Raw genomic sequence first — 57671 nt, 5'->3', positions numbered from 1 at the left:
GCACGCAGGTCACGCAGGATGTCGGTGAAGCGCGCCAGGCTGTTGGCCGCGCGCGGGGGCAGTTGCTGCAGGGCACCGATCGCCTCGGCAGCCTGCGCCATCGGCATGTCCTTCTCCTGCGCCAGCTCGGCCAGCTTGGCCAGCGTGCCAGCACCGACGTCGCGCTTGGGTGACTGCACCGCACGCATGAACGCGGTGTCGTCGTCCGGGTTCACCAGCAGGCGCAGCCAGGCCAGCGTGTCCTTCACTTCCTGGCGTTCCAGGAACATGGTGCCGCCGGTCAGGTGGTAGGGAATGCGCAGCAGCTGCATCGCCTTTTCCAGCGGACGCGACTGGAAGTTGCCGCGGAACAGGATGCAGAAATCACTCCACGGCACATTGCGCGACTGCGCCACGAAGGCGATCTCGGCGGCAACCTTTTCCGCCTCATGTTCGCTGTTGCGGCATTCCCACACGCGGATGCGTTCGCCGTCGGCCTGGTCACTCCACAGCTTCTTCAGGTGCTCGTGCGGGTTGTTGGCGATCAGCGCATTGGCCGCGCGCAGCACGCGGTTGGAACAGCGGTAGTTCTGCTCCAGCTTGATGATCTCCAGCTTGGGATAGTCGCGCCCCATCTGCTGCAGGTTTTCCGGATTGGCGCCGCGCCAGGCATAGATCGACTGGTCATCGTCACCCACGCAGGTGAAGTTGCCCTTGTCACCGGCCAGTTGCTTGAGCAGCCGGTACTGCGCGTCGTTGGTGTCCTGGCATTCGTCCACCAGCAGGTAGCCGATGCGCTCGCGCCAGGCCAGCGCGATCTCCGGATTTTCTTCCAGGATCTGCACCGGCAGACGGATCAGATCATCGAAGTCGACCGCATTGAACGCGGTCAGGCGCAGCTGGTAGCGCTCGTAGACGCTGGCCGCTTCCTTCTCGCGATTGCTGCGCGCGGCGGCCATCGCCTGTTCGGGCGACAGGCCGGCGTTCTTCGCGCGCGACACCAGGTTCTTCATGTCCTCGATGTCATCAGGCTTGGCCCCGTACATCAGGTCCTTGATCTGCGCAGCGGCATCGTCGGCATCGAAGATCGAGAAGCCGCGCTTCAGGCCAACGGCCGCGTGCTCGATCTGCAGGAACTTCAGGCCCAGCGCATGGAAGGTGCAGATGGTCACCTCGTCGGCGTCCTGCTCGCGCAGGCGCTTGGCCACGCGCTCGCGCATTTCCTTGGCCGACTTGTTGGTGAAGGTGATCGCCGCGATGCGGCGCGCCGGATAGCGGCCGCAGCCGATCAGGTGGGCGATCTTTTCCACGATCACACGCGTCTTGCCGCTGCCCGCGCCGGCGAGCACCAGCAATGGACCTTCGATGTGCAGGACGGCGGCGGCTTGGGGGGGATTGAGACCGTGCATGGGATGGGGATTGTAGCGGGGCCGGGTGACGACCACAGCGGGCCGCCGGTGGGGTTGCTGAACGGCTTCGGCGAAGCGGGGCTGCGGCGTACAATCCGTCGATGGCCAAGCTCTACTTCTACTATTCGGCGATGAACGCCGGCAAGACCACCACCCTGCTGCAGAGCGCCCACAACTACCGCGAGCGCGGCATGCGGGTGGCGATCCTGACCCCGCGCCTGGACGATCGTGCCGGCGCCGGCGTGGTCGCCTCGCGGATCGGCCTGCGTGCGGACGGCATGGCCTTCGACCGCGATACCGACCTGCAGCGCTGGGTTGAACAGGATCTGGCAGCCAACGGCCCGATGGGCTGCGTGCTGGTGGACGAGGCGCAGTTCCTGACCCGCGCCCAGGTCTGGCAGCTCAGCGAAGTGGTCGACCAGCTGCGCATTCCGGTGCTGTGCTACGGCCTGCGCACCGACTTCCGCGGCGAGCTGTTCGAAGGCAGCCAGTACCTGCTGGCCTGGGCCGATGAGATGCAGGAGATCAAGACCATCTGCCACAGTGGCAAGAAGGCGACGATGACGGTGCGCGTGGACGAGCATGGCCACGCGGTGCAGGACGGCCCGCAGGTGGAGATCGGCGGCAACGACCGCTACGTGTCGGTCAGTCGCGCCGAGTTCAAGAAGATCACCCGCGGCGAAGGGCGGATCGATCCGGCGCAGGCGCCGCTGCCGCTGTAGCAGGCGCGCCGGTGCGCCATGACCTCCAGCGGTTTACAAGCACGCGCTGTCGCGCCTAGGCTGCGGCTCCCCTGCTGCCGAACTGGACGTCCGACATGCGCTCTGCCCTCCTGCTGCTGCCGCTGCTGTTGCTGCCCCTGCTGGCCACCGCGGCCGAGCGCCCGTCAGGTGAAGACGATGCGGCGGTGATCGGCGCCGGTTTCATGGACAGCCACCCGGACATGATGTACCGGCAATGGGGCGTCAACGCGCTGCGTCGCAACGATGTCAACGGCGCGATGGACAACTTCCGGCTGGCCGCGCGGTATGCGGACAAGCCTGCCCAGGGCTACCTCGGCGAGATGTACTGGTACGGGGTAGAGCAGCCGCGCAATCCGGTCATGGCCTATGCCTGGATGGAGGTGGCGGCCGAACGTGGCTATCCGTTGTTCGTCGAGCTGCGCAACGAGTACTGGGCCACGCTGCCGCTGGAGCAGCATGATGCGGCGCGCGCGCAGGCAAGCGCGCTGCGCGCCGAGTATGGTGACGAAGTCGCGCGCCCACGCATGGCCGAAGTGCTCAGAAAGGGGCGCCGCGAGATGACCGGCAGCCGCGTCGGCTCGATGTCCAACAACGTCGACATCGTGTACATGGACGGCGGAATCTCCCGCACCATCAAGGCCGATCGCCTCTACGACCCGAAGTACTGGGACCCGAAGCAGTACGAACGCTGGCAGGACGAAACCTGGATGAAGATCCGCCGGGGCACGGTGGAAGTGGGTGTGCCGACCCAGTCGCACGCCACCGACAGCAAGCCTTGAAACAACGGTGCCGGCATGTAGCCGGCACCGGGCCGCATCCATTCAGTACAGCGTGCGCTCCGGCGCACCTGCCGGCGGCGGGGTGTACTGGTACAGCCAGGTCTCGGTGAGGGTCTTGCCGCCACTGCGCAGGAACAGGCGGATGTCGATCTGCTCGGTGCTGCCTTCCGGCGGCACCAGGTCGAACATCGCGCGGTAGCCGTTGATCTCGCGCAGCGGGCGCGCCGACACGATCTCGACCCGGCCACGGCTGGCTTCCACCACGGCCTCGACCTCGCCCTTGTCGATCAGCCTGGCCAGTTCGCCGCCTTCGAAGTCCACCGCGAAGCGCCAGCTGAAATACTCGCGCTTCTTGCCGACCACGCCGCCCAGGCCGGTGCGGCTGGCCACGCAGTGCGCCAGCGGCGGCCGTGCCGGCGGTTCGGCACCCCAGTACAGGCGGTAGCCAACCAGCAGCTCCTGGCCCGGCTGCGGCTTTTCCTTCGGGTTCCAGAACGCCACGATGTTGTCGAAGGTCTCGTCCACGGTGGGAATCTCCACCAGCTGCACCGAGCCCTCGCCCCATTCGCCCTTCGGCTCCACCCACAGGCAGGGGCGCTTCTCGTAGAACACGCCGTCGTCCTGGTAGTGGTCGAAGTTGCGGTCGCGCTGCAGCAGGCCGAAACCACGCGGGTTGCGGTCGACGAACATGTTGAAGCGCAGGTTGCGCGGATTCAGCAGCGGTCGCCAGATCCATTCGCCGGCACCGGTCCACAGCGACAGGCCGTCGGTGTCGTGGATCTCCGGGCGCCAGTCCCATGCCATGCGGCGGTCGTTCTCGCCCACCTGGTACATGCTGGTGCACGGGGCGATGCCCAGCCGCTCGATCGCCTTGCGCGGGTACAGCGCGCTGTCGATGTCCATCAGCAGCACGTCGCCATTGGTGATCGCGAAGCGGTAGGCACCGGCCACGCTGGGCGAATCCAGCAGGCCGTAGACCACGATCGTCTCCGAATCGGCCGACGGCTGCTCCAGGTAGTAGGCGATGAAGTCCGGGAATTCCTCCGGCTTGCCCATGCCGGTGTCGATCGCCAGGCCGCGCGCGGACTGGCCGTACTGGCCTTCCTTGCCGACCGCGCGGAAGTAGCTGGCGCCGAGGAAGGCCGCGAAGTCGCGGTCGGTGTCCTTGCGGGTGTTCAGGCGGAAGCCGGCGAAGCCCAGATCGGCCGGCAGCTCGCCGTCCTTGATGCCGCTCTTGCCGTAGTTGAATGCCGCGCCGTCATAGGCCAGCTCCTGCGCCTTGCCGTCGACCACGTCGAACATGCGCACCGGCGAGTGGAAGTACAGGCCCAGGTGGAAGAACTTGGCCTGGAACTTGCCCGGCTGGTCAGCCCACAGCGCGTGGTCCTGGCGGTAGCCGATCGACTGGTACTGGTCCCAGTCCAGGCCTTCCAGACGGCCCGGCAGCACCCGCTTGTGGCTCTTGTAGGGTGCCTGTGCCAGCGCGCGCGCCTGGCCCTTCAGGGTGGCGAAGTCGAACGGCTGCGGCTGGCCGAGGCGGCGCAGGCCCATCTGGCCGCTCTTGCTGGCCGCGCACGCGGGCAGGGACGGCAGGCCGAATGCAGCCAGGGCGAGGGAGGCATTGCGGATGAAGTCGCGTCGTTGCATGCAGGCGCGTCAGGCACAGAGGGAAGGTCGGCCATCATAGGCAGACAAACGTTAACGGGCAGCGGAGACGTACTCTGCCCGTTCAGCTGCCGCTGGCCGCCCGGCTCAGCGCTGGCAATGGCTGCACCAGACGCTGGCGCGCTGGCCGATGGTGGCGTGCTTCAGCGCGCGACCACAGTTCGGGCAGGGCAGCCCGTCGCGGCCGTACACCAGCAGTTCCTGTTCGAAATAGCCCGGTGCGCCGTCAGGGCTGATGAAATCGCGCAGCGTGGTGCCGCCACGGGTGATGGCGTAGCCGAGGATTTCCTTCACCGCGTCGGCCAGCCGCTGATAGCGCCCGCGCGAGATCTTGCCGGCCTCGCGCAGCGGGCTGATGCCGGCCTTGAACAGGCTCTCGGCGGCGTAGATGTTGCCCACGCCCACCACCACCGCCTGGTCCATCAGGAAGGTCTTCACCGGCGCGCTGCGGCCACGGCTGCGGGCGAACAGGTAGTCGCCGTCGAACGCGTCGTCCAGCGGCTCCGGGCCCAGCCCCTGCAGCAGCGGATGGATCTCACCGGCGGGCTGCCAGAGCAGGCTGCCGAAGCGGCGCGGGTCGTTGAAGCGCAGCAGGCGGCCGTTGTCCAGGCTGATGTCGACGTGGTCGTGGGCGCGCACCGGCGTATCACCGGGCAGCACACGCAGGCTGCCGGACATGCCCAGGTGCAGCACCGCGCTGCCGATGGCGGTATCCAGCAGCAGGTACTTGGCGCGACGGCGGATCTCCTCGATGCGCTGCCCCGGCAGCAGCTCGGCCACTTCCGGCGGAATCGGCCAGCGCAGGTCGGCGCGGCGCAGGATCACGCCATGCACGCGGCGGCCCTGCAGGTGCGGCGCCAGGCCGCGGCGGGTGGTTTCGACTTCGGGCAGTTCAGGCATGAACCGATTCTACGCCCGCTCAGCGTGGCGGTGCCGCCAGTTCACGGGCATCCAGGACGCCATCACCGTTGGCATCCTGCTTGTGGAAACGCTGCACGATCACCTGCCGCTGCTGCTCGCGGCTGATCGCCCTGCCCTTGCCACCGGGCAGCTCATCGGCGCTCAGCACGCCATCGCCATTGCGGTCCATGCGGTCGAAGGCATACAGCATCCACTGCACGTACTCGGATTCACTCACCCGGCCGTCGCCATCGCTGTCCATCCGCTGCAGGTAGCTGGTGGTGTCGGTGACCTGGGCCAGCGCCACGCCCGGCAGCAGCACCGCCAGCAGAAGCCCGTACCCTGCCCTCACGCGCCCACCAGGCTGTAGCCCTTCAACCGTGCGGCATAGGCCTGCAGCGCGGCGATCCCGCTTTCCTCGGCCTCGCGGCACCACGCCTGCAACTGATGCAGGCGCTCGGCGGCATCGTGGCCGCGGGCCTCGAGCAGCGCCGCCAGCCGCGCGCGGTACTCGACCAGGGTGCGGATGCGCGGGCGCTGTGCCACCCATTCGCTGAGCTGGGCACGACTGTCCGGCTTCAGCCAGCGGCCATCGTTGACCAGGCCACGGCGCAGCCGGCGTGGCAGCAGGCGGCGCAGCTTGGCCCCGGCCTGCACAGCTTCCTCGCGCAGGGCCGGCATGAACACATTGCGCTGGTAATCGGTCATCGCCTGGAAGCGGTGCGACAGCAGCGCCTTCAGGGTTTCGGCATCGGGCACGGCGATGTTCGGGCGCACATCCATGGCCGGCGCCACCCGCAGCACCCTGGCCAGGCGCAGCGCCTGCAGCAGGCGGATCGCACTCCAGCCGATGTCGAATTCCCAGCGCCGCATCGCGAAGCGCGCCGAACTGGGGAAGGCATGATGGTTGTTGTGCAGCTCCTCGCCACCGATCCAGAACCCCCACGGCGTGAGATTGGTGGAGGTGTCGGCGGACTCGTAGTTGCGGTAGCCCCACCAGTGCCCCAGGCCATTGACCACGCCCGCGGCCCAGAACGGGATCCATGCCATCTGGATCGCCCACAGGGCCACGCCCGGCAGGCCAAACAACACGGTATTGATCGCGAACAGCAGCACCGGCCCCAACGTGGCGTGCGGGGTATACAGATGGCGCTCGACCGCATCGTCCGGGGTACCGCGCCCGTACTGCTCGATGTCCGCGCGCATGCCACGCGCTTCGCGGTACAGCTCCACGCCGTGCCAGAACACCTTGCCGATGCCACGGGTGACCGGGCTGTGCGGGTCGTCCTCGGTCTCAACCTTGGCGTGGTGCTTGCGGTGGATGGCCACCCACTCGCGGGTGATCATCGAGGTGGTCAGCCACAGCCAGAAGCGGAACACATGGGCCAGCGCCGGGTGGAAATCGACCCCACGATGGGCCTGGCTGCGGTGCAGGTACAGGGTCACCGAGAAGATGGTGATCTGAGTGAAGACCAGCAGCACCGCCAGCATGGCCCACCAGCCCAGGCCGAGCACACCACCGGTCAACAGGGACATCAGGGCATCTGGCATGACGGCTCTCCGGGTCGACGCGGGGATGGCAGACATCATGGGCGCTTGCGTTGCAAACTGCATCCCTGCGGCGATGCTCTGTATCGCCATCCGAGGCACCGTTCACAGTTGGGGACCTGAGTTGTCGAGCCTTGATCCACGCGCCAGCGCCATGACCGCCGCCCCGCCCCTGGCGGAGCAGCCCCCCTTGATCGAACTGGACCGCGCCACCGTGGTGCGCGGCCAGGTGAAGGTGCTGCACGCGCTCAGCCTGCGCATCGCGCAGGGCCAGCACACCGCCCTGCTCGGCCCCAACGGCTGCGGCAAGTCCACCTTCATCAAGCTGATCACCCGCGAGCTGTACCCGCTGGCGCAGGGCGACGGTACGGTGGCGGTGAAGGTGCTGGGCCAGAACCGCTGGCAGGTAGATCGGCTGCGCTCGCAGCTGGGCATCGTCACCGGCGACCTCAGCAGCAATCTGGCCGACATGCCGGGGCTGACCGTGGAACAGGCGGTGCTGTCCGGCTTCTTCGCCAGTTACGTGGTGCCGGCCTTCCGCGAAGTGACCGCCGACATGCGCGCGCGCGTCGGCGAGACGCTGGCAATGACCGGCGCGCTGTCGCTGCGTGAGCGTGCCTACGCCGAGCTGTCCGCCGGCGAGACCCGCCGCGTGCTGATCGCCCGCGCGCTGGTCAACCGGCCGCAGGCACTGCTGCTGGACGAACCCTCCACCGGCCTGGATCTGGTCGCCCGCGAACAACTGGTGGCGACCATGCGGGTACTGGCGCAGCAGGGCATCACCCTGGTGCTGGTGACCCATCACATCGAAGAGATCATTCCCGAGATCGAGCGGGTGGTGCTGCTGCGCGACGGCCGCGTACTGGCCGATGGCACCCGCGCCGAGCTGCTGCGCAACGAACCGCTGTCGGCGGTGTTCGGCGGCGCGATCACGGTGGTCGAGCAGGAAGGCCGACTGACCGCGTACGCGGGATAGACAGATGCATCGCTCTCCGTAACCGTCTGTAGAGTCGAGCCATGCTCGACTGCCGTTCGCCGCGAGCAGAAGCAGCCGAGCATGGCTCGGCTCTACAGAAGGCGGTGCAGCGGGCCGGATGTTCCGGCCCGCCACCGCTTTGCTCAGAACCGCAACGCCAGTGCGCGCGACTCGATCGGTGCCATCCGGCTCTGGTCCTGCAGCTGCAGGTCGCGCAGCTCGTACGGCGCACCGAATCCGACCGGCAATGCGGCCTGGTCGAACGGCAGCACCAGCTGGCCTGCGCCCGGGCCATCGAACCACGCGGCCGCATGTGCCTGCGCGACCGGCTTCAACTGACCATCGCGGGCGGTGGCATACAGCGTGCCCCGTGCCTCATAGCGGCCTGCGGCGGCCACCTGCAATGGCAGTGCCACCTGGCGGCTGGACGGATCCGGTGCCGCCTGGCCGCTGAAGCGCGCGGTCGGCCGCGCCACCGCGAAGGCGACCTTGCCATCGCGCAGCACACCGTCGGCCTGGGCGAACACCTGCAATTCCCACAGCCCCTGTGCAGTACCGACATCGGCCGGGATGCGCACCTGCGCGCGCAGGCTGCCATCGGTAGTGCGCAGCAGGCGCTGCGGCCAGCTGCGGCCATCCGGCGCGACCAGCAGGGCTTCACCGCCCAGGCCGCCACGACGCGATGCCAGCTGCGCGGTGGTGGCACCGTCTTCCAGCAGGCGTGCCTGCAGCTGCACCTTGCCACCGGCCAGCACCTGCGCCTGGTTGGCCTGCACTTCCAGCCGCAGCGGGCTGTTCGGCTCCAGCACCTGTACCACGTAGCGGCCCTGGGCCTGCGCGCTCTGCAGCGTGTAGGCACCGACGGCACTGGTCGCGCCGGTACGCAGCATGCTGCTGCCATCGCTGACCGGCATGCCGGCGTCCTGCAGCGCGCGCGCATCGACACTGTGCGCCACGCTGCTGCGGCCGGCCGGGTCGCGCACCTGTAGCGTGTTGGCCGGCAGCGCGCGGGCACCGTCGGCCGGGCTCAGCTGGATCACCGCATCCGGCGCCGTCAGTGGCAGGTCCAGGCCGCGTTGCAGCTGCGTGCCATCAACCTGCTGCCAGTAGCTGCGGCTGACCGAGGCATACGGCGTGGCCGCCTGCAGCGGTTGTGCGGGGTCCAGCGCCCAGGCAAAGGCCAGTGGCGCGTGTTCGCTCTCATCGGCGGGAAGCGGCGCGGCTACCAGGGCGGCAGGCACCTGATCGCCCGCACGGGCGGCCTGCAGCGGCTGCGCGGCCTGCGCTACGGAAAGGGACAGCACTGCCAGGGTGGCGCCCGCCAGCAGGGTGGATTGAATCGTCATGGTCGTCTCCCTCACTGGGTCAGATCGTTGCGCAGCAGGGTGCCGAGGCCGAAGCACTCGCGGCGGCTCTGGTTGTGGCTGAGCGGTTCTGCACCCTGGGTACGCGCCTTGTCGGTGAACCAGGTGGTGCCGGCGGCCTTCTGGCTGCTGCACTCCAGGAAGCCATCGGAGCAGGACGACAGCCAGTTCTGGGTGAACTCCAGGCCGACGTTGGCGGCATAGCCACCGCAGTAGCTGTTGCTGTCCCACACCGCCGATTCCACATCGCTGCCCACCACCGCGCGGAACGGTTTGGGCAGGGCGGGACGGCCGGCGGTGCCGTACAGGTTCTGCGCGTTGTAGGTGGCCATGCTCGCCACCTGCTGCTGGCGCACGGCGTCGTTCTTGTAGCCCAGCAGCCAGCCCAGCGAGGTTTCAAAGGTGTTGCCGTTGAGCACCGCATCGGCCAACGGCGTGCCGGCCGAAGACGGTGCCAGCGCGTTGACCTTGCGCACCGTGCGGATGATCTTCGGATAGCGGCTGTCATAGGTCGGGTTGGACAGGATCCAGCGCATCACGTTGCCGCCGTTGGAGTGGGTGATCACCACCAGCTGGGTGATGCCACGGCTGTCGATGAAGCCGGTCAGCTGATTGGCCAGGCAGCCGGCCGCTTCCGGCTTCCACATGTACTGGGTGAAGTCACAGTTGATGACGACGTAGTTGCTGCTGTTCGGCAGGCCTTGGCGCACGGTGTCGATGATCGCCGGCTGCCAGTAGTCCTGGGTGGCGTTGGTCTGTGCGCCGGTGCCATGCACGAAGGCCACGCCGACCACGTCGGCCGCCTGAGCCGGCGCGGCTGCCAGCCCGAGGAGCAGGGCCAGGACGGTACTTCCTGTTGCGGTGCTGCGCATCGCTTCTCTCCCTCTGTCAACGGATCCCCCCGACCCGGCTGGAACTGGACGGCCCCTGGTGCTTGCCGTTGTGCCGATGCTCGCGGCGCGGCCGCGTGAAAGTCCGTGCGCTGCGCCCGGATTCAGGAGACTGACGTCACTCGATGACGCTTTTCATATCGCCGGGATGACCATGCCGGGTCTGGCCGTATGACCGATGGCCACTGCGGTGTCGTATACGGGCTGCGATCATGGCGCGATGTTTTTCCTCCGGAGCCTGTCCATGTCGCTGATTTCCCACCCTGCCCGCCCGCTGCTCGGCCTTGCCGTCATCGCGGCCCTGGCCGGTTGTGCCGCCACCGCCGCCAAGCCGACCGCCGTCGAAGCCAACATCACCACCAAGGCGGTGGGCTATCTGGACAAGAGCGCGGTACCGGCCAGCCTCGACCTGGTGCCAGCACCGCCGGTGGCCGGTTCGGCCGCCCTCGCCCTCGACGAACAGGTCAGCCGTGAAGCCCGCGCGCTGCGTGGCAGCCCGCGCTTCGCCCAGGCCGGTGTCGATGCGGAACTCGGCTTCCCCGAAGGCGCCAACCACTTCTCCTGCGCCGCCGACATCGACGTCGATGCGGTGAAGACCCCGGCGCTGTACCGCCTGCTGGAGCGCAGCCGGATCGACGCCAGCGCCGCCACCAAGGCCGCCAAGAACCACTACCAGCGCCCGCGCCCGTTCATGGTCAATGGTGAACCGACCTGCTCGCCGAAGGACGAAGAAGGCCTGCGCAAGAACGGCTCGTACCCGTCCGGCCACACCTCGATCGGCTGGGCCTGGGCCCTGATCCTGTCGGAGATCGCACCGGATCGCGCCGATGCGATCCAGGCGCGCGGCCGCAACTACGGCGAGAGCCGCCTGGTGTGCAACGTGCACTGGCAGAGCGACATCCTGGAGGGCCGCTTCATGGGCGCCGCCGCCGTGGCCCGCCTGCACGACAACGCCGCGTTCAACAAGGACCTGCTGGCCGCACGCAAGGAGATCGCTGCCGCGCGCAAGGCCGGCCTGCACTCCAGCCGCGACTGCGCGGCCGAGGAAGCGGTGCTGAAGGTGCGCCCGCAGAGCGCGCTGTAAGCGCCTGGCGGTTCAATTGTTGCCGGCCAGCGACCGGCACTACCGATGGGTGTAAAGCAGAAGGGCCGGCATTGCGCCGGCCCTTCTTCATTGCATCTACGCGGTCACCGCATCAGAACTTCGCGGTGAACTCCACACCCCAGGTACGCGGCTCGTTGAGGAAGCCGGTCAGGTTGTTGAAGTCGATCGCGCCGACCACGCGGGTCTGGTTGGTCAGGTTGCGGCCGAACACGGCCACGTCGTACTGGCCGTAATCCCAGTTGTAGCCCAGGCGCAGGCCGCCTTCCAGCGAACTACGGCCGCGGAATTCCGGCGACTCGTAGATGAAGAAGTTCACCGCGCTGCGGTAGGCCCAGTCGGTGTAGGCATACAGCTCGCTGCCATCGCTGAGCGGGAAGCCCACGCGCAGGGTCGCGTTGTGGATCCACTTCGGCGCCTGCGGCAGCGGGTTGCCGTTCACCAGCGCATAGGTGCCACCGTTGATGACGGTGGTCGGGTCGTTGATGGTGCAGCCACCGCCGCAGATCGCTACCGCCAGATCCTTGTCCTTGATCTCGGTGTCGTTGTAGCTGCTGCCGAAGGTCAGCAGCACGTTGTCAGCCAGATAGGCTTCCAGGTCCAGCTCCACGCCCTGGCCGATGGTCTTGTCAGCGTTGAGCAGGGTGGCGGTGTTGTTGGTGCCGCCCACCGCGATCAACTGCTGGCCGTCAACGTTGTAGCGGAACACGCTCAGGCCCAGGCGCGCGCGGCGCTCGAACAGGTCGGCCTTGATGCCGGCTTCGTACGAGATCACCTTCTCCGAATCGGCCTGCGACAGGCCCGGCGCGAAGGCCAGGCGGCCCTGGATCGACGGCGCACGGAAGCCCTTGGCCACGCGGGCGTAGGCATTCACGTTGTCGGTCAGCTTGTACACGCCGCTGACATCCCAGCTGACGTCGTTGACGTCGGTGTTGGCCAGGTACGGGCCACTGACCGGGGTGCCGAACGGAAGGACGGCCTGCAGCACGCTGGCGTTGAAGTCCTTCTTGTCCTGGGTGTAGCGCACGCCGGCGCGCAGCTTGAAGCGGTCGGTGACATCGAAGTCACCCGAGGCGAACACCGCCCAGGCCCTGTTGCGCTGGTTCTGCACCACGTGGCCGGTCTGCGGATTGCCCGGCTTCAACGAGTTGTAGTTGAAGTTGTTGATGGTCACGTCTTCGTCGAAATAGAAGACGCCGGCCTGCCAGTCGAAGCGGCCCCATTCGTTGGATTCAACGCGGAATTCCTGCGTCCACTGGCGATGGTGCGGCAGGCCGTCGGCCGACTCCGACGAGAACGGGATGAAGCCCGGGCCATAGTTGCCAGCGCCCAGCGATGCGTCGCCGTAGCCACCGTCGATGTCGCCGCGGTTGAGCGATTCGGCGGTTTCATAACCGGTGATCGAGTGCAGGGTCACCGAACCGAGGTTCCACTGCAGGCGCGCACTGCCGCCCCAGGTCTCCAGGTCGGAGAAGTTGACGCCATCGTTGGCCACCTTGTCGCGATCGAAGTTCTCGACCAGGCCGTTGCCACCCTTCTGGATGATGTTGGCGCGGAACAGGCGCGCGGTACCGTTGAGCTTGCGCTTGTGCAGGTTGAACAGCGCTTCGAAGTCGTCGCCTTCGTACAGGAACTGCACGCGGCCGGCGGCTTCGTCATAACCTTCGAAACCGCTGTTGGGCGCACCGGCGCGGGTGTTGTCGACCCAGTCGTCACGGCGCTGGTAGATGGCCGAGACGCGTGCCGACCAGCGGTCGGTCAGCGGGCCGCCATAGGCGCCCTGCACGTTCCAGCTGTTGTAGCTGCCATAGCCCACGCGCACGTAGCCGTCGGCATCCTGCGACGGGCGCGCCGAATCGAACTTGACCACGCCGGCCGGGGTGTTGCGGCCGAACAGCGTGCCCTGCGGGCCACGCAGCACTTCCACATTGGCCAGGTCGAACAGCGGGAAGCCCTTCAGCAGCGGGCTTTCCTGCACCACGTCGTCGTACACCAGCGACACCGGCTGCGACGCATTGAGGTCGAAGTCGGTGTTGCCCAGGCCACGGATGTAGAAGCGCGGGAAGGCACGGCCGTAGGACGACTCGATGTTGAGGCTGGGCACGCGCGCGGCCAGGAAGCGGATGTCATCGCCCGCCGAACCCAGCACATCGAGCTTCTCGCCCTGGATCGCGCTGATCGCGACCGGCACGTCCTTGGCGTTCTCGACGCGGCGCTGCGCGGTCACCTGCAGGGCATCAAGGGCAACCGGATCCTTGGCAGCGGGAGTTTCCTGGGCGGCTGCTACCAGCGGCAACAGGGCGGAAAGAGCGGCAACGAGGGGGCGCGCGACCGGAAGGCGGCCACGGGAAGTGCGGGTCGGAGACATGGCGGTAGGCTGTGTTTGGAGGGGTGGTAAAACGGCGCTACCAGATAATTGTTGCAATACAGCACCTGCCCCGCAAATGCCTGCCGTTCATGGCCGCGTCGCCCCGGCCCCCGCGCCCTCGCTAGACTCGGGGTTTTCCAGCCCTGCAGAGCCGCCGCGATGACCCAGTGGTACTTCCATGCCTCCGCCCAGGCCGAGCGTATCGGCCCGCTTGATGACGAGGCCGCGCGCCGTTATGCGCAGGCCAACCCGCGCGCCCTGGCCTGGTGCCAGGGCATGAGCGGGTGGACCTCGATTGCCGAGGTGCCCGAACTGCAGTCCGCGGCCCCGGGCATGCCGAACACCCCGCCGCCGGTCCCCGCCGCGGCCAGCGGCCGCGCCGACGACATCGAGTTCCGCATCGTCGGCCATGAAATGCAGTTCGTGGAGATCGAGCTCGACCCCGGCGAGAGCGCCATTGCCGAGGCCGGCGCATTGATGTTCAAGGATGCCACCGTGCAGATGGACACGGTGTTCGGCGCCGCCAACGGCGACCAGGGCGGCGGCTTCATGGGCAAGGTGATGGCCGCCGGCAAGCGCGTGCTGACCGGCGAGAGCCTGTTCGCCACCGTCTACACCCAGAGCGGCCACGGCAAGGGCAAGGTCGCCTTCGCCGCGCCCTACCCCGGCACCGTGCTGGCAATGAAGCTGGACCAGCATGGCGGCCGCCTGATCTGCCAGAAGGACAGCTTCCTGGCCGGCGCGCGCGGCGTGCAGATCGGCGTGCAGTTCCAGCGCAAGATCATGACCGGCCTGTTCGGCGGCGAAGGTTTCATCATGCAGAAGCTGGAAGGCGACGGCTGGGTGTTCATCCATGCCGGCGGTTGCGTGGTGGAGCGCGAGCTGGCGGCCGGCGAGCGGCTGGACGTGGATACCGGCTGCGTGGTGGCCTACCACCCGACCGTAGAGATGGATGTGCGCCGGGTGGCCGGCATCAAGAGCATGCTGTTCGGTGGCGAAGGCGTGTTCCTGGCCACGCTGACCGGTCCGGGCAAGGTCTGGCTGCAGTCGCTGCCGTTCTCGCGTCTGGCCGGCCGCATGTGGATGGCCGCGCCGCAGGGCGGTGGCCAGAACCGCGGCGAAGGCTCGGTGCTGGGCGGCCTGGGCCGGATGCTGGACGGCGACAACCGGTTCTGACCGCCCCCGGTCGTGCCGGCCGCTGGCCGGCAACCTCATGAACCTTGGCGCGCATCCCGGTAGTGCCGGCCGCTGGCCGGCAGCCTCATGAACCGTTGCCAGGTTCCCAATGATTGCCGGCCAGCGGCCGGCACTACCTTTATGAATGGGCGATGTTTCCTACCCTGCCCGCCCCGCCACGGCTTCGGTATGCTGGCGCCCTTTCCTGAATCCGGCGCCGCGAGCGCACTGCCGATGAGCCTGTTCCGCCCCCGCATGCTGCTGTCCGTCGCCCTGATCGGCCTGCTGGCCGGCTGCGGTGGCGACCCGGTCCGCCCCACACCGCCGCCGGCGCCGACCGTGGTGCCGCAGGCCAAGCCGGTGAAGATCGGCATCGCCCTCGGTGGTGGCGCAGCCAAGGGCTTCGCGCACATCGGCGTGATCAAGATGCTGGAGGCCAACGGCTTCGAACCGGCCGTGGTGTCCGGCACCAGCGCCGGCAGCGTGGTCGGTGCGCTGTACGCCAGCGGCATGGACGCGTTCCAGATGCAGAGCAAGGCAGTCGCCCTGGACGAAGCCAGCATCCGCGACGTGCGCCTGTTCTCCGGCGGCCTGGTGCAGGGCCAGAAGCTGCAGGACTACGTCAACGAGCAGGTTGCCAACCGTCCTGCCGAGCGCCTGAAGAAGCCGTTCGCCGCCGTCGCCACCCAGCTCGAGACCGGCGAGCGCTCGATCTTCGTGCGCGGCAACGTCGGCCAGGCGGTGCGCGCGTCCAGCAGCATTCCCGGCGTGTTCGAACCGGTGAAGATCGGTGGCCGCAACTACATCGATGGCGGCGTGGTCAGCCCGGTACCGGTGGATGCCGCGCGCCAGCTCGGCGCCGACTTCGTGATCGCCGTGGACATCTCCAGCAAGGCCAGCGGCAAGGCGCCGACCGACATGCTGGGCATCGTCAACCAGTCCATCTCGATCATGGGCCAGCGCCTGGGCGAGCAGGAACTGGCGCGCGCCGACATCGTCATCCGCCCGAAGGTGCTGGACATCGGCGCCGCCGATTTCAGCCAGCGTGGCACCGCCATCCTGGAAGGCGAAAAGGCCGCGATGGCAGCCATGCCGCAGATCCGCGCGAAGATCCAGCAGCTGCAGCGCGCACGTGCCGCGGCGGCCGCACCGGCACCGGTGGCCGCGCCGAAGTGCGAGGAAGCCTCGCGCCTGGGCAAGCTGATGGGCCGCAAGGACAAGTGCTGACCTGAGCCAGCGTGTCGCTGCCAGACAGCGACGCGCGTGCTAGCGCGCGGGCCGGTAACCGCTGGCCTGCTGCCGCTCGCGCCTGCGCTTCTGGCGCGCCTGCTCCTGCAGTGTCGCCGTATGCTGCAGCTGTTCCATGCCATCGCCCGGTACGTGCAGCTGGCGTCGCGCACGGGTCAGCGCCAGATAGACCGCGCGCACCGGGTTGTGCCAGATGCGCCCGCCCTGCCCCGCACTGAAGCAACCGGGCGACAGCGAGACCACGTCGAACTGCAGGTTCTTCGCGTGTTCGGCCAGGCACAGCGCCACCCGCCCTTCAGCGGGCGTGTCCTGGTCATCGAGCGCTTGCAGCAGTGACTGCACCCGATCGGCAGACGCAAACAGTTCGACCAGCGCGCCCTGCCCTTCGTCGGCCTGCGTGGCCAGGAAGCGCTCCCATTCCTGGTCCGATGCGCTGTCGCGGCGCCGGCGCCACCCATCCAGTGGCCGCTGCAGCACGCTGCGCAGCGCGCGCAGCGATGCCGGATGCAGGTAGGGCCGCAGCCCGAGTGCGTGCAGCTGTGCCGCGTCCAGGGCCAGATCGGCGACGCTGCCATGGATGCGCAGGCCCTCGCTCGGCACCTGCGCCCAGTCGCGGTAATGCAGCACACCGGTGGCGCGGTCGGTGGCACCGACGAACGGCCCACTTTCCTGGCCCAGTCCATCCAGTGCCAGGGTCTGGTTGACCAGGCCCTCGACCTGGTTGCCCTGGCGCACCGACTGGTGCATTTCCAGCACCTTCGACGCGGCCCAGCGCGGCAACGTACCGGTCAGGCACTGGTGCGGGTCACCCAGGCTGACCACGCCAGGCGCATGGCCGGCCAGCAACTGCTTCCACGACGGGCTCAGGTCATGCGCCTCGTCCACCAGCAGCATGCCCATGTCCTGCGGCGGGGTGACGCCGCGCAGCGCCAGCCACTTGCCGATGTGCGCCGGGCTGAGGCTCAGCAGCGTGCCCCGCTGCAGCTCGGCGTCGAACATGCAGCGCCAGACGTGCTCGGCGGCCGCCATGTACGGCGACACATCGAGCATCGCAGCGGGCACCGAACGGTCGAAATGCTGGAACGCCAAGCCCGGGGCCGACGACGCGCACCAGCGGTTGATGGCCTCGAACGCGGTCAGCAGCACCTGCTCCGGGCTGCGCCCACCGATGCCCTGCAGGCCGATGCGGCCGGCAATCTCGCGCGGCGTACGGGTGCTGCGCCGGTAGCTGGCAACGAAGCCACCGGTCTGGCCGCTGCGCGCGGCGTGCTGGGCCACGCGGTTGGCGAACTCGATCTGGGTCAGCAGGCGCACCGCAGTGCTGGTCGGCACGCGGGCGCGGAAGGCTTCCACCTGCCCACGCGAGGGCGCCACGTAGGTGTAGCGGCCCGGCCGCGCCTCCATCAGCGCCAGCACCAGGTGGCCCTTGCCGGTGCCGGCATAGCCATCGAGGTCGATCAGCTCATCGGGGTTGGCGGCGATGGCGCGCAGCACGCGGGCCTGCTCGGAGGTGTACAGGCCATGGTGTTCGACCGACCGCGCATCCGCGGCGGCGACGTCATCCAGCGTGGCCTCGTCGTCGTCACTGGAAAAGGTGGCGGGAAAGCGGATCTCATGTTCGACCAGGGTTTCCTGGCAGGCCTGCTGCAGGGCCAGGCCCGGGTACTCCCGTGGCGACTGCGCGATGACGTCCTGCAGGATCTCCGCCGGTGCCAGCAGCACGCCGTGGGCAGCCAATGCGCTCAGCCAGGCATCCAGTTCCGGTTGGCCACCGCCACCGGGCCCGGCCAGCTGTGCAGCCGCGCCTTCGTTGCCGGCAAACAACGCGCAGGCATCATGCAGCAGGCGCTCGATCTCGGCCGCCGGATGCAGGCGCGTCCGGCACAGCTGCGCGGCCATCAGCCCGGCCTGCTCCACTGCGGTCTGCGGTGGCGTGCCATGGGCAACGTAGCGCGCCAGCGACTTGCGCTGCAGCGGCAGGAACGTGGTGGTGGGCAGCGGGTGCTGGAGTTCGGACATGCGTGGAACCGGAAAGGAACGCTGCGACGCGCGCAGGGCGGAGATGCTCGGCTACCCGCCCGGCGCCGTCAAATCGCAGCGGCGCGTTCATTCCAGCTGCGAAAGCGGCAATGCCTGGAAGCCCTTCACCGTGCGCAGCACGAAGCTAGAATTGGCATCGGCCACGCCACCGGCGTTGAGCAGCCGGTCCAGCAGGAAGTGCGAGAAGTGCTCCAGGTCGCGCACGTAGACGTGCAGCAGGTAGTCCATGTCGCCGGTCAGTGCATGGCAGGCCACCACTTCATCCCAGCCCTGCACGCTGTCCACGAAGTGGCCGATGGCGGCCTGGTCGTGCTTTTCCAGCTGCACGCGCACGAAGGCCTGCAGGCCCAGGCGCAGCTGGCGCGGTTCCAGCCGCGCGCCATAGCCGACGATCACGCCCTCGCTTTCCAGCCGCTGCAGGCGCCGCAGGCAGGCCGAGGGTGAGAGGTTCACCCGCGTCGCCAGCTCGGCGTTGGTGGCGCGCCCATCCCGCTGGATTTCAGCCAGCAGACGTATATCCGTGCGATCGAACTGGACTTCTCCGGCCATTGTTGCCCCGCAACATGGTGAGTACGCAAGGATATTGCGCCAACAAGGCCAATCGGCGCAACTTTTGCAACCCTGTTGCGCGCGCCCTGCCCTAGCATCGTGGGTATCTCATCCCGGAGTGCCCCATGGACCTCGCCCAGCCCCGCCGCGTCGAACACCAGCAGACCGACAAGGGCTACGTGCCGGTGTATACCACCGCGCTCGTCGAGCAGCCGTGGGACACCTACAGCGCCGACGACCACGCCACCTGGAGCACGCTGTACCAGCGCCAGCGCGAACTGCTGGTCGGCCGCGCCTGCCAGGAATTCCTGGATGCACAGGACGAGATGGGCATGAGCGCGCACATGATTCCGCGCTTCGATCAACTCAATGAAGTGCTCGGCGCCGCCACCGGCTGGACGCTGGTGGGTGTGGAAGGCCTGCTGCCGGAACTGGATTTCTTCGACCACCTGGCCAACCGTCGTTTCCCGGTGACCTGGTGGATCCGTCGCCCGGACCAGATCGATTACATCGCCGAACCGGACCTGTTCCACGATCTGTTCGGCCATGTGCCGCTGCTGATGAACCCGGTGTTCGCCGACTATATGGAGGCGTACGGCCGTGGCGGCGTCAAAGCCCACGCGATCGGCCCGGATGCACTGCAGAACCTGACCCGCCTGTACTGGTACACGGTGGAGTTCGGCCTGATCGATACGCCCGACGGCCTGCGCATCTACGGCGCCGGCATCGTGTCGTCGAAGGGCGAATCGCTGTACTCGCTGGAGTCGGCTGCGCCCAACCGCATCGGTTTCGACCTGCAGCGGATCATGCGCACGAAGTACCGCATCGACACCTTCCAGAAGACCTACTTCGTCATCGACAGCTTCGAACAGCTGATGCAGGCGACGTCGCCGGACTTCACCCCGATCTACGCGGCGCTGTCTGATCAGGCGCATCTGCCGGCGGGCGATGTGCAGGCCGATGACCGCGTGTTCCAGAAGGGCACCGGCGAAGGCTGGGCCGACGGTGGCGACGTGTAAGCGCACGGCGCCCACCTCTTCGCATTGAAAAGAAAACGGCGCACCTGGATGCGCCGTTTTCGTTGCTGCCTGCCTGCACCGTCACGGCAGTGCAGGCGAGGGCAGGGCGATCAGGCGTCCACGGCCCGGCAGGAACCGCGCACCATCAGCTGCGGATGCACGCTGGTTGCGGTCGGCGCATCCGGCACGTCGGCCTGCACCAGCATCGCCGCTGCCATGCGCCCGATGTCGGACACATGGCGGCGCACCGAGGTCAGCGGCGGCCACAGCCGCGACGCCAGCGGGCTGTCGTCGTAGCTGACGATCGACAACTGCTGCGGCACCGCGATGCCCGCACGCAACGCCACCTGATACACGCCGGCAGCCATTTCGTCGTTGCCGGCAAAGATCGCACTGGGCCGTTGTCCGCCCATCAGCAGCCGTTCGGCGGCATGCACGCCCGACTCGAACGTATCGCCCGCTTCCAGCACGCGTTCACCCGGCAGGGTCAGGCCCACCTGCGCCAGCCGGTCGAGGAAGCCATGAGTGCGCTCGCGTGCGGTACGGCGGTCACCCGGACCGGCAATCACCGCGATATCGCGGTGGCCGAGCGAGAGCAGGTAGCCCGCTGCCGCGGCTGCACCGTCGCGATCATGGGTGACCACGGCCTGTGCCTCGTCATCCGACACATGCGCGTTGATGCGGACGTAGCGGCATTCAATGCCGTCGAGCATCTCCGTCAACGCAGCTGACTCGGAGGCACGCGGGCCCAGGATCACGCCATGCAGCTTCTGCTGCTGCACGAAGCGCCGCACGCCGTACGCACAGTCCGGAGCCAAGCTGTCGCAGGGATGCACGACCAGTTCATAGCCGGTGCCGCGCAGCGCTTCCAGCGCGCCGTGCTGCAGGTCGACGATGCATTGGGCGCCCGGGTCGTCATACACCAGGCCGATCAGGAAGGAGCGGCGGAACGCGAGGCCGCGCGCCAGGGGGTCGGGCACGTAACCGACCTCGCGCATCAACGCCTCGACCTTGTCGCGGGTGTCTTTGCGCACCAGCGGCGAGTTGTTGATGATTCTTGAAACCGTTTTCTTGGAAACTCCCGACAGTCGTGCGATGTCGTTGGTCGTGGCAGCCTTGCCCTTCGATGCCGGCAACGCGGCATCGCTAATAATTCGCACTGACATGTATAGAACCAGGTAAGTCGGAGAATTCTAGCCTTGCGCCCGTGGGGCGCGAAGTTGCGGAATGTCGCAGCGAAGATGGATCGCGTCGTGTTCGACCGCTTCTGCTGCGCGAGGTTCCATTGTGATCGCTCTACTTGATGTCCATCTGAACCGTTCTTCCGCGCGTGTTCACCTTGAATGCGGGCGCGACGCGCGCGAACGCCAACATTCCCTTAACCAGGCTCCGCTACAGTCGGGGCATGGACCTGCAGACTTCTCCGTTTCCGGTGTTCCGTGGCCGCGACAGGTTGATCGCTGCGGTCGACGCGGCGATGACCTCCGGTGATGCCAAGCGCATCACCGCCGACCTGCAGCTGGCGCTGCAGGAAGCCATCGCGGACAGCCGCATCGAATTGCCCGAGTGCGTACACCGTCCGGTCAGTGATCATTACGCGCGACGCCCGCTGTACCACAGCCGCGAACACGGCTACAGCGTGATTGCCATGAGCTGGGGCCCAGGGCAGGGCACGCCGCTGCACGACCACGATGCCATGTGGTGTGTGGAGGGAGTGTGGTCAGGCGAGCTGGAGATCACCCGCTATGAACTGCTGGAGCGCAACGGTGAGCGCTGCCGCTTCCGCCGCCACGCCGTGCTGCGCGGGGGCTGCGGCAGTGCCGGCAGCCTGATTCCGCCGCACGAGTACCACACCCTGCGCAACGCCAGCAACGAAGCGCTGGCGATCTCGGTTCACGTGTACGAGGCGCAGATGGAGCGCTCGGCGGTGTTCGATCCACTCGGTGGTGACTGGTACCAACGCCGCATCCAGGCATTGCAGGCCGACCCGGCCTGAGCCGGGGGCAGGGCGGGGCACCACCAGCACCGTCGTGAGCCACGTGGCATCATGCGCCGCTGCGCTGCCGGACCCGGCGGCGATCCGCGATGCCCGGTCGGGCAAGGAGCAAGACGATGTCCAGCGCTGATCCGCGCCTGCGCGCGCTGTTGAAGCTGGCACCGGTGATTCCGGTGTACACCCCCGAAGATGTGAATGAAGCGGTCGAAGTGGCCCAGGCGCTGTTCCGCGGCGGCCTGCCGGTGATCGAAGTGACGCTGCGCACGCCGCAGGCGCTGGATGCGATCAAGGCGATGGTCGAGGCCGTGCCCGATGCGGTAATCGGTGCCGGCACCGTGCTCAACGCCGCGCAGATGCAGGCAGCGAAGGAGGCCGGTGCGCGTTTCGCGGTGTCCCCCGGTGCCACGCCGACGCTGTATGCCGCCGCGCGTGATGCCGACCTGCCGTACCTGCCTGGTGCCGCCACTGCCTCCGACCTGATCCTGGGCCTGGAGCACGGCCACGACACCTTCAAGTTCTTCCCGGCGGTGCAGGCCGGTGGCGCTGCGTTGCTGGCGGCCTGGCACGGCCCGTTCGCCGATGTGCGCTTCTGCCCGACCGGCGGCATCAGCGCGCAGACCGCGCCGCAGTTCCTGCACCTGCCCAACGTGCTGTGCGTGGGCGGCTCGTGGCTGACCACGCCGGCGCTGCTGCAGACCCGCGACTGGGATGCGATCGAGCGTCTGGCCCGCGAGGCCTCGGTACTGGCCGGCTGAACCGCTGCACGAATCGTCAAAGGTTTGATCGTGATCAAAGCGCCGGCCTCGAGCCGGCGTCATTCTGTGGGCAAGCGCACTACGGAGATCCGAACATGAATTCGACCATGAAGGCCGCCGTGGTGCGTGAGTTCGGCAAGCCACTGGTGATCGAGGAAGTCCAGGTACCGCGCCCGGGGGCGGGCGAAGTACTGGTCAAGATCGAGGCCTGTGGCGTCTGCCACACCGACCTGCACGCCGCCGAGGGCGACTGGCCGGTGAAACCGAACCCGCCGTTCATCCCCGGTCACGAGGGCGTGGGGCACATCGTGGCCGTGGGAGGCGGGGTAGGGCACGTCAAGGAAGGCGACAGGGTCGGCATCCCCTGGTTGTACTCGGCGTGTGGCCATTGCGAACACTGCCTGGGTGGCTGGGAAACGCTGTGCGAGACACAGCGCAACACCGGCTACTCGGTCAACGGCGGCTTCGCCGAGTACGCACTGGCCGATGCCAACTATGTCGGCCTGCTTCCGAAGGAAGTGGGCTTCGTCGAGATCGCGCCGGTGCTGTGCGCCGGCGTGACCGTCTACAAGGGCCTGAAGGTGACCGACACCAAGCCCGGGGACTGGGTCGCCATCTCCGGCATCGGCGGTCTGGGCCACATGGCGGTGCAGTACGCCCGCGCGATGGGCCTGAACGTGGCTGCGGTGGATGTGGACGACAACAAGCTGGCATTGGCCCGGCAGCTCGGCGCGCAGATCACCGTCAACGCGCGCACCACCGACCCCGCCGCCTTCCTGAAGAAGGAAATCGGTGGCGCGCACGGTGCCCTGGTCACCGCGGTTTCGCCGAAGGCGTTCGAGCAGGCACTGGGCATGGTCCGCCGTGGCGGCACCGTCTCGCTCAATGGCCTGCCACCCGGCAATTTCCCGCTGGACATCTTCGGCATGGTGCTCAACGGCATCACCGTGCGTGGCTCGATCGTCGGCACCCGGCTGGACCTGCAGGAGTCGCTGCAGTTCGCCGCCGAAGGCAAGGTCGCGGCCACGGTCAGCACCGACCGCCTGGAAAACATCAACGACGTGTTCGCGCGCATGCATGCGGGCACGATCGAAGGCCGCGTGGTGCTCGACTTCGCCGCCTGACCGCCTGTGCATGGCCGCCGTCGCTCCGTCCCCCTCTCCCACGGACGCGGCGGCCATGCCTATCCCCCGGTGGTGCCGGCCGTTGGCCAGCAAACCCCAGTCGGTTCGGTAGTGCCGGCCGCTGGCCGGCAACCCGGGCACTCTGTGGCAGCCGTACAATGCGCGCATGCCCGACCTGCTCAAGACCCTGTTCCTGTCCCTCGTCGCCCTGATCGGCGGCGTGCTGTCGCTTGCGCTGGTCAGCAGCGTCGCCAGCTGGCTGCCCCCGCTGGTGGGCATGTCGCCGGACAACAACAGCGTGCAGCTGGGGTGGGACCTGGCCTTCAGCGTGCTCGGCGGCGTCGCTGGCATTTCCTTCGCCACCTACTACGCACCGTGCTGGCCGCGTTCGCATGGGTTCTCGATCTGGTCGTTGATCGCACTCGGATGCGGTTACGCGATGTGGAGCGCCGGCGCGGATTTCCCACTCTGGTTCGTCATTTCGCTGCTGGCATCGCTGCCGTTGCAGCTGCTGGCCGGCTGGTGGTTCGGTCGCCGCGCGTCGCGCGATCCGCGCTGAGCGCATCCAGGTAGTGCCGGCCGCTGGCCGGCAACCTCGCCCATGCTACAGGTGCCGGCCAGCGGCCGGCACTACCGCTTCAGCGACGGCAGCGTCTGCTTCAATCGCGCGATGCCCTGCCATGGGTCACCCTTCAGCCGCTTGGCACGCGCCAGCGCCTTGGCCATCGGAAACGCGTCGGCCGCGCTCACCCGCGCCAGTTCTTCCCAGCGCAGCGGCACCGCCACGCCGCCAGAATCGCGTGCACGCAGCGACCACGAGCACACGCTGGTGGCGCCTCGGGTGTTGCGCAGCCAGTCGATGAAGATGACGCCATTGCGCTTGGCCTTGCTCATCGTCGCCACGTAGCGGTCCGGCGCCTGCTCCGCCATCGCCTGTGCGAACGCCTCGCAGAATGCCTTGGCTTCGTCCCAGCCAGCCTTGGGCTGCAGTGGCACCACCACGTGCACCCCCTTGCCGCCAGACAGGCGTACGAAGCTCTCCAGACCCACCTGCTGCAGGCGGTCACGCACATCGCGTGCACCGGCTTTCACCTGTGCCCAGCTGACGCCGTCACCAGGGTCGAGATCGAACACCAGTCGATCCGGATGCTCGGGGTCAGCCACGGTCGCCCCCCAGGGATGCAGTTCCAGGGTGTTCATCTGCACCAGCTGCAGCAGTCCTCTTGCATCGTCGATGTAAACGTAGTCCTCGCGGCCGCTTTTCTGCTGCAGGGGCACCGCATGTACCGCATCGCCCAGGCCGGGGCCATGGTGCTTCTGGAAGAAGCAGGCCTTGCCGACGCCGTCCGGGCAGCGCAGCAGTGACAGCGGACGCCCGGTGATTTCAGGCAGGATCCAGCGCGCCATGCGCTGGTAGTAGTCGGCCACGTCGCCCTTGCTCAGTTTCTGCTTTGGAAACACCACCCGCTCCGGATGGGTGATCTGGACCTCGTCTCCGGTTCCGGCATCTGCGGTGCTCATTGCCAGGTCCTCCTTCTGCTTGTCGCTGCGCAGCCGCTTGAAACTGGCCTGGCGCAGCAAGCCTTCCTTGCCCCAGCCACGGAAGGCCACCTCCGCCACCGTCACCGGTTTCACCCAGCGTACGCTGGCGGTGCGGAACGGCACATGCGCCGGCAGCTGCAGCACGGGCGTCTTCACTGCCAAGGGCTGCAGTGCCCTGAGCAGCGCGCGCAGGCTCTCGTCATCGAAACCGGTGCCAACACGGCCCACATAGCGCAAGCCGCCTTTGTCCGGCGTGGCCAGAAGCAGCGAGCCGAATCCCACCCGGGAACCCTTGGGTGCCGTATAGCCGACGATCACGAACTCGTCGGTGTCTTCGTGCTTCACCTTCACCCAGCTGCGCGCGCGGGTGTTTACGTACGGCGCATCCACCTGCTTGCTGACGATGCCTTCGAAGCCGGCCTCGCCGCTGGCATCGAACACCCGCGGCCCATGGTCGACCACGTGTTCGCTGAAGGCCAGTGTGCCGGGCGCCGGCCCGATGAGATCCTTCAGCAGCGCCTTGCGTTCCAGCAACGGCGCACGACTGATGTCCACGCCGGCCACACCCGGAAGATCGAACACGATGTAACGCAACGGTTGCTTCGAGCTTCCATCGATCACGCGCTGCAGTGCTGCGAAATCGCTGCGTCCTTCCTTGTCCAGCACCACCAGCTCGCCATCCAGGCGCGCATCGCGCACCGGTAGCGCCTGCACAGCCTGTACCACCTCGGGAAAATCGACCGTCCAGTCCAGGCCGTTGCGCGAGCGGAGTTTCACCTCGCCATCGTGCAGATCGGCCAGCAGACGATAGCCGTCCCACTTGATCTCATGCAGCCAGCCCTCGCCGTCGGGGGCACTGTCGCGATGATCGGTCAACTGCGGTTTGAACCCAAGGGGATAGGGCGTATCACGTGCGCCGTGCAGTTGCAGCGCGCGTGCATGCCAACGCGCATCGGCCTTGCGCGTGGTCGTGCGTGCGACGGGTGCAGCACGCGCCGCCTTCGCTGTGGAACGCTTCTTCGCCGCAGATGCTCGTTTCGGCGTGGGTGCCGTCAGCAGGTCATCCGCCTCCGCGTCGCGCGCTTCGCCGTCGTCGCGCTTGATCAGCAGCCACTGCACCTGACGCCCTTTCATTGCCGTACGCACCAGCTTCCAGCCACCGGCCAGGCGTTGCCCGTGCAGCACGAAGTCGATCTTTCCAGCCGCCAGCGCCTGCAGTGGATCGCCTTCACAGGCCCAGGTGCCGTGATCGAAGACATCCACGTGGCCAGCGCCATAGTGGCCTTCAGGAATGTCTCCTTCGAAACCGGCGTAGGACAACGGGTGATCTTCCACCTCCACGGCCAGCCGCTTCTCACCGACGCGCAGCGAAGGCCCCTTGGGCACGGCCCAGCTCTTCAGTACGCCGTCCATTTCCAGGCGGAAGTCATAGTGACGCGAGCTTGCGTGATGCAGCTGGATGACGAAGGTCGGCCGCCGCTTCGGATCGCCGCGTGCGGGCGTGTCGTCAGGCTCCGGCGTCTGCCCGGCGCCACCACCCAGTCTGCGCTTGCGCCGGTACTGGTGCAGCGACATGGTTCAACCTGCCTTGCGCCGCGTGGTCTTCTTTACGGCCTTTTTGGCGGCCTTCTTCACTGGCGACTTGGCGGCTGCTTTGCGCGTTGCGGCCTTCTTCGCTGGCGTTCGCTTGTTCGCATCCAGGCTCTTCTGCAGCAGCGCCATGAAGTCGACCACATTGGTACTGGCGTCCTCGCGCGGTGCCGGCTCATCGTCCACCCGGGTGGTGCCGCCCTTGGATTTGATGCGCTTGTTCAACACCTGCTGCAGGCGCTCGCGGAATTCATCGTGGTACTGCGACGGATCCCAGTCGCCGGCCATCGACTCGATCAGCTGTTCGGCCATCGCCGTTTCCTTGCTGGTGATGCGATAGTCGGACAGTTTTCCGGTGGGCAGCTTGTAGTCCTCGGGATCCACCAGCTCCTGCGGATAGCGCAGGATCATCAACACCAGCGCGTCCTCATGCGGCATCACCGCGCACAGGTATTCGCGCGTGCGCACCACCACCCGCGCGATGCCCACCTTGCCGGTACTGCGCAGCGTTTCGCGCAACAGCACATAGCCCTTTTCGGCCTTCTTGCCAGGCACCAGCAGATACGGTTTCTCGTAGTAGCGTGGGTCGATCTGCGCCGCATCCACGAACGATTCCACCTCCACCGCTTCGTGGCTTTCCGGCGCCGCCGAACGGATATCACCTTCCTCCAGCACGACATAACTGCCCTTGTCGTACTCATAGGCTTTGACGATGTCCTTCCAGGGCACCTCCTCGCCGGTGTCGGCGTTGACCCGTTCGAAACGGATCGGCTTGCGGTCGCGGGAGTCGAGCATGCGGAACTGCAGGTCGACCTTGCGTTCGCCGGACATCAGCGACACCGGCACGTTGAGCAGGCCAAACGACAGCGTGCCGGTCCAGATCGGGCGGGCCATGGGCGTACCTTTGGCGGGGCAGGGCATCCAGCTTCGGATGGGCGGTGTAAACCACCCGTGTCGATACCGTGCACGTGGGTTCTACGCAGATGCGGTAGTGCCGGCCGCTGGCCGGCAGAGCTCGCGGCCTGAAGTTTCCTGGGGTTGCCGGCCAGCGGCCGGCACTACTGCAGCAACGGCTTCACCGCCGCCGCCGGAATATGGTCCAGTGCGCGCCAGGCGTCCTCCACCACCGGCCTCGCCTGCGACCAGCTCAACCGCGACTGCCCGCGCATCTGCTCCCAATGCTCGGCCAGTTCCTCGCAGGTATCGGCGGCATCACCGCGCGGCCAGTCGGCGGCATGCGTGGTCAGCGCGAAGGCGTAGACCGGGCAGAGGTCGCGCCAGTTGCGGTGGCTGTGGCCACGGCGCTCTTCGTAATCGCTCAGCATGTACTGCAGGTAGTCCTGCGCCACCGCCTGCGGATCCTCGTGGCGACGCGTGCGGCGCTGCGCGGTGCGCTGGCCGAGCGGATCAAGCAGGGCGTTGAACACGGACGGTGCGGGTCGTTCAAGACGGGGCATGGCCGGCTCCTGCAGCGGGGGCGGGTGGGCAGGAATACGCGCGGTCCCGTTACCGGGGGGTGAGCGAGATGTTCATGACGCCAGGTTCGCGGCGGCTTTACCTGCAGGGCGGTGTAGTGGGAGCCCCCGAGTGCAGGTACCAGACCATGAGCCGAGAGACCTCACGAGACCCGCTGCGGGAAAACCACCCGCCCATTCCCGGCGAGCAGCGCGGCAAGCGCGATGCCGACAACGCCGACTACCGCGGCACCGGCGCACCGTTCTTCGACGCCGAGCACGGTGACGACCACCTGCCGGTGAAGCACGAGTCTGAACAGGCCGCGCTGGACCGCAAGGACGGCGGCGACCGCCATCGTGGCGGCCAGGAAAGCCCGCTCAAGCGGCGTGAGCGCAAGCAGCGCGCCAGCGACAACCAGGATGAGGCGCTGGAGGAGACCTTCCCGGCCAGCGACCCGACCTCGCCGTTCGTACCGGCCAAGGCCCCCGACTGACGGTAGTGCCGGCCGCTGGCCGGCAACCCCCTGACGTCCTGCACAGCGCGATTCTGGCCAGGGCCCCCGACTGACCGGTAGTGCCGGCCGCTGGCCGGCAACCTCCTGACGTCCTGCACGGCGCGATGCCGGCCAGCGGCCGGCACTACCCCTTCAACGCCACGACCATTGCAGGCCGATGTTGGCCCGCCGTCCCGGTCCCGGCTCGTAGAAGCGCCCGTTGCCATCGTTGACGATCACCGAGCCGATGTAGGCCTGGTCCAGCACGTTCTCCAGCCGGGCGAAGGCGCGCAGCTCGCCACCCGGCAGGGTCCAGCGACGGCCGGCTTCCAGATGCAGCAGGGCAAAGCCGGGCGCACGCTCGGTGGCCACGTCGTTGACCAAGGTATCGCTGCTGGCGGAGGCCTCCAGCGCCCACTGCCAGTCGGCGGGGGTCCACTGCAGCCTGGCGAAGGCCTGCTGGCGCGGCACACCGGGCAGGCGGCTGCCCGCGGCGACCACGCTGTTCGAGGTCAGGTACGGCGAGCGCACCTGCGCCTGCAGCCATGTCCATGCCAGCTGCAGTTCCAGCTGCTCGGCCAGCGGCTGTCGGTACTGCAGTTCCACACCCTGGCGGCGGGTGCGGCCGATGTTGCGATAGGTGCTGCGCCCACCAGAGTTGCTCGCAACTGCCAACTCATCGTCGGTATCTGCGCGGAACAGGCTGATATCAAGCTGGGTTCCGTCCTGTGCGTGCCATTTGCTGCCTATCTCCAGAGTGCGGCTGCGCGCGGCCACCAGATCCAGTGCCAATCCCGCCTGGCCGTCGGCGCGATACCCCAGCTCATTGAAGGTAGGCGTCTCGAAGCCCCGGCCCACGGCGGCGTGCAGCCGCCACTGCGGGCTGGCCTCGAAGCTGACACCTGCCACCGGCGTGGTTGCCTGATAGCGACGGTGGCCGCTGTCGTCCGGATTGCGCCCGGTGATGTAGCGGTCATTCGATTCGAATCGCACGGCGCTGTGGCGCAGCCCGGCCAGCAGCGACCAACGCGGGCTCCATTGCCACCAGGCCTGGGCGAACTGATCCACGTTCTGCACGACGTCGATCTGGTCACGACGCAGCCGCCCACGCACGCCCAGGGCGCTGCCGATGAAGTTCTCGTAGCCGGTGCGGTGCTGGCGCTGACGGTCGGCGCTGAGCCCGGCTACCAGGTCCAGCGGTCGCCCGGCCAGATCACCGTGCCAGCCCCAGCGCGCGTCCAGTCCGCCATAGCCCGCGTCCAGATCGATCACGCCGCCCGCATGCAACGGGTTGGCCTGTGCGGTCGGCGGAATCGGCAGGTATTGGGTGACCTCACGCTGCCCGGCATAGCCCATCAGCTGCCAGCGCTGGGTGTCGGTTTCTCGGGTCCAACGCAACCCAGCCTGCTGCTGGCGCACCGATTTGCGGGTGTTGTACTGGTGCGCCACTGCCGTGGCCTGGCGCGGATCGGCCGCCACCTGGGAACGGCTCAGGCCCAGCGGATCCTGCGCATCGGGGGCATCGAGCGCGTTGAGCAGCAGCTCGAGCCGTCCACCGCCCAGATCACCACCAATACGTGCGTTGAGCGATTCACGGCGCGCGCGGCTATGGTCCCGCCAGCCATCGGTGCGGAAGTGATTGGCGGCGATGTTGTAGTCCAGCGCTTGGCCGGCACCCTTCAGTTGCGCGCCGACACTGAGCGTGTTGTCGGCGCCGGCGTTCACGCGCAGCCGCCACGGGTCGCCGGCCTGGCCCTGCGCGCTCCAGACCTGCAGCACGCCGCCGGAGGAATTGCCGTACAGCGCCGAGAACGGCCCGCGCAGCACCTCGATGCGTTCGGCGCCCAACAGGCTGGCATGCGACAGCTGGCCCTGGCCATCGGGCATGGTCGCCGGCACCCCGTCGATCAACGCCCGCACCCCGCGCACACCGAAGGTCGAGCGCGCACCGAAGCCACGGATCGACAGCTGCGTATCCTGAGCGAAGTTCTGCCGGTCGCGTGCCAGTAGTCCCGGTACGCCGGCCAACGCCTCGGACAGCTGCGCTCCGGTGCCCGCGCGGCTGGCGTCGATCCAGACGGTGTCCAGGCTGGCCGGCAGCGCGAACGGGTCGATACCCGGCACCCGCGCCGCCTGCACCTGCACGGCAGGCAGGGCGGTGGGCGCAGGCTCGGCCATGGCCGCCAGTGGCGACAGCAGCAGGGCGGACAACGGCAGGCAGTGGCGTCGTGCGGCGGGATTCATGATTCAGGTTGATGGATCGGGCGGCAACGCACGCCATGGTACGGGGCTGCGGATGACGATGGCGGCGGCCAGCCCCGGCAGGCTTTGTTACGATGGGCTGTTTCCGGCCGAAAAGCCGCAGACCGCGTGGCGCAATTCCTCCCCCTTTCCGTCTACCGAACGAGTACCGCCGTGTCCTTCTTTGCAAACGTGGAACTGGTCCCAGGCGACCCGATCCTGGGCCTGACCGAGGCGTACAACGCCGACAGCCGCCCGACCAAGGTCAACCTGGGTGTGGGCATCTACTACGACGAGAGCGGCCGCATTCCGCTGCTGCGCGCCGTCAAGCAGATCGAGCAGCAGCTCGCCGCTGAAGCCAAACCGCGCGGCTACCTGCCGATCGATGGCCTGCCGGCGTACACGCAGGCGACGCGTGAGCTGGTGTTCGGCAAGGATTCGCCGCTGCTGGCCGCTGGCCGCGTGACCACCGCGCAGACCGTTGGTGGCAGCGGTGCGCTGCGCGTCGGCGCCGACGTGCTGAAGAAGCTGCTGCCGCACGCCACCGTTGCGCTGAGCAACCCGAGCTGGGAAAACCACCGTGCGGTGTTCAGCGCCGCCGGTTTCGACGTGCTGGATTACACCTACTTCGACCCGGCCACCCATGGCGTCGATTTCAACGGCATGCTGGCCGACCTGGGCAAGCTGGAAGCCGGCACCGTGGTACTGCTGCATGCCTGCTGCCACAACCCCACCGGTGCCGACCTCACGGTCACCCAGTGGAAGCAGGTCGCGCAGCTGCTGAAGGACAAGCAGCTGTTCCCCTTCATCGACATGGCCTACCAGGGCTTCGACAAGGGCATCGAGCAGGACGGCGCCGCCGTGCGCATCATCGCCGAAGCCGGCATCGACAGCTTCATCGTCGCCAACTCGTACTCCAAGTCGTTCTCGCTTTACGGCGAGCGCGTGGGTGCGCTGTCGATGGTGGCACCGACTGCCGCTGACGCCAAGGCGGTGCAGTCGCAGGTCAAGCGCGTGATCCGCACCATCTACTCCAGCCCGTCCACCCACGGTGCCGCGCTGGTGGCCGGCGTGCTGACCAACCCGGAACTGCGTGCGATGTGGGAGCAGGAGCTGACCGAGATGCGCGAGCGCATCCACGCCCTGCGCCAAGGCCTGGTCGAGAAGCTGGCCGCTGCCGGCGCGCCGCAGTTCGGTTTCATCAACGAACAGGCCGGCATGTTCTCCTACTCCGGCCTGAGCCGCGAGCAGGTCGAGCGTCTGCGCGACGAGTTCGGCATCTACGCCGTCGGCACCGGCCGCATCTGCGTGGCCGCGCTGAACCAGAACAACCTGGAATACGTCGCCAAGGCCGTGGCCACCGTCGCCAAGGGCTGAAACAACGCTCCAGTAGCTTGAAGACAAAGGCGCCGAAAGGCGCCTTTGTTTTTTTGCTTTTGCTCTTGCCTTTGCCATCCCCAGCGCTCGCGGCGAACCCTGAAGCGCGTGGGAGGGGGAGGCGATGCAGGACACGCTGCAAGTACGTCCATGTAAGCTCGATGGCGCCATCCATGGCGGCCAACGGTCCTGCAGCGCCTCCCCCTCCCACGAGCCTCGACAAAAGGAAGGCGCCACGAGCGCAACGCATCTGGAAACGATTACGCCTTCCCGCGCTCACGCACGGCCCCGCCATACGGGCGACAATAGGCGTTTTCCCGCTGCCGAGACCTGCCCGACCATGTCCCGTACTTCGTTGACCCGCTTCCTGATCCAGGAACAGCACGCCGGCCGCATCAATGCCGACCTGCGCCAGCTGATCGCGGTCGTCGCCCGCGCCTGCACCAGCATCTCCATCGCCGTCAGCAAGGGCGCCCTCGGTGGCGTGCTCGGCGACGCCGGTACCGGCAACGTGCAGGGGGAAGCGCAGAAGAAGCTGGATGTGATCAGCAACGAGATCCTGCTCGAAGCCAACGCCTGGGGCGGCCACCTCGCCGCCTGCGCCTCGGAGGAAATGGACCACAGCCAGCCGGTGCCGGATATCTATCCGCGCGGCGATTTCCTGCTGCTGTTCGATCCCCTCGATGGCAGCTCCAACATCGACGTCAACGTCTCCGTTGGCACCATCTTCTCGGTGCTGCGCTGCCCGACCAACGTCGAACTGCCGGGCGATGACGCCTTCCTGCAGCCGGGCAGCAAGCAGATTGCCGCCGGCTACTGCATCTACGGGCCCAGCACCCAGCTGGTGCTGACCGTCGGCCACGGTACCCATGCCTTCACCCTGGACCGCGAGAAGGGCGAGTTCGTGCTGACCACCGAGAACATGCAGATTCCGGCGGCCACCCAGGAATTCGCCATCAACATGTCCAACCAGCGTCACTGGGAAGCGCCGATGCAGGCCTATGTCGGTGATCTGCTGGCGGGCAAGGAAGGCGCGCGCGGCAAGAACTTCAACATGCGATGGATCGCCAGCATGGTCGCCGACGTGCATCGCATCCTGACCCGCGGCGGCATCTTCATCTACCCGTGGGACAAGAAGGATCCGTCCAAGGCCGGCAAGCTGCGCCTGATGTACGAAGCCAACCCGATGGGCCTACTGGTCGAACAGGCCGGTGGCGCTGCCTGGACCGGCCGCGAGCGCATCCTCGACATCCAGCCCGACCAGCTGCACCAGCGCGTGCCGGTGTTCCTGGGTTCGCGCGAGGAAGTGGCTGAAGCCGTGCGCTACCACCACGCGCACGACGACGCGCAGGGCTGACGGCCTATCGCCTGACAGCGGTCATGGCAGTTCGATGACATGACCGTGGGGTGACACCGAGGGCGGCAAACGGCACCATCAAGCCGTTGCCGCCTAAGGAATGCACGCATGCACGAGCAGGGCCCGGTCGATTTCATCGAAGTCATCCACAATGCCGTCCCCAGCGAGGTCTGCGCGGCGATCGTCGAGCGCATGCGGGCGGCGCGTGGCCTGCAGCCCGGTGCCGTGGGCAGTGGCGTGTTCCCGGAACTCAAGCACAGCAAGGATCTGCGCATCAGCGGCCTTGATGGCTGGCAGGATGTGGACCATCAGCTGCAGCACGCGGTGTTCAACGGCCTGCTGACTTATCTACGCCGTTATCCACAGGCGTTGATCGCGCCGCTGATGTTGCAGATCCAGGACAGCAAGGGCCAACCGCGACGCCTGTCTGCCGAGGACTTCCCTGACATGCCGCAGCAGCAGCTGGCCGACCTGGCCCGCACCTGCCTGCGCCCGGGCGCCATCAACCTGCAGTGGTATGCGGCGGGCGAGGGCGGTTATCCGTACTGGCACTGCGAGCTGTACCCCAAGGATGCGCAGGCCGAGACCCTGCACCGGCATGTGTTGTGGACGCTGTACCTCAACGACGAATTCGAAGAGGGCGAAACCGAGTTCCTGTTCCAGGGGCGGAAGATCGCACCACGCACCGGCAGCCTGCTGATTGCGCCGACGGCGTTTACGCATACCCATCGTGGCAATCGGCCACAGGGTGGGGACAAGTTCATCGCGACGAGTTGGATCCTGTTCCAGAGTGCGCAGAAGTTATTTGGGGGGTAATGCGGTGCAGCAGCACATGTAACAACAGACCGCTACTTCCCTCTCACTGGGTGGGCCTGATCAAACGGTGAGGCGTCCGGGTCAGCTTTTCCCGTCCAGGCATCCAGTTGCCCAATGTCCAGTTCCGTTGTTCTAAATCTCTCAGAAACACGAGCAGGAATGTCACACTCTCCCCGCCATTCCAACGGGCTCTTCTGATCGAAGAGAGCGTCGACCTGAATATCAACGCGGCCCGGACTAGACGATACAATCGTAATCGTTCCTGACGATGCAGCGCCATAGCATCCATTCTTGCCCGCGAACGCACTGGGCCCGGTGCTACGGAATGCCTTGGCTATGCCATCCGCTATTTTGTAGGAATCGCCAGACTTTAGCCCGTCTGGCAACTCGACAGTGAGCTTCATGAAACTCGATCTATCGCTCCTCCACGAGGAATAGAATGTTCTGATTCCGAACACCTTGCGGTCGCCAGGGACGATCTGATGGCAATCGAAAAGAAGACGCCGACTATCGACCCGCAAACAGTCCTGAGCATTCATCGCCGCCTTATCGACGAAGAATCGAACACTCTTTGCTGCAGCTGCGTCGCCGCTGGGAATGGAAAACAGAAATGCACAGGCTGTCAACGTTAGAAAATTATTCACAGCTTTCTGTAGCAAGCTTGATCTTGGTAGCATTTCGGCTCGTTCTCCGCGCGGCCTCATCGTAGATTTCCTTGTGGCGCCCAGTGTACTTATCTCCATTTCCCGAGAGCACGCCTCTATTGCGATGGAGAACTTCATGGACGATGGTGTCATATAGCTCTCTCTTCTGAGCATCAGAAAGGACCTCAAGATACTGCTTGTCTAAGTAGAGCCTTCTGGTTACGTGATTGTACTGCCCGGCCACATTTCCCATATCCCTTACAAATGGGTCACGTGCAGGGAAATCAAGATCCGTTTCCGTTGCCTTCGCGAGTGCGTATAGGCGATCAATGTCCTCCTGAGTCAAACCTAGTGGATCAATGAAGTTTATTGGATTCCCTGAGACGTACGCGTAGGTATTCAATCCCCCCGCCAAGCCAATCGGATCACTCTGCACATACCGGCCAATGCTCGCGTCATAGTCGCGGAAGCCGTTGTACCAGAGTCCGCTTTCCGCGTCGTAGTACTGGCCCGGGAAGCCAATGTTCAACCCGCCAATCTCATCCTTCTGGACGCTACGTCCGTAGGCGTAGTTGTACGCCTTCCAGACGGTCTGCTGGCTTGGGCTGGTGACGAACTCCGGGCGTCCCAAATGATCGGTATGCACGTAATTGTGCTGCCCGCTGCGAGCAAGCCCAACCAGTTCACCTTCAAACCAGAAATAGTTGGTCCACACCCCGTTGTTCAGCTCAGTCATGAGCTGGTTCTGGCCGGCGTAGAAGTAGCGGCTGTTGGTGGTCTGGTTGATCTTTGCAACGCGCTGCCCCTGCGCATTGAGCACGTAGTCAGTCGCAATGCCACCGATGTTGCTGCGGCTCATGCGATTGAAGGCGTCATACTCGTAAGTGCTGATCCGGCTGCCTGCGGTCTCGCTGATGCGGTTTCCCAATGCGTCGTACTGGTACTGACGGCTGCCGTCCTGGTTGGTGTAGTTCAGCACCCGGTTGCTCCCCGGGTCGATGCTGTATTGGGTCAGCTGATTTCCTGCCTGGTAGCGGTCGTGATTGCCGCCGGCATCGTAGGAAAGATTGTTGATGACACCGAAGCGGGTCAGCTTGGTCATACGACTCAACGCGTCGTAGCCGATCAACTGGGTCATGTTCGGGTCGACAGCGTCGACAATGGCGGTGATTTCGCCATCGCCGCTGTACTGATAGTCCCAATAGCTGACCTTGCTGCCATTGGGTCCCCAGACCGACATTGCGGTCAGCCGCCCCTCCTGATCGTGGTTGTAGCCCCGGGCAAGCCCGTTGCCGTAGGCCAGCCACTCATGCGCTCCCGTGACCTTCCAGTTTGCCTGGGAAATGATTGAGCGCTGAGTCTCGTCGACCGTCGCCATCAACGCACTTGGTTTTCCTTGGGAGCCATATGTGTAGGTCGCCTTGTCACCGTTGGGATAGGTGATCTGGCTCAGGCGATTGATGCCGTCGTATCCATAGGTGGTGCTGTAGTCCGTCTTCTGACCAGACAGATCGGTGAAGTCGCGGCGTATCTGCAGCTGACCGTTCGGTGTATAGGCAAAATGGGTGGCGGTTCCGGGCCCTGAAGTGCCGCACAGTTGGCCTTTACCATTGCCGCACCAATCGTAGCTGTAACCCATTGTTCGGCCTTCTGCGCTCGCAGAAGTCATTCGTCCCAGACCGTCGTAGCCGAAGGAGACGACGCTGCCATCGGCCCGCGCCGTCGATGTCCGCAGACCTGCAGCATCGTACTGGTGCTGTGTCGTTCCCGTGTCCGGACTCACCTGTTTCCAAAGCTGGCCGAAACCATCGAATTCGTAGGTGGTAACGAGATTGCGGGGATCGCTCACACGGATCGGGCGATCTGCCAGATCGTAGGCAATCTGGGTCGTGCCCCCGGCGGCGTCGATTGATTTGATCAGGCGTCCACGCGGATCGTAACTCATACGGGTGACGCGATTCTGCGAATCGGTCACCTGGGTGACTCTCCCCTCTGCGTCGTAGACGTACCTTATGCTTCTTCCCTGCTCAGTGCTCTCGGATATCACACGCCCCAACTCGTCGTACTGATAGTTCACGGAAGAGACGATGGTATTTAGCCCCATCATGGCCAAGGCAATTGTGGACATGTCTTTTGGGCCTTCCTTAGCGTGGCTCTTCGCAGAATTTCGGGTTGCAGCTACCCTTGTCGTTTTCCGCCCTTAACGTCACCTGTGCCTGCGGCCCCCAAGAGGTGGGCCCAGATGCCAACTGGCCCATATACCCGAATTGCGCAACACCACTGCCGGTGTTCACGGGCGAGACGATCACGGTGAATGTGGCTACAGCGCCTGGTGCGACCGGAGACGAAAGCCCGATGGCCTCGCTGGTCCGCAACGTCCTCAAGACCATATAGGTATCGCTTGGATTCCAGATGACATTGCCAGTGTTCCGGAACTGGAATGTCACGCTGGATGACTGGCCATTGAAGATATGAGGCGCCGAGGTTGATGCGGAAACCAGCTCGGCGCTACGCACCACAGCAGGTACGGTAAAAGCACCTGAGCGATTGATGGTCAGGTTCGGACCGCCAACAGGCGAGATACCGTGCACGTATAGTGCTTTGCCTCCGTGATTCGATCGTACGTTGCCGTCAAGAGGAATCTTGAACCAATAGGCACTTCCGCGTGCCTGACACGCGTTGGCAACGTTTCCGTCGGTGGCCAAGTTGGCGCGGCTCGAAGCGACGAATGTACCGCCACCAGCTGCGCCACCGGCATAGACGTGTACGTCGATCGAGGCGTCCACGCCAGCTGAGCAGGCCCAGCCTTCAATGAAGAAGTTCCAGTTGCCGTCCTGGGTCACGCCGCCGATGTCACCAACGATGTTTGCAGTTGGAATCGCAAACACCCCTGAGTTCGCGAGCGGTCGATCCTGGCCGCGGCCCTGCGGAGATTGGCCGTAGACGGAGAATTTGCGACCGCCCAACTGTTGCCTCTGGGCTAGCGATATCGGCAACTGATACCTATAGGCACTACCTGATGCTTTGCAAGCCGCAGCAACACCTGGCTCGCTGGCAAGGTTTGCCTGAGTGCTACCCAGATAGACGTTGCCATCGGCGTAACCGTCCACCTGGATTGACCCAGCCGAGCCGGTGGAGCAGGCCCAGCCACGTACGAACCAGTTCCACTGCGCATCATGGGTGATTTCGTCAATCACGCCGCTCACCACCGAATCCAGCGGATAGTCGGTTTGTGAAACCTCGGTGCGCGTGCGATTGGAGGCGTTGTTGTAGCTATGACGGGTCCACGCCCACTTGCCGTCCCCCATCGAACGGACTTCCTGTGTCAGGCGGCGCCCTGCATCGTAGCCGTAGCGGACTGTTACGCCATCAGGCTGGGTAAGCGAGGCGATGTCACCTGCAGCGGTGTAGCCAAAGGCGGTCGTCGCCCAGCCGGTTCCCGAACTGGTTCTGTCGAATAGAACGCGGCCGCGGCCGTCGTACGTCAGCTCTCGCACACCACCGTTCGCGTTGACGATGCGCCCCGGCAGCCCAAGTCCGTTGTAGTTGGAATAGCTGATCGTGTGACCAAGCGCGTTGGTGACACTGGTCAGATCGCCCTGACTGTTGAATACGGAGGTGACGTCGTCCTGCGCAAGCGGTCCATCGACTTTGATGGAGGCCTTCAATCCGTTGGGGTGATAGGTATACGTGCTTCGGGTCACTCGCGTCTGGCTGGGCACTCCACGTGCCGTCAGATTGCGCTCGGTTGCGCTGGCCACGTTTCCGCGATCGTCATAGGAGTAGGCAACTTCAAGATCACCCACCACCGTTGTCTTGAGGAGTCGGTTGCGGGTGGTATCCCACTCCTGCAACGTCGTACGTTCGGCCGAACTGCCGACCGCTTCCACCCGCTTCAGCAGGTAACCCTGTGCGCTGTAGTCGAAGTTGGTCAGATTGTCCTGGAAATCATGGACCAGATCCGGATATCCGTTGGCGTCATAACTCTGCTCCTTGTAGCTGGCAGGGCAGTTCGGCGACGGATCCCCCTTGGTCGATACCATCTTTCCGTCCTTGAACGTGTAGGTGGTGCTACGGCCAAGAGGGTTGATCATAGTGACATCAATATCGACGGGTCGCGTAAGGCTCGGCGCAGCGGCGGCCGTCATACTGAGAGCGCTCTCCATCGGCAGCGAGTCAACAGGCAGCGAGCGCGGTTGATAGCAGATGCGTGAGCCTCCGGTGCGCTGTTCGCACCATCCGCGCTCTTCGTCGGCGCGGATACCACCGGGTCGAGTCGGTGCGGGCGGCGGGAGCACCGGTTCGGTGCTGCGCACGGCATAGCTGAAGCGGAATCGCTCAATGCCACCGTTGTGCTCCGTGCTGATGGCGCGGCGCTCCGCGTCGTACGCAAACGTGGAATAGCGCACGTCATTAAAAGACTTGCCAGTCAGGGCACCCGGGAAGCGGGCATCTTCGTAGTGGTAACTGATCTTCGTTGCAGGTGTGCCAGGCAGCGTCGTGCTGGCGAGCCGCCCACGTCCGTTCCCGAACACATTGGGGGTATAGGTGTAGCGATAGATGTTGCCGGCCGGGTCGGTCACCTGGGAGACCTGTCCATTGGTCCAGCCAAAGCTGATACTGCGTCCCGAGGAGTGGGTGACCTTCTGCAGGTAGCGATCGGTATAGGAGAACGTCCAGCTCACACCTTGCTCATTGCTGAGCCGGGTGATGTAGCCCTCGGCGTTGTAGATTTCCGTCCCGTTGTTTTCGTTTCGAAGCGTGAACGTGCCGTCTCCGTTCGCGGCGAGATACGCGATGGGCTGGGCCTTGTCCTCGTACCAGCGGCCGCTGGCTGGATCCTTGAGATACTTGATGCGGCGACCGTCGGGCCGTTGTACCCACGCCAGCTGGTTTGCATCGGTGAACGCGAGCGAATAGTCGAAGTTGCTCAGCCAGTGATTGCCGAACAGACCGGTCGCGCTCCAGTAATGATTGTAGTTGCGCTGCAGGAACAGGCCCATTTCGCCCTGGCTGGCGAAATCGAGTTCCGGCTCGACCTTGTTGCCGCTGTAGAGCACGACAGGATTGCCCTTGCGGCCATTACAGTCCTTCTCCTTGTCATCGGTCGGCTGTTCCTTCGCCGTTTCGGTCGGAATTGCACCGCCGCCACCGCCATTGTCCATCTGTGACTCGGACAGGTGGACACCACTGCCGCCGCCAAATCCAAAACCGCCTGCGCCGCCACCTCCAACAGGGAGCGTGGCGGTGACTTGAACGGTTTCGAGGGTGTTCGCCGCGGTTGCCAATGTCATCGGCAGGGAAAGCAGCGGCAGAAGAAGAAGACGGGACTGCAGGGTGTTCCGTGTTGCAACGTGCGTCATGCGTTTGCCTAGCTCCTCATCCGAGACCGACTCATTCAGTCATCGGGAATTCATGTTTGTGACGAGTGTATGACGGCGCGAAGGGATGGTGCAATGACATGGGTGTTCTTTTTCATGCATTGCCCATCGATATGGCAAGCACAGCCCAGCGCGACAAGTCATTGATGCGTTCGACAGTAGTTGTACGCGTCTTAGAAGAGCGACCCCTGCGGCGAATCCTTCCTCGGCGGCAACGGCTTCAGGAACCGGCTGCAATCCAGCTTCGGCCAGTGGCTGTTCTGCGCATTGAAGCCGAGACGCTTTCGCGCCAGCTTGAAGCGGTTGTTCAACAGATCGGCATACGCGCCCTGGCCACGCATGCGGGTGCCGAACTGGCTGTCGTAATCCTTGCCGCCGCGCAGCTGCTGGATGGTGCTCATCACGTGCGCGGCGCGATCGGGATGATGGGTGTCCAACCAATCGCGGAACAGCGGGGCCACTTCCAGCGGCAGGCGCAGCAGCACGTAGTCTGCGGTGCTGGCACCGGCATCGTGTGCGGCCTCCAGCACGACTTCCAGTTCGCTGTCGTTGATCCACGGGATCACCGGCGCCACCATTACACCCACCGGAATGCCGGCGTCATGCAGACGCTTCATTGCGCGCAGCCGTGCATGCGGCGCCGACGCGCGCGGTTCCAGCTTCGCGGAGAGGTGCGGGTCCAGCGAGGTTACCGACAAATGCACGCTGACCAGGTTCTCCGCCGCCAACGGTGCAAGCAGATCGATATCGCGCTCGACCAGCGCGTTCTTGGTGATCAACGAAAACGGATGCTTGGTTTCCAGCATCACTTCGATCAACTGGCGGGTGAGTTTGAACTTGCGCTCGATCGGCTGGTACGCGTCGGTGTTGATGCCCAGCGCGATCGGCTGCGGCACGTAGCCCGGCTTCGACAGCTCCTTGCGCAGCAGTTGCGGCGCATTGGTCTTGGCGAACAGCTTGGTCTCGAAGTCCAGGCCTGGCGACAGGTTCAGATAGGCGTGCGAGGGTCGCGCGAAGCAGTACGAGCAGCCGTGCTCGCAACCGCGATAGGGATTCACGGATTGACTGAAGCCGACGTCCGGCGAGTTGTTGCGGGTGATGATGCTGCGCGCGGTTTCGGCGCGCACTTCGGTGCGCAGGCGAGGGGCGAGGAACTCTTCGCTCTCGTCGACCGCCCAGCCGTCGTCCACCGCCTCGCTGACGGTGCTTTCAAAGCGCCCGGCAAGGTGGGACGTGGAACCTCGGCCCTTGATCGCAATACCCATTGCGGCAGGGTACGTCGTGGTTGTCTCAATGGCTGCGACGGCCGCCTGAAGGGTTCAGCGCCACCCGTAGAGTCGAGCCTTGCTCGACTGCACCCAGGGTGGCCCCAGACCGAAGTCGAGCAGGGCTCGACTCTACAGGGGAGGGGTCAGAGCAGCGCCAGGTACCCGCGCACCGTGGCGTCCAGCCCGTCGTACAGCGCCTCACCGATCAGCGCGTGGCCGATCGACACCTCCAGCACGTCCGGCACGTTGGCCAGGAAATCGCGCAGGTTGTCCTGCGACAGATCGTGGCCGGCGTTCACGCCCAGGCCAACGGCCTGTGCACGGCGTGCGGCAGTGGCGAACAGCGCCAGCATCGCGTCAGCATCACCAGCCGCATGCGCCTCCGCATAGGGCCCGGTGTACAGCTCGATGCGGTCCGCACCCACTTCGGCCGCCTGCTCCAGCAGCGGGTTGCCCGCGTCGACGAACAGGCTGACCCGGCAACCCATCGCTTTCAACTCGGCCACCAGCGGACGCAGTCGTTCGGCATCCCGCTCAAAGTCGAAACCATGATCGGAGGTGATCTGGCCGTCGCTGTCCGGCACCAGGGTGGCCTGTGCCGGACGGGTCTGTGCACACAGCGGCAGCAGCCCCGGATAACCCTCGCGCGGTGGTGCGAACGGATTGCCTTCGATGTTGAACTCCACCCCACGCGCACGGGTCAGCGTGGACAGGGCCAGCACGTCCTCGGCGGTAATATGACGGCGGTCCGGTCGAGGATGCACGGTGATGCCATGCGCGCCGGCATCCAGGCAGGCCTGGGCGGCGCGTACCACGTCCGGTTCGGCACCGCCGCGCGAATTGCGCAGGACGGCGATCTTGTTGACGTTGACGCTGAGCTGGGTCATGGAACGAAACTACTTGGAAAGAGGGGATGGATCGTGATCGTTGGGGTCGTCACCGCGGCGGGCCTGGGCCTGTTCGCGCAGGCGGCGCAGTTCTTCGGCATCGACCAGTGTGGACGGATCGCGCTGTGGATCACCGAAACGGGCCACATAGCGGCCGCGTACCCAGGCCAGCAGGAAGGCGAGGGCGGCCAGCAGGCACAGGGTCATCAGCCCGGGGCTGGGGGTCTTCAGCGCGAAGGCGAAACAGCCCAGCGCCAGCAGCAGGTACAACCAGTACATAGTCGGGCTCCCCGGATGATCGGCGCAGTGTAGCGCTGCGTCAGAGCAGCGGCGAGGCCAGCCGGGCGAAGGCCTCGGGCAGGCGGTGCAGCCACAGCGAACGACCGGCCTGGTCGTGCACCCGCGTGGAACGGTCGAATTCGCCCTGCAGCAGTTCGGCCAGCGCAGCCACCCGGTCACGGTCGCTGATCATCATCGACAGCTCGAAGTTCAGCCGGAAGCTGCGGTGATCGAAGTTGGCACTGCCGACAATGCAGACGTCGTCATCGGCGATGAAGGCCTTGGTATGCAGCATGCGCGGGCCGTACTCGTAGATCTTCACTCCGGCATGCAGCAGCTCGTCGAAGTAGGAGCGGGCGGCCTGGGTGACGAACCAGGAATCGCTCATCTTCGGCACCAGCAGGCGCACGTCCAGCCCGCCCAGCGCGGCCGAGGTCAGTGCCATCCGCGCCGCTTCGCCCGGCACGAAGTAGGGCGTGACCAGCCAGACGCGCTCGTGCGCTTCCTGGATCGCCGCCACATGCAGGCGATGGATCGTTTCCCAGCCCGAGTCCGGGCCGGAGACCAGCACCTGGGCGTTGATCGCACCATCGCCGCGCAGCGGCATGTCGGCTGGCCACAGACGCGCGATGTCCATGCGCGAGGGATCCTGTCCACTGGCGTAGAGCCAGTCCTCGGCGAACACCAGCTGCAGGCTGCGCACGACGTGGCCGCGGATGCGCATGTGCAGGTCGCGGTAGGCATCCGCCCTGCGGCTTTCATCCTCGTCGTCGGTGATGTTGATGCCACCGGTGAAGGCGAGGCGGCCATCGATGATCACCAGCTTGCGATGCGTGCGCAGGTTCAACCACGGGCGCTTGAACGGCTTCAGCAGCTGCCGTGGGTGGAACCAGATCGCTTCGCCACCGGCGTCGAGCAGCGGCTGCAGGAAGCGCCGGGGCAGGGCCGACGAACCCACCGCGTCGAGCAGCAGGCGCACCTGCACGCCGGCCCGCGCACGTTCCACCAACGCGTCGCGCAGGGCGGTGCCGGCGTGGTCCGGGTTGAAGATGTAGTACTCCAGGTGGACGTGATCGCGGCTCTGCGCGATGGCGTCCAGCAGGGCCGCGTAGGTTGCCGCGCCGTCTACCAGCCAGGTGACTTCGGTGGCGCTGCTCGGCGCCAGTCCTGTCGTGGCCTGGGCGATCTTGGCCAGTTCGGTGCAGTCGGCATCGGGCGGACAGACATCGCTGTAGTGCTCCATACCCGAACGCGCGCGGCCACGGCGCAGGCGCTGCCGCTTCACCTTCTGCGGGCCCAGCAGGTAGTAGATGAACAGGCCCAGATAGGGCAGCAGCGCCAGTGACAGGATCCAGCTCAGCGTGGCCACTGGCTCGCGCTTCTGCAGCATGATCCAGCCCGCCAGCGCGAACAGGTACAGCAGATAGGCGACCGCCAGGATCGTGCCAAGGTGGGCGATGCCGTCGAGCCAATGGCGCAGGGAGTCGAAGAGGGCGAGCATCCGCCGATCATAGCGGGCGCGTGCTCCCTGATGGGGTCAGATCCCTTTCCTGCGGGAAAGGGATCTGACCCCGACGGGCCCCGCAGGCACAAAAAAAGACGCCCCTGTTTCCAGGGGCGTCTGCAGTCGCGTCATGACTGTTGTGCTGCGGTGTAGCGTTTACTGCTGCACAAAACCGATCTTCTTCATCTGAGCATTCTTCGCGGCGGCCAGAACCTTGGCCATCACGTCGTACTCGGAATCCGGGCTGGCGTCGATGCGCAGTTCCGGCTGGTTGGTCGGGTCACGCTGGACCTCCTGCTCCATCCGCTGCTGCAGCTCGCTCGTATTGATCGGGCTGTTGTTCCACGAGACCTGGTTGCTGGCGTCGATCTTGAGTTCGATCGGCGGCGGCGGTTCGACCAGCTGCGGCGGTGGGTTGAGCACGCGCTGCGGCAGGTCCACGGCGATCGGGTACGTCATGATCGGCGCGGTCACGATGAAGATGATCAGCAGAACCAGCATCACGTCCACGAGGGGCGTGACGTTGATGTCTGCCATGGGGCCCTTGCCACCACCACTACTGAATGCCATGGCTTATTGCCCCTTTTCTTTGGTCGCGACGAAGCCGACGTCCAGCATGCCCTGCTCCTGCGCGACCTTGGTCAGGTCGTTGATGACGCGCATCTTGGTGGTGCGGTCACCACGCAGGTTCAGCGGCGGCTGCGGGGTCTGCTGGGCGGCGGTCGCCAAGCGCGACTCGAGAGTCTGCTTGTTGATTTCTTCGTCGTTCCAGTAGATCGAGCCGTCTTCCTTGACTGCCAGGGTGATCGGTCCGGAACGCTTTTCAGCATCTTCCGGCTTCTGGATCAGGTTGGCTTCCGGCAGATCCACCTTGACCTTGTGGGACATCAGGGGCGCCGTGATGATGAAGATGATCAGCAGCACCAGCATCACGTCCACGAGGGGCGTAACGTTGATGTCGGCCATGGGGCCGCCGCTGTTACCACTACTGAAAGCCATAACGGGCTCCGTCTAGATCTTGGTGACTACTTACGTTCGTCGCTGGGTGACGCGCGCCGCAATTAGCGGACGCGCGAGCCGGTGGCGAAGAAGTCGTGCAGGTCGTGCGCGAAGGTATCGAACTTGCTGATGGTCGCGCTGTTGATCTTGCTGAAGAAGTTGAAGGCGAACACGGCCGGGATCGCGACGAACAGACCGATCGCGGTCATGATCAGCGCTTCACCCACCGGGCCGGCAACGGCGTCGATCGAAGCGGAGCCGGTGGCACCGATCTTGATCAGCGCGCCGTAGATGCCCCACACGGTACCCAGCAGACCGACGAACGGAGCAGTTGCACCGACGGTGGCCAGCAGGGTCATGCCCGACTGCAGCTTGTTGCTTTCGCGGGTGACCGCCTGACGCAGAGCGCGGTCGACGAACTCCGAACGGCTCAGGTTCTCACCGACGCCGCCGGTAGCACCGCCTTCAGCGCGCTGGTGGTGGGCAGCTGCCTGGGCAGCGTCCAGGGCGATCTTCGAGAACGGCTCGGAAGCCGGCTGTTCTTCCATCGCACGGATGGCGTCCTGCGCGTTCGGGGTGTCCCAGAACAGGCTGACGACGCGATCAGCGGCGCTCTTCAGGCGGGTGGCGCGGAAGATGTTGATGACGGTCCAGTACCAGGACATGGCCGACATGATGACCAGGGTCAGCAGCACGACCCAGGAAACCGCGAAATCACCCGGCTTGGTGGTCATTTCGTGGATCAGGTGCTCGAAGCCCATCTGCGACAGGGCGTTGGACGGATTGCCCCCGGCAGCAGCGGCGATGAAAATTTCCTGCAGCATGACGCTTACCTTTGTTGTGTGTGGTGATAAAGGGTGTAGCTAAGCTAAACAATCGAACTGGGAGCGGGGGTGGCCAGGTGGCCACCCGGACGCATCAGTTCAGCGCAAAGTTGACCGGGACGCGAACGCGACCTGCCGCCTTCTTACCGCCAGATTCAGCGGCGTTGAAGCGCCACTTGCGAGCTGCTTCCATCGCAGCACGGTCCAGGTCGCGGTTACGGCTGGACTTTTCCACCGTGACATTGGTGACGTTGCCGTTGGCATCGACATCAATGATCAGGATCACTTCGCCCTGGATACCCGCGCGGAAGGCTGCCGGCGGGTAACGCGGCGGATTCATGGCCTTCGAGGAGATATCCACGCTGGCCTCGATCGAGGTCGGCGGAGCCGGCGGCGCGGGCGGCGACGGCGGGGTGACGATATCGTTCGGACGCGGTTCCGGCACGTCCACGACCGGCGCCTGCGGCGGCGGCGGGACCGGCGACGGCTTCGGCGGCGACAGATTCTTCACCGGCGGTGGCGGAGTATCCTGCGGCGGCGGCGGCGGCGGCGGCGGTGGGGGCGGCGGCGGCGCGTCGACGATGGTCACCATGACGTTGCGCTCCTTCTCAGCCACGGCCTTGGGAGCCACTGCGGGGATCAGGAGCATCATGAACGCGGCCAGATGCAGGGCAATTACAAACGCGATGCCGACGATGCGAGGCCAGCTCAGCCCCTTGTCATCGGGTTGTTCGTACCGGTGAACGACTAGTTGTTCCGTCATGCGCCAAGAGCTCAATAGTGGGGCCGGGATGCCGGGGGCGGAATCCCTGATCAGCGGTGCATGACACCGCAGGAACCTCCAAGCTTATACCAATCCTGAGCGCCTGCGCATCAACTGAGCAGGCATTCAGGCGTTATTCCTACTTACTTCAGGTTGATGATTTTTTTTGCATCAGCCTGGTTCTTCACACCCTTCGCCAGCGCCTGCTGGGCGGCCTGCTTGGCCTCCGGGATGCGACCTTCGGCATGCAGGACGCGTGCCAGGTTCAGGTAGGTCTCACCGTCCTTGGACAGCGGGGCAGCCTTCTGCCACGCATCGATCGCCTGCGGCACCTGGTCGGAGTAGTAGTAGGACTGGGCCAGCGCCAGGTAGACCTGGTAATCCGGCTTCAGGATGCCCTTCTGCAACCCTTCGTTGATGACCGCGATGACGTCCTTTTCCTTGTGTTCGGTGTTGGCATAGATCGAGTACAGCTGCTTGTACTCGCGCTCTTCGGTGAGCTGGCCGCTGCTGCGCAGCTTGTCCATCACCGCGGCAGCCTTCTCCATCTGATCGGCCTGCATGTACATGCTGGCCAGGTTCAGCTGGGCCTTCTTGTCATTCGGGTTCTTGGCGGCCAGTGCCTCGGCTTCCTTCACCGCTTCACCGGACTGGCCGGCTTCGGAGAGGGCCGCCATCAGCAGCTGGTTCCAGTTGTCCTTCGGTTCGGTGGCGCCGGCGATGGCCTGCTTCAGCACCGGGATCGCTTCCTGGTAGCGCTCCAGCTGGTACAGCGCCTGGCCCTTGGCGATCAGCTCTTCCGGCTTGGTCGACTTGCTCTCGGCGAAGTACTTGTCCAGGGTCGCCAGGCCTTCGGCGGTCTGGTCTTCCTGCAGCTGCAGCTGGCCCAGCATCAGCATCGACTGGAAGTGGCCGTTGTTGTCCAGGCCGTTGAACTGCAGGACCTGCTTCAGGTAGGCGATCGCCGCTGCGGTGTCGTCGGTCTGGTAGGCGGCCTGCGAGGCCAGCTGCGCGGCCAGCGACTTGTCGTACTCGTTCGCGGCGCTGTCAGCCAGGATGGCGTCGGCCTGCGTGCGGGTCTCCGGGAACTTTTCCTTGTTGTAGCTGTCGATCATCTTCTGCAGCTTGCTGCCCAGCTTGGCCGATGCCTTGACGGTCGGCTCCTCGCGGGTCGCGTTCGGGTACAGCGCTTCGGCCTTGGCCTGCTTGCCGCCGCGGTTGCCACGCTCGGAGGAACGCGAGGACTGCGCGAAGGCATCGGTGACCACGGCGCCGGTCAGGGCGGTCGCGACGAGGACGGAAAGCACAGCTTTGTGGTTACGGAAAATCATCGTTCACCTCGATCGAACCGCCGGATAGCGGCAAAGTCGGACTGTCAGAAAAATCTGAGCCGCCAAACGTATCAGAAACAGATGGCGTGAGAAATCGTTTTATGTGCTGCAATACAGCATAGAACTGCGCACTCATCCGCACTTTGGCCGCAGCCCGGCCGCCTGCGCCTGCTGATAGACCGGCGTCAGTCCCGGTGCATCGCGTCGCAGTTCCTGGATACGGTTGGCCGGATCGGGGTGGGTGGACAGCCATTGCGGGCTGCGACCGCCACTGGCGGCCATCATGTTCTGCCACAGGTCGACCGCCTGCGCCGGGTTGAAACCAGCCTGGGCCATCAGTCGCTGGCCGATCACGTCGGCCTCGCTTTCCTGGGTGCGTGAACCGGGCAGCAGGAAGGCGGTCTGCGCACCCATGCCACCGAGCTGGTTGACGGTGCTGGCAGCGCCTTCTCCGTAGGCCGCGCCGGCCAGCGCACCGAGCACGGCCAGCCCGGTCTGCGCACCCATCTGCCGGGTGATGCGCTCTTCGTGGTGGCGGGCGATGACGTGGCCGATTTCATGGCCGATTACGGCAGCCAGCTGATCCTGGTTCTTGGCGACGGTGAAGATGCCTGTGTTCACGCCGACCTTGCCACCGGGCAGGGCGAAGGCGTTGGGCTCCTTGTCGACGAACACGGCCGTCTCCCACCGTACGCCACGGTATTGAGGCGGCAGCTGCGCGACCAGGGCGTTGACCACGCACTGCACGTAACCGTTCTGGCGGCCGTCGGTGCTGATCTTTTCCTTCTGCTTGGTTTCGGCGAACGCCTGTGCGCCGAGCTGGTCCAGCTGCGCCTGCGACACCCCGCCCACCATCTGCCGACGGCCGGTAGGAGAGGTCGTGGTCGCGCAGGCGCTGACCAGGGTGGTGATGACAAGGGCCAGCAGCAGTTGTTTCATGGATCCACCCCCGTGTTCATATGCGCAGTGTGTAGCGTAGCGGCTTAATCTTTCGTCAAGCGGACACGGCGTTACGTTGCCCCGAAGAACACAAGCGCGGCAAGCGCCACGCCGTTGTTCAGCGCGTGCGCGGTGATCGCGGCCCAGAGCGTGCCGGTGCGCTGGTACAACCAGCAGAACGCGGCACCCATGCCGCCATAGACCAGCCACAGCTGCGCGATCTCGGCCGGGCCGTTGGCACTGGTGCCAGGGATTTCATGGATCAGGGCGAAAGCAAGGCTGCTCAGTACCACGCCCAGCCACGGGCGCCCGGCCTTCCACAGGCGGCCAAACAGCACGCGGCGGAACAGCAGCTCCTCGTAGGCCGGTGCCAGTACCACCGCGAACAGCACCAGGAACAACGGGAAGCGCGCGATCGCACTCTGCATCAGCGCCAGATTGGTGGGAACCGGCTCGATGCCGAACTGCTTGGCCAGGAAGGCGATGCCATTGCTGCCGAGCACGATCAGGGTCGCCACCAGCAGGGTCCAGCCCCAGGTGGAGGGACGGCGCAGCGCCTGGCGCGACGCGTGGCGCTCGGCGGCATTGGCCGGCCGTCGCCAGAAGTACAGCAGCAGCGCGGCGCCGCCGGTGGCAAACAGCGCCATGAGAATCTGCGCAAGCGCGCCCGGCTGGCCCAGTGACGCCGCTACCGAACTGGCGTCGGGGGCACCAGCGCCGGCCTGCGCGTTCGCGTAACCGACCACCACGCCACGGTACAGGCCCCATAGCAGGCCGCTGATCAGGCTCAGGCCGAACAGGGTGACAGCGGCGATACCCAGGTCGATGAAAAACCCCGCCAACGGCGAAACGGCACGCGGCGCGGCAGAAGCCGGCGGAACCGGGGGCGGAGCGGAAACCGGGGCGGATGCGGACATCAGGTACCTGCGTTCAAGAGTCGAAGGCCGGCGCGCCTCCCCGCGCACCGGCCGTGTCCCGATTGTGTCAGATATCCAGGTTTGCGACCTTCAGCGCGTTGTCTTCGATGAAGTCGCGACGCGGTTCGACGACATCGCCCATCAGCGTGCTGAAAATCTGGTCGGCAGCGACAGCATCTTCGATGCGCACCTGCAGCAGTCGACGGGTTTCCGGATTCACCGTGGTGTCCCACAACTGCTCCGGATTCATTTCACCCAGACCCTTGAATCGCTGGATCTGGCGGCCGCGCTTGGCCTCCTCGAGCAGCCAGTTCTGTGCCTTGGCAAAGCTGTCGACTTCGATCGACTTGGCACCGCGGGAAATGGTCGCGCCTTCGCGGACCAGACCGTGCAGCAGCTTCGATGCCTGGTGGATCGCGCGCAGTTCGCCGCTTTCGAAGGCCGACATCGGCAGCACCTGGATGTGCTGTTCGCCCATGTGGCGACGGGTCACCAGCACAGCGGCCGGGCGCTCATCGTTGGCGTCCTGCAGTTCCAGCGTGAAACGCGGGCTGCCCAGGCTGCCCTGGTTGAGACGCTTGGCCAGTGCATCCAGGCCCTCGCCTTCGCCGGCAGCGCGCAGGCTTTCCAGGTCCATCGGGACGAAGTCGACCAGCGCTTCAAGCAGGTTGCGGTCATAGCGGTGTGCGTTGCGCTCGATCGAATCCAGCGCCGCCGCGTAGGCCAGCAGCAGCTTCTCCAGCGCCAGGCCTTCGATGCCGGGCTCGCCGGTGGCCGGCACCAGTGCAGCGTTTTCCACTGCGCTGCTGGCCAGGTAGCTGTCCAGCGCCGGGTCGTCCTTCAGGTACAGCTCCTGCTTGCCCTGCTTGATCTTGTACAGCGGCGGCAGGCCGATGTAGACGTAACCGCGCTCGATCAGCTCCGGCATCTGACGGTAGAAGAACGTCAGCAGCAGGGTGCGGATGTGGGCGCCGTCGACGTCGGCGTCGGTCATGATGATGATCTTGTGGTAACGCAGCTTGTCCGGGTTGTACTCGTCACGGCCGATGCCGGTGCCCAGCGCGGTGATCAGCGTACCCACCTGGTCGGAGGACAGCATGCGGTCGAAACGCGCGCGTTCCACGTTGAGGATCTTGCCGCGCAGCGGCAGCACCGCCTGGTTCTTGCGGTTGCGGCCCTGCTTGGCCGAACCACCTGCCGAGTCACCCTCGACGATGAACAGTTCGGACAGCGCCGGATCCTTTTCCTGGCAGTCGGCCAGCTTGCCCGGCAGGCCCGCGATGTCCAGCGCGCCCTTGCGGCGGGTCAGGTCGCGGGCCTTGCGCGCGGCTTCACGTGCACGTGCGGCATCGACGATCTTGCCGGCGATCGCCTTGGCTTCGTTCGGGTTTTCCTGCAGGAACTCTTCCAGGCGCGCACCGAAGGCATTTTCCACCGCCGGGCGCACGTCGGAGCTGACCAGCTTTTCCTTGGTCTGGCTGGAGAAGCTCGGGTCCGGCACCTTCACCGACAGCACTGCGATCATGCCTTCGCGCATGTCATCGCCGGTCAGGTTGATCTTGGCCTGCTTGGCGATGCCGTTCTGCTCGATGTAGTTGTTGAGCACACGGGTCAGCGCACCGCGGAAACCGGCCAGGTGGGTACCGCCGTCCTTCTGCGGAATGTTGTTGGTGAAGCAGTACATCGTCTCCTGGTAGGAGTCGGTCCACTGCAGCGCCACGTCGACGACGATGCCGTTGTGCTCGCCGGTGACTGAAATGACGTTCGGGTGCAGCGGGGTCTTCAGCTGGGCCAGATGCTCCACGAAGCTGCGGATGCCGCCTTCGTAGTGGAAGTCATCGCGACGGCCATCGCCACGCTCGTCGGCAAGGACGATCTTGACGCCGGAGTTCAGGAACGACAGCTCGCGCAGGCGGCGGGCCAGGATGTCGTAGTGGAATTCCACGTTGTCGTGGAAGGCGACGGTCGACGGCCAGAAGCGCACGGTGGTACCGCGCTTGGTGGTGGCTTCCAGCTTGGCCAGCGCAGTCACGGCTGCGCCGTTGCTGAATTCCTGCTGGTAGTGGGAGCCATTCTGGAACACGTCCACCAGCAGCTTCTGCGACAGCGCGTTGACCACGCTGACGCCGACGCCGTGCAGGCCGCCCGAAACCTTGTAGCTGTTGTCGTCGAACTTGCCGCCTGCGTGCAGGACGGTCATGACCACTTCGGCCGCAGACACTTCGCGACCGAGCTTGGCGCTCATCTGCTCGTGCTTGCCGGTCGGAATACCACGGCCGTTGTCGGACACCGAGACCGAGCCGTCGGCGTGGATCGTCACTGCAACGTGGTCGGCGTGGCCGGCCAACGCTTCGTCGATCGAGTTGTCGACGACCTCGAACACCATGTGGTGCAGACCGGTGCCGTCATGCACGTCGCCGATGTACATGCCGGGACGCTTGCGGACAGCCTCCAGGCCTTCCAGGGCGGTAATGCTGTTGGCGTCGTAATTGCCGTTGTTTGCCGGGGTGTTCTGTTCGTCGCTCATTGCGCTTGCCGTAGGCTCCGCAGGTCGGGCACCGCTTGGGGCGATGCGCCGAGAATGAAAGGATTCCAACCCGAATTATACCAGCCGGGGTCGAGCGGCCCTGGTGTGCCCACTATGGCACAGCCACGATCTGTGCATGTTCCACGTGGAACCGGGCGATGTGGGTCATTTCCTGCAGCGCCGCCGGGGTTTCGGTGGCGGTGATGAAGATCTGTGCCGGCCCATTGAGCAGGCGCTCCAGTACCCGCGCCTGATGGGTGCGATCCAGCTCCGAGGCCAGATCGTCCAATGCGATCACCGGCCATTCGCCTCGCTGTTCCGCATAGTCCTCCGCCTGTGCCAACAGGCACGCCAACGCCGTCAGCTTGGCCTGGCCGCGGGACAGCGCATCACGACCTGGAATGCTGTGGAAATCCACACTCCAGTCCGCGCGGTGCGGGCCCACCGAGGTATACCCGGCCTGCCGGTCACGTTCCCGGGCCAGAAGCAGGGCATCGGCCAAGGGAAGCTCGTGCCGCCGCCAACCGGGGCTCAGCTCCAATCCCTGGATACCGAGCTGTGGAGCGAGGCTGGCGGCCAAGGCGACCGTGCGCTGCTGCAGACGCTCCAGGTAGTGCTGGCGGCGGCTGGTCAGTGGTTCTCCTGCCTCGGCCAGCTCGTGATCCCAGGTATCGAGCATCCGCGACGGCCCGCCCTGCTTGAGCAGGGCATTGCGCTGCTTCAGCGCCCGGGAGTAGCGACGCCACAGGGACAGAAAATCCGGTTCCACGTGGAACAAGCCCCAATCGAGGAAGCGGCGGCGGGGTTCACCACCACCACTGACCAGTGCATGGCTCCCGGGCTCGAACGTCACCACGGCCAGCGCTGCGCAGAGATTACCCAGCTGTGCGACATCCTCGCCGTCCAGTCGCCCCTTCCAGTCCTGACCACTGTGGCGCAGGCCGGCTTTTCGGCGGTGGGGCGGGTGAAGGGCACGCTGTTCGTCCCATTCCACGAAGATTTCCAGCGCTTCCTGGCCCTGGCGTACCAGACCGTCGCGCACCCGGCCACGGAAGCTGCGGCCATAGGCCATCAAGTGCAGGGCTTCGAGCACGCTGGTCTTGCCGGCACCGTTGTCGCCGGTCAGCAGGTTCAATCCCGGCTGGGGCGACAGGTCCACCGCACTGAAGCGACGCAGTTGATGCAAGGCGAGGCGGCGGATCTGCATGGGGCGCGAAAGACCATCCGCACAAGGCGGTAGAGGGGCAGGGAATCCATCAGCTTACTGCATCGGTCAAGCCAGCCGTGCCGCGCCAGACATCGCCACTGTGCTGAAGCCTCCGCCTGGCAACCCTACGCGTGTTCCACGTGGTGGCGCTCCCTCACCTGGGCTCGCCTGGGTCTGGATACGCCCGGGAATCCTTGAATTCTGAGCGGCGGCGCAGGGTACCGTCCCTCAGATTTCAGCGATTTCAGCCCCATTCCGCGAGCATCGCCAGGTGCCCCGACGGTGGTTTGCGCGAACACCGCGCAGATTTCTTGAAATCTGGGATGCGATGCCCTGGAGGGTTCCACAGATTTCAAGGAATTCGAGCCCGCCGTTTCACGCTGTCCACAGCAGGTCTGTATGACTTATACACAATGTATGGGCAAGCTGTGGATAAAAAAGCCCTTTTGCCCGACCTGCGAAACTATCCACAGGTTCCCCCCCAGCCTGAGGGGCCTCTATACAGGGGGTTTCAGGTGCATAAATCTCTTTAAAATCAAATAGATAATGCATTTCTCCACGAAATCTGGGCCTACCATCACCACCAGGCTTTAGATTTATACCCAGATTTAGAAGCTAGGCTGGCCCCGATCCGACCCCAACGAGACCTGTGGACAGTGGCGTCTGCAGATGAAGCAACCGCAGCGTTGCGACCCACGATCTGCTTCACCCCTCCGGCAAGTTCGGGGAACGTGCATCAGGCTGAAGACCCAGAACGGCATACTCGATCGAGAGCGGCTGGACAGCGCCCAAGCTCACAACCTGGATTCCAATCGCTCAGCACCGATTGCATCGGAAGGGCAGCCAGGATCAATCGGCAACCAGCGATCTCAAGGAAGCCATTCACCCACACCTGGAGATCCGGTCATCGCGATGCTCCACGTGGAACCTGCAAAAAAAAACGCCCGGGAAGATCCCGGGCGTCGTTCGGTTCCACGTGGAACAGGCTGCCGTCAGAGACGAAGCGGCATCACCACATGGCGCGACTTCTCGCTGCTGGATTCACGCACCAGCGCCGAGGAGTTGGAGTCGCGCAGCTGGATGATGACTTCCTCGTCGCGCAGGGCAGACAGGGCATCCAGCAGGTAGTTCACGTTGAAGCCGATGGCCAGATCGCTGACCGTGGTGTCGGCTTCGATCTCTTCCTGGGCTTCTTCCTGCTCCGGGTTGTGCGCGCTGATCTTCAGGTTGCCCGGCGAGACTTCCACGCGGATGCCGCGGTACTTCTCGTTGGACAGGATCGCGGCACGCTGCAGCGAGGCACGCAGCGCTTCGCGATCAACCTTCACTTCGCGGTCGGCGCCGATCGGAATCACCGCTTCGTAGTCCGGGAAGCGGCCGTCGATCAGCTTGGAGGTGAAGGTGACATCGTCGCGCTTGACGCGGACGTGGCTGCGGCCGACTTCCAGCTCGATCTCGCGATCGCCGCTCTCCAGCAAGCGCTGCAGTTCGGTCACGCCCTTGCGCGGCACGATGATCTGGCGCTTGGAACCGCTGGGCTTGGCCAGATCGGTTTCACACAGTGCCAGGCGGTGGCCGTCGGTGGCGACGGTACGCAGGGCATCGCCGCGCAGATCGAACAGCAGGCCGTTGAGGTAGTAGCGCACGTCCTGCTGGGCCATCGCGAACGCGGTGCGCTCGATCAGTTCCTTCAGGGTCGCTTCGCCGATGGCCACGCGCTCGGTGGCTTCCACTTCGTCAACCGACGGGAAGTCATTGGAGGGCAGGGTGGCCAGGGTGAAGCGGCTGCGGCCGGCCTGCACGGTGATCTTGTCACCGGTCTGCGAGACGGTGATCCGGCTGCCGTCGGGCAGGGCGCGGATGATCTCGAACAGCTTGCGGGCGGGGATGGTGGTTTCGCCGTCCTGGGCATCTTCAACCGCGATCCGCGACACCATCTCCACTTCCAGGTCGGTACCGGTCAGCGACAGCTGGCCGTTCTGCACCTGGACCAGGAAATTGGCCAGAACCGGAAGGGTCTGGCGGCGTTCGACCACGTTGACGACCTGTGCCAACGGCTTGAGAAAGGCTTCGCGCTGCAGTGTGAAACGCATGTGGTTCCGTGCCCCTATGCTTTAAAAAATGTGGAATAAATCAAAAGCTTGGTGGTGCTGGTAGAGACAGAATCGCTGGAAAACAACGCTAAGTCTTTGTAAGTAAAAGAATTTCAGACCTCGAAACCCTCTGTATTACCGACCCCCAGGGGGTGGGGAAAGCTGTGGATAAATTCGACGCGATTTCAGAAGCCATTTTTATCCACAACGTGTCCCGCGCTTGCTACCGGATTCTGCACCGTTTTGTGCGATGACGCCTCATCGGCATCCGTGCATCATTCGCTCAGCTTCCGGATCAGCTTGTCCCAGTCCTCGCGGAGCTTGCCGTCGGTTTCCATCAGGGTCCGGATCTGGCGGCAGGCATGCAGCACCGTGGTGTGATCGCGACCGGCAAAGGCGTCGCCGATCTCGGGCAGGCTGTGCTCGGTCAGTTCCTTGGTCAGGGCCATGGCGACCTGGCGGGGGCGGGCCAGCGAGCGGGTCCGACGCTTCGACAGCAGATCCTTGATCTGCAGGCCGTAGTAGTCGGCAACGGTTTTCTGGATGTTGGGAATGCTGATCGCCTGCTGCTGGGCGCGCAGCAGGTCGCGCAGGGTTTCCTGGGCGAATTCGGTGGTGATCGCGCGGCCGGTGAAATTGGCGCGGGCGGTCAGGGTATTGAGCGCACCTTCGAGGTCGCGCACGTTGGAGCGCATCTTCTTGGCGATCAGGAACGCAACATCATCGGGAATCTCGGCACCGCGTTCGCGTGCCTTGGCCAGCACGATCGCGGCGCGGGTCTCGAAGTCCGGCGGTTCGATCGCGACCGACAGGCCCCAGGCAAGCCGCGACTTCAGGCGCGCTTCCAGGCCTTCGACTTCGCGCGGATAGCGGTCGCAGGTCAGGATGATCTGCTGCTTGCCATCGAACAACGCGTTGAAGGTGTGGAAGAACTCTTCCTGGGTGCGGTCCTTGCCGGCGAAGAACTGGATGTCATCGATCAGCAGCGCGTCCACCTGCTGGAACTGGCGCTTGAACTGATCCATGGTCTTTTCCTGCAGAGCCCGGATCATCGCGCTGAAGAACTGTTCCGAACGCAGGTACAGCACCTTCGCACCGGGATTGGCCTGGCGCATGGCATTGCCGGCGGCGAACATCAGGTGGGTCTTGCCCAGGCCCGTGCCTCCGTACAGCAGCAGCGGGTTGTGCGCGCGGTCGCCCGGCTTCTGCGCTGCCTGGAAGGCGGCGGCCAGGCCCAGCTGGTTGCTGCGGCCTTCAACGAAGTTGGCGAACGTGTAGTGATTGTCCAGGTTGCCGGCGAACGGCACCTGCGGTTCGCTGGACACGTGCGCAGACGGCGCGGAAACCGGCGCGTTCTGCGCCTCCACGGGACGCGGGCGCGAGCCGATTTCAAGAAAAACGTCGCTGAAACCGGCGAAATGGGCCAGCAGTTCGCGGATCCGGGCCAGGTACAGCTCGCGGACCTGGTCGACGATGAAGGCATTCGGTGCATACAGCACCAGGCTGTCCACGCGCAGATCGGCCTGCAGCGGCTTCAACCAGGTATGAACGTCTTCCGGCGGGAACTCCGCTTCGAGGCGCTCGAGACTACGGGACCAGGCATCCAT

At 65.5% G+C, this 57671-nt stretch carries 47 protein-coding genes (1 of these 47 running past the window's edge); 15 read left to right on the top strand and 32 right to left on the bottom strand.

Features of this window, described 5'->3' with window-relative positions; translation table 11 throughout:
• Positions 1-1388, bottom strand: the 5' portion of a protein-coding gene (locus ACZLHH_RS00235; protein WP_032128682.1) for a UvrD-helicase domain-containing protein. Its footprint begins 589 nt before the window's first position; 1388 of the gene's 1977 nt are visible here — the first part of the coding sequence; its start codon is at positions 1386-1388; its stop codon lies beyond the left edge, outside the window.
• Between the two features lie 101 nt (positions 1389-1489).
• Between ACZLHH_RS00235 and ACZLHH_RS00230 the strand changes: the two genes are divergently transcribed.
• Positions 1490-2110 (top strand): thymidine kinase, encoded by a 621-nt coding sequence (locus ACZLHH_RS00230; RefSeq protein WP_008264720.1) that lies wholly within the window; start codon positions 1490-1492, stop codon positions 2108-2110.
• A 95-nt stretch (positions 2111-2205) separates the two neighbouring features.
• Positions 2206-2910 (top strand): SEL1-like repeat protein, encoded by a 705-nt coding sequence (locus tag ACZLHH_RS00225; protein WP_032128680.1) that lies wholly within the window; start codon positions 2206-2208, stop codon positions 2908-2910.
• A 42-nt stretch (positions 2911-2952) separates the two neighbouring features.
• Here ACZLHH_RS00225 and ACZLHH_RS00220 read toward each other — a convergent pair whose 3' ends face one another.
• The 4 genes from ACZLHH_RS00220 to ACZLHH_RS00205 all read right to left on the bottom strand — a co-directional run bounded on the left by ACZLHH_RS00220 (position 2953) and on the right by ACZLHH_RS00205 (position 7026).
• On the bottom strand, positions 2953-4557 hold the full coding sequence (locus ACZLHH_RS00220) for an OpgD/OpgG family glucan biosynthesis protein (protein ID WP_012509627.1): 1605 nt from the start codon (positions 4555-4557) through the stop codon (positions 2953-2955).
• A gap of 105 nt (positions 4558-4662) precedes the next feature.
• Positions 4663-5475 (bottom strand): bifunctional DNA-formamidopyrimidine glycosylase/DNA-(apurinic or apyrimidinic site) lyase, encoded by an 813-nt coding sequence (mutM, locus tag ACZLHH_RS00215; RefSeq protein WP_049422377.1) that lies wholly within the window; start codon positions 5473-5475, stop codon positions 4663-4665.
• Between the two features lie 19 nt (positions 5476-5494).
• Positions 5495-5827 (bottom strand): EF-hand domain-containing protein, encoded by a 333-nt coding sequence (locus ACZLHH_RS00210; RefSeq protein WP_049398994.1) that lies wholly within the window; start codon positions 5825-5827, stop codon positions 5495-5497.
• Entirely contained in the window at positions 5824-7026 is a 1203-nt protein-coding gene (locus ACZLHH_RS00205) for a DesA family fatty acid desaturase (protein ID WP_071228646.1), read from the bottom strand. The genes ACZLHH_RS00210 and ACZLHH_RS00205 overlap by 4 nt, the downstream gene beginning before the upstream one ends.
• A 151-nt stretch (positions 7027-7177) precedes the next feature.
• On the opposite strand from ACZLHH_RS00205, the gene ACZLHH_RS00200 reads away from it, so the two are divergent.
• Positions 7178-7999, top strand: a complete 822-nt coding sequence (locus tag ACZLHH_RS00200) for an ABC transporter ATP-binding protein (protein WP_180844749.1) — start codon at positions 7178-7180, stop codon at positions 7997-7999.
• A gap of 143 nt (positions 8000-8142) precedes the next feature.
• Here ACZLHH_RS00200 and ACZLHH_RS00195 read toward each other — a convergent pair whose 3' ends face one another.
• Together ACZLHH_RS00195 and ACZLHH_RS00190 are read right to left on the bottom strand one after the other, a co-directional pair.
• Entirely contained in the window at positions 8143-9345 is a 1203-nt protein-coding gene (locus ACZLHH_RS00195) for a DUF4785 domain-containing protein (RefSeq protein ID WP_180844748.1), read from the bottom strand.
• 11 nt (positions 9346-9356) lie between these two features.
• On the bottom strand, positions 9357-10235 hold the full coding sequence (locus tag ACZLHH_RS00190; protein ID WP_049399000.1) for a hypothetical protein: 879 nt from the start codon (positions 10233-10235) through the stop codon (positions 9357-9359).
• A gap of 262 nt (positions 10236-10497) precedes the next feature.
• Between ACZLHH_RS00190 and ACZLHH_RS00185 the strand changes: the two genes are divergently transcribed.
• Positions 10498-11337: an acid phosphatase gene (locus ACZLHH_RS00185; protein ID WP_049399001.1), complete on the top strand. Its 840-nt coding sequence runs from the start codon at positions 10498-10500 to the stop codon at positions 11335-11337.
• 112 nt (positions 11338-11449) lie between these two features.
• Here the strand turns inward: ACZLHH_RS00185 and ACZLHH_RS00180 are convergent, their stop codons facing one another.
• Entirely contained in the window at positions 11450-13723 is a 2274-nt protein-coding gene (locus ACZLHH_RS00180; RefSeq protein WP_180844747.1) for a TonB-dependent receptor, read from the bottom strand.
• A 159-nt stretch (positions 13724-13882) separates the two neighbouring features.
• On the opposite strand from ACZLHH_RS00180, the gene ACZLHH_RS00175 reads away from it, so the two are divergent.
• Both ACZLHH_RS00175 and ACZLHH_RS00170 read left to right on the top strand, forming a co-directional pair.
• Positions 13883-14899, top strand: a complete 1017-nt coding sequence (locus ACZLHH_RS00175) for a TIGR00266 family protein (RefSeq protein ID WP_180844746.1) — start codon at positions 13883-13885, stop codon at positions 14897-14899.
• Positions 14900-15133: 234 nt separating this feature from the next.
• On the top strand, positions 15134-16126 hold the full coding sequence (locus ACZLHH_RS00170; protein ID WP_049399033.1) for a patatin-like phospholipase family protein: 993 nt from the start codon (positions 15134-15136) through the stop codon (positions 16124-16126).
• Between the two features lie 39 nt (positions 16127-16165).
• Here ACZLHH_RS00170 and ACZLHH_RS00165 read toward each other — a convergent pair whose 3' ends face one another.
• Together ACZLHH_RS00165 and ACZLHH_RS00160 are read right to left on the bottom strand one after the other, a co-directional pair.
• Complete coding sequence (locus ACZLHH_RS00165) at positions 16166-18166, bottom strand: hypothetical protein (RefSeq protein WP_180844745.1); 2001 nt, start codon at positions 18164-18166, stop codon at positions 16166-16168.
• Positions 18167-18253: 87 nt separating this feature from the next.
• Positions 18254-18736 (bottom strand): Lrp/AsnC family transcriptional regulator, encoded by a 483-nt coding sequence (locus ACZLHH_RS00160; RefSeq protein ID WP_004153377.1) that lies wholly within the window; start codon positions 18734-18736, stop codon positions 18254-18256.
• A gap of 125 nt (positions 18737-18861) precedes the next feature.
• Between ACZLHH_RS00160 and phhA the strand changes: the two genes are divergently transcribed.
• Positions 18862-19755 carry a phenylalanine 4-monooxygenase gene (gene phhA, locus ACZLHH_RS00155; protein WP_049462434.1) on the top strand — a complete coding sequence of 298 codons (894 nt, stop codon included), beginning with the start codon at positions 18862-18864 and terminating at the stop codon, positions 19753-19755.
• A gap of 110 nt (positions 19756-19865) precedes the next feature.
• On the opposite strand, the gene ACZLHH_RS00150 is transcribed toward phhA, so the two are convergent.
• On the bottom strand, positions 19866-20921 hold the full coding sequence (locus ACZLHH_RS00150) for a LacI family DNA-binding transcriptional regulator (protein WP_478478747.1): 1056 nt from the start codon (positions 20919-20921) through the stop codon (positions 19866-19868).
• 239 nt (positions 20922-21160) lie between these two features.
• Between ACZLHH_RS00150 and ACZLHH_RS00145 the strand changes: the two genes are divergently transcribed.
• From ACZLHH_RS00145 to ACZLHH_RS00130, 4 genes are all read left to right on the top strand, one after another.
• Positions 21161-21751: a cysteine dioxygenase family protein gene (locus tag ACZLHH_RS00145; protein ID WP_180844744.1), complete on the top strand. Its 591-nt coding sequence runs from the start codon at positions 21161-21163 to the stop codon at positions 21749-21751.
• Between the two features lie 116 nt (positions 21752-21867).
• Positions 21868-22506 carry a bifunctional 4-hydroxy-2-oxoglutarate aldolase/2-dehydro-3-deoxy-phosphogluconate aldolase gene (gene eda / locus ACZLHH_RS00140; protein WP_071228654.1) on the top strand — a complete coding sequence of 213 codons (639 nt, stop codon included), beginning with the start codon at positions 21868-21870 and terminating at the stop codon, positions 22504-22506.
• Positions 22507-22601: 95 nt separating this feature from the next.
• Positions 22602-23630, top strand: coding sequence for an alcohol dehydrogenase AdhP (gene adhP / locus ACZLHH_RS00135; protein ID WP_180844743.1), 1029 nt, complete (start codon positions 22602-22604; stop codon positions 23628-23630).
• Positions 23631-23796: 166 nt separating this feature from the next.
• Entirely contained in the window at positions 23797-24189 is a 393-nt protein-coding gene (locus ACZLHH_RS00130) for a hypothetical protein (RefSeq protein ID WP_071228656.1), read from the top strand.
• A 71-nt stretch (positions 24190-24260) separates the two neighbouring features.
• On the opposite strand, the gene ligD is transcribed toward ACZLHH_RS00130, so the two are convergent.
• The 3 genes from ligD to ACZLHH_RS00115 all read right to left on the bottom strand — a co-directional run bounded on the left by ligD (position 24261) and on the right by ACZLHH_RS00115 (position 28219).
• Positions 24261-26747 (bottom strand): DNA ligase D, encoded by a 2487-nt coding sequence (gene ligD / locus ACZLHH_RS00125; RefSeq protein ID WP_180844742.1) that lies wholly within the window; start codon positions 26745-26747, stop codon positions 24261-24263.
• A 3-nt stretch (positions 26748-26750) separates the two neighbouring features.
• Complete coding sequence (gene ku, locus ACZLHH_RS00120; protein ID WP_100467672.1) at positions 26751-27656, bottom strand: non-homologous end joining protein Ku; 906 nt, start codon at positions 27654-27656, stop codon at positions 26751-26753.
• Between the two features lie 164 nt (positions 27657-27820).
• Positions 27821-28219, bottom strand: coding sequence for a hypothetical protein (locus ACZLHH_RS00115; protein WP_107432545.1), 399 nt, complete (start codon positions 28217-28219; stop codon positions 27821-27823).
• Between the two features lie 146 nt (positions 28220-28365).
• Here ACZLHH_RS00115 and ACZLHH_RS00110 point away from each other — a divergent pair, with 146 nt between their 5' ends.
• Entirely contained in the window at positions 28366-28710 is a 345-nt protein-coding gene (locus ACZLHH_RS00110; RefSeq protein ID WP_107432544.1) for a hypothetical protein, read from the top strand.
• Positions 28711-28863: 153 nt separating this feature from the next.
• Here ACZLHH_RS00110 and ACZLHH_RS00105 read toward each other — a convergent pair whose 3' ends face one another.
• Positions 28864-30954, bottom strand: a complete 2091-nt coding sequence (locus ACZLHH_RS00105) for a TonB-dependent receptor family protein (RefSeq protein WP_180844741.1) — start codon at positions 30952-30954, stop codon at positions 28864-28866.
• A gap of 171 nt (positions 30955-31125) precedes the next feature.
• Between ACZLHH_RS00105 and ACZLHH_RS00100 the strand changes: the two genes are divergently transcribed.
• From ACZLHH_RS00100 to ACZLHH_RS00090, 3 genes are all read left to right on the top strand, one after another.
• Entirely contained in the window at positions 31126-32328 is a 1203-nt protein-coding gene (locus ACZLHH_RS00100) for an amino acid aminotransferase (RefSeq protein WP_099605186.1), read from the top strand.
• A gap of 340 nt (positions 32329-32668) precedes the next feature.
• On the top strand, positions 32669-33685 hold the full coding sequence (locus tag ACZLHH_RS00095) for a class 1 fructose-bisphosphatase (protein WP_014035428.1): 1017 nt from the start codon (positions 32669-32671) through the stop codon (positions 33683-33685).
• A 108-nt stretch (positions 33686-33793) separates the two neighbouring features.
• The gene (locus ACZLHH_RS00090) at positions 33794-34501 is read left to right on the top strand and encodes a 2OG-Fe(II) oxygenase (protein ID WP_033833520.1); all 708 of its coding nucleotides are present in this window, start codon (positions 33794-33796) and stop codon (positions 34499-34501) included.
• A gap of 636 nt (positions 34502-35137) precedes the next feature.
• Here the strand turns inward: ACZLHH_RS00090 and ACZLHH_RS00085 are convergent.
• The 17 genes from ACZLHH_RS00085 to dnaA all read right to left on the bottom strand — a co-directional run bounded on the left by ACZLHH_RS00085 (position 35138) and on the right by dnaA (position 57671).
• Entirely contained in the window at positions 35138-37273 is a 2136-nt protein-coding gene (locus ACZLHH_RS00085) for an RHS repeat-associated core domain-containing protein (RefSeq protein ID WP_258014087.1), read from the bottom strand.
• Between the two features lie 16 nt (positions 37274-37289).
• Entirely contained in the window at positions 37290-40508 is a 3219-nt protein-coding gene (locus ACZLHH_RS00080) for a DUF6531 domain-containing protein (RefSeq protein WP_478478746.1), read from the bottom strand.
• Between the two features lie 191 nt (positions 40509-40699).
• Entirely contained in the window at positions 40700-41791 is a 1092-nt protein-coding gene (locus tag ACZLHH_RS00075) for a PA0069 family radical SAM protein (protein ID WP_180844740.1), read from the bottom strand.
• A 146-nt stretch (positions 41792-41937) separates the two neighbouring features.
• Positions 41938-42681 (bottom strand): pyridoxine 5'-phosphate synthase, encoded by a 744-nt coding sequence (locus ACZLHH_RS00070; protein ID WP_049420913.1) that lies wholly within the window; start codon positions 42679-42681, stop codon positions 41938-41940.
• A gap of 9 nt (positions 42682-42690) precedes the next feature.
• Positions 42691-42960 (bottom strand): hypothetical protein, encoded by a 270-nt coding sequence (locus tag ACZLHH_RS00065; protein WP_032129280.1) that lies wholly within the window; start codon positions 42958-42960, stop codon positions 42691-42693.
• A 40-nt stretch (positions 42961-43000) separates the two neighbouring features.
• Positions 43001-44461, bottom strand: coding sequence for a cardiolipin synthase (gene cls / locus ACZLHH_RS00060; protein ID WP_049420915.1), 1461 nt, complete (start codon positions 44459-44461; stop codon positions 43001-43003).
• A gap of 159 nt (positions 44462-44620) precedes the next feature.
• Complete coding sequence (locus tag ACZLHH_RS00055) at positions 44621-45034, bottom strand: ExbD/TolR family protein (protein WP_005411740.1); 414 nt, start codon at positions 45032-45034, stop codon at positions 44621-44623.
• 3 nt (positions 45035-45037) lie between these two features.
• On the bottom strand, positions 45038-45463 hold the full coding sequence (locus ACZLHH_RS00050; protein ID WP_005411739.1) for an ExbD/TolR family protein: 426 nt from the start codon (positions 45461-45463) through the stop codon (positions 45038-45040).
• Between the two features lie 62 nt (positions 45464-45525).
• Positions 45526-46287: a TonB-system energizer ExbB gene (gene exbB / locus ACZLHH_RS00045; protein ID WP_049420916.1), complete on the bottom strand. Its 762-nt coding sequence runs from the start codon at positions 46285-46287 to the stop codon at positions 45526-45528.
• 94 nt (positions 46288-46381) lie between these two features.
• On the bottom strand, positions 46382-47050 hold the full coding sequence (locus tag ACZLHH_RS00040; protein WP_049420917.1) for an energy transducer TonB: 669 nt from the start codon (positions 47048-47050) through the stop codon (positions 46382-46384).
• A gap of 143 nt (positions 47051-47193) precedes the next feature.
• A complete protein-coding gene (locus ACZLHH_RS00035; RefSeq protein ID WP_180844739.1) occupies positions 47194-48381 on the bottom strand; it encodes a tetratricopeptide repeat protein in 1188 nt (395 codons plus the stop codon).
• Positions 48382-48513: 132 nt separating this feature from the next.
• The gene (locus ACZLHH_RS00030; protein WP_032128510.1) at positions 48514-49320 is read right to left on the bottom strand and encodes a M48 family metallopeptidase; all 807 of its coding nucleotides are present in this window, start codon (positions 49318-49320) and stop codon (positions 48514-48516) included.
• Positions 49321-49391: 71 nt separating this feature from the next.
• Positions 49392-50237: a CPBP family intramembrane glutamic endopeptidase gene (locus ACZLHH_RS00025; RefSeq protein ID WP_049399023.1), complete on the bottom strand. Its 846-nt coding sequence runs from the start codon at positions 50235-50237 to the stop codon at positions 49392-49394.
• Between the two features lie 67 nt (positions 50238-50304).
• Entirely contained in the window at positions 50305-52764 is a 2460-nt protein-coding gene (gene gyrB / locus ACZLHH_RS00020) for a DNA topoisomerase (ATP-hydrolyzing) subunit B (protein WP_032128508.1), read from the bottom strand.
• Between the two features lie 112 nt (positions 52765-52876).
• Positions 52877-53971, bottom strand: a complete 1095-nt coding sequence (gene recF / locus ACZLHH_RS00015; RefSeq protein ID WP_180844738.1) for a DNA replication/repair protein RecF — start codon at positions 53969-53971, stop codon at positions 52877-52879.
• Positions 53972-54963: 992 nt separating this feature from the next.
• Positions 54964-56064 (bottom strand): DNA polymerase III subunit beta, encoded by a 1101-nt coding sequence (gene dnaN, locus ACZLHH_RS00010; RefSeq protein ID WP_005411731.1) that lies wholly within the window; start codon positions 56062-56064, stop codon positions 54964-54966.
• A 275-nt stretch (positions 56065-56339) separates the two neighbouring features.
• Positions 56340-57671, bottom strand: coding sequence for a chromosomal replication initiator protein DnaA (dnaA, locus tag ACZLHH_RS00005; protein ID WP_049420939.1), 1332 nt, complete (start codon positions 57669-57671; stop codon positions 56340-56342).

The organism is Stenotrophomonas sp. 28608_Sma (assembly GCF_056486185.1).
This window is presented reverse-complemented; position numbering and strand designations above follow the sequence as displayed.

What these genes read in the sequence shown, in the direction of transcription:
- ACZLHH_RS00230 (WP_008264720.1), top strand. Translation starts at nt 1,490, where the DNA reads ATGGCCAAGCTCTACTTCTACTATTCGGCGATGAACGCCGGCAAGACC.
- ACZLHH_RS00225 (WP_032128680.1), top strand. Translation starts at nt 2,206, where the DNA reads ATGCGCTCTGCCCTCCTGCTGCTGCCGCTGCTGTTGCTGCCCCTGCTG.
- ACZLHH_RS00220 (WP_012509627.1), bottom strand. Translation starts at nt 4,557, where the DNA reads ATGCAACGACGCGACTTCATCCGCAATGCCTCCCTCGCCCTGGCTGCA.
- mutM (WP_049422377.1), bottom strand. Translation starts at nt 5,475, where the DNA reads ATGCCTGAACTGCCCGAAGTCGAAACCACCCGCCGCGGCCTGGCGCCG.
- ACZLHH_RS00205 (WP_071228646.1), bottom strand. Translation starts at nt 7,026, where the DNA reads ATGCCAGATGCCCTGATGTCCCTGTTGACCGGTGGTGTGCTCGGCCTG.
- ACZLHH_RS00200 (WP_180844749.1), top strand. Translation starts at nt 7,178, where the DNA reads ATGACCGCCGCCCCGCCCCTGGCGGAGCAGCCCCCCTTGATCGAACTG.
- ACZLHH_RS00195 (WP_180844748.1), bottom strand. Translation starts at nt 9,345, where the DNA reads ATGACGATTCAATCCACCCTGCTGGCGGGCGCCACCCTGGCAGTGCTG.
- ACZLHH_RS00190 (WP_049399000.1), bottom strand. Translation starts at nt 10,235, where the DNA reads ATGCGCAGCACCGCAACAGGAAGTACCGTCCTGGCCCTGCTCCTCGGG.
- ACZLHH_RS00185 (WP_049399001.1), top strand. Translation starts at nt 10,498, where the DNA reads ATGTCGCTGATTTCCCACCCTGCCCGCCCGCTGCTCGGCCTTGCCGTC.
- ACZLHH_RS00180 (WP_180844747.1), bottom strand. Translation starts at nt 13,723, where the DNA reads ATGTCTCCGACCCGCACTTCCCGTGGCCGCCTTCCGGTCGCGCGCCCC.
- ACZLHH_RS00175 (WP_180844746.1), top strand. Translation starts at nt 13,883, where the DNA reads ATGACCCAGTGGTACTTCCATGCCTCCGCCCAGGCCGAGCGTATCGGC.
- ACZLHH_RS00170 (WP_049399033.1), top strand. Translation starts at nt 15,134, where the DNA reads ATGAGCCTGTTCCGCCCCCGCATGCTGCTGTCCGTCGCCCTGATCGGC.
- ACZLHH_RS00165 (WP_180844745.1), bottom strand. Translation starts at nt 18,166, where the DNA reads ATGTCCGAACTCCAGCACCCGCTGCCCACCACCACGTTCCTGCCGCTG.
- ACZLHH_RS00160 (WP_004153377.1), bottom strand. Translation starts at nt 18,736, where the DNA reads ATGGCCGGAGAAGTCCAGTTCGATCGCACGGATATACGTCTGCTGGCT.
- phhA (WP_049462434.1), top strand. Translation starts at nt 18,862, where the DNA reads ATGGACCTCGCCCAGCCCCGCCGCGTCGAACACCAGCAGACCGACAAG.
- ACZLHH_RS00150 (WP_478478747.1), bottom strand. Translation starts at nt 20,921, where the DNA reads ATGTCAGTGCGAATTATTAGCGATGCCGCGTTGCCGGCATCGAAGGGC.
- ACZLHH_RS00145 (WP_180844744.1), top strand. Translation starts at nt 21,161, where the DNA reads ATGGACCTGCAGACTTCTCCGTTTCCGGTGTTCCGTGGCCGCGACAGG.
- eda (WP_071228654.1), top strand. Translation starts at nt 21,868, where the DNA reads ATGTCCAGCGCTGATCCGCGCCTGCGCGCGCTGTTGAAGCTGGCACCG.
- adhP (WP_180844743.1), top strand. Translation starts at nt 22,602, where the DNA reads ATGAATTCGACCATGAAGGCCGCCGTGGTGCGTGAGTTCGGCAAGCCA.
- ACZLHH_RS00130 (WP_071228656.1), top strand. Translation starts at nt 23,797, where the DNA reads ATGCCCGACCTGCTCAAGACCCTGTTCCTGTCCCTCGTCGCCCTGATC.
- ligD (WP_180844742.1), bottom strand. Translation starts at nt 26,747, where the DNA reads ATGTCGCTGCACCAGTACCGGCGCAAGCGCAGACTGGGTGGTGGCGCC.
- ku (WP_100467672.1), bottom strand. Translation starts at nt 27,656, where the DNA reads ATGGCCCGCCCGATCTGGACCGGCACGCTGTCGTTTGGCCTGCTCAAC.
- ACZLHH_RS00115 (WP_107432545.1), bottom strand. Translation starts at nt 28,219, where the DNA reads ATGCCCCGTCTTGAACGACCCGCACCGTCCGTGTTCAACGCCCTGCTT.
- ACZLHH_RS00110 (WP_107432544.1), top strand. Translation starts at nt 28,366, where the DNA reads ATGAGCCGAGAGACCTCACGAGACCCGCTGCGGGAAAACCACCCGCCC.
- ACZLHH_RS00105 (WP_180844741.1), bottom strand. Translation starts at nt 30,954, where the DNA reads ATGAATCCCGCCGCACGACGCCACTGCCTGCCGTTGTCCGCCCTGCTG.
- ACZLHH_RS00095 (WP_014035428.1), top strand. Translation starts at nt 32,669, where the DNA reads ATGTCCCGTACTTCGTTGACCCGCTTCCTGATCCAGGAACAGCACGCC.
- ACZLHH_RS00090 (WP_033833520.1), top strand. Translation starts at nt 33,794, where the DNA reads ATGCACGAGCAGGGCCCGGTCGATTTCATCGAAGTCATCCACAATGCC.
- ACZLHH_RS00085 (WP_258014087.1), bottom strand. Translation starts at nt 37,273, where the DNA reads ATGTCCACAATTGCCTTGGCCATGATGGGGCTAAATACCATCGTCTCT.
- ACZLHH_RS00080 (WP_478478746.1), bottom strand. Translation starts at nt 40,508, where the DNA reads ATGACGCACGTTGCAACACGGAACACCCTGCAGTCCCGTCTTCTTCTT.
- ACZLHH_RS00075 (WP_180844740.1), bottom strand. Translation starts at nt 41,791, where the DNA reads ATGGGTATTGCGATCAAGGGCCGAGGTTCCACGTCCCACCTTGCCGGG.
- ACZLHH_RS00070 (WP_049420913.1), bottom strand. Translation starts at nt 42,681, where the DNA reads ATGACCCAGCTCAGCGTCAACGTCAACAAGATCGCCGTCCTGCGCAAT.
- ACZLHH_RS00065 (WP_032129280.1), bottom strand. Translation starts at nt 42,960, where the DNA reads ATGTACTGGTTGTACCTGCTGCTGGCGCTGGGCTGTTTCGCCTTCGCG.
- cls (WP_049420915.1), bottom strand. Translation starts at nt 44,461, where the DNA reads ATGCTCGCCCTCTTCGACTCCCTGCGCCATTGGCTCGACGGCATCGCC.
- ACZLHH_RS00055 (WP_005411740.1), bottom strand. Translation starts at nt 45,034, where the DNA reads ATGGCATTCAGTAGTGGTGGTGGCAAGGGCCCCATGGCAGACATCAAC.
- ACZLHH_RS00050 (WP_005411739.1), bottom strand. Translation starts at nt 45,463, where the DNA reads ATGGCTTTCAGTAGTGGTAACAGCGGCGGCCCCATGGCCGACATCAAC.
- exbB (WP_049420916.1), bottom strand. Translation starts at nt 46,287, where the DNA reads ATGCTGCAGGAAATTTTCATCGCCGCTGCTGCCGGGGGCAATCCGTCC.
- ACZLHH_RS00040 (WP_049420917.1), bottom strand. Translation starts at nt 47,050, where the DNA reads ATGACGGAACAACTAGTCGTTCACCGGTACGAACAACCCGATGACAAG.
- ACZLHH_RS00035 (WP_180844739.1), bottom strand. Translation starts at nt 48,381, where the DNA reads ATGATTTTCCGTAACCACAAAGCTGTGCTTTCCGTCCTCGTCGCGACC.
- ACZLHH_RS00030 (WP_032128510.1), bottom strand. Translation starts at nt 49,320, where the DNA reads ATGAAACAACTGCTGCTGGCCCTTGTCATCACCACCCTGGTCAGCGCC.
- ACZLHH_RS00025 (WP_049399023.1), bottom strand. Translation starts at nt 50,237, where the DNA reads ATGTCCGCATCCGCCCCGGTTTCCGCTCCGCCCCCGGTTCCGCCGGCT.
- gyrB (WP_032128508.1), bottom strand. Translation starts at nt 52,764, where the DNA reads ATGAGCGACGAACAGAACACCCCGGCAAACAACGGCAATTACGACGCC.
- recF (WP_180844738.1), bottom strand. Translation starts at nt 53,971, where the DNA reads ATGCAGATCCGCCGCCTCGCCTTGCATCAACTGCGTCGCTTCAGTGCG.
- dnaN (WP_005411731.1), bottom strand. Translation starts at nt 56,064, where the DNA reads ATGCGTTTCACACTGCAGCGCGAAGCCTTTCTCAAGCCGTTGGCACAG.
- dnaA (WP_049420939.1), bottom strand. Translation starts at nt 57,671, where the DNA reads ATGGATGCCTGGTCCCGTAGTCTCGAGCGCCTCGAAGCGGAGTTCCCG.